54 protein-coding genes (1 of these 54 running past the window's edge) are annotated in these 56,717 nt (G+C 60.2%); 29 read left to right on the forward strand and 25 right to left on the reverse strand.

Annotated elements, in window-relative coordinates; all coding sequences use genetic code 11:
• The first annotated feature begins 83 nt into the window (after positions 1-83).
• Both quiC and FQ192_RS25210 read left to right on the forward strand, forming a co-directional pair.
• Entirely contained in the window at positions 84-1,976 is a 1,893-nt protein-coding gene (gene quiC / locus FQ192_RS25205; RefSeq protein ID WP_149660978.1) for a 3-dehydroshikimate dehydratase QuiC, read from the forward strand.
• A 102-nt stretch (positions 1,977-2,078) separates the two neighbouring features.
• On the forward strand, positions 2,079-2,756 hold the full coding sequence (locus tag FQ192_RS25210) for a TetR family transcriptional regulator (protein WP_149660979.1): 678 nt from the start codon (positions 2,079-2,081) through the stop codon (positions 2,754-2,756).
• Positions 2,757-2,812: 56 nt separating this feature from the next.
• Here the strand turns inward: FQ192_RS25210 and FQ192_RS25215 are convergent, their stop codons facing one another.
• From FQ192_RS25215 to FQ192_RS25225, 3 genes are all read right to left on the reverse strand, one after another.
• Complete coding sequence (locus FQ192_RS25215) at positions 2,813-3,667, reverse strand: shikimate dehydrogenase (RefSeq protein ID WP_149660980.1); 855 nt, start codon at positions 3,665-3,667, stop codon at positions 2,813-2,815.
• Positions 3,668-3,672: 5 nt separating this feature from the next.
• On the reverse strand, positions 3,673-4,113 hold the full coding sequence (gene aroQ / locus FQ192_RS25220) for a type II 3-dehydroquinate dehydratase (RefSeq protein WP_149660981.1): 441 nt from the start codon (positions 4,111-4,113) through the stop codon (positions 3,673-3,675).
• A 138-nt stretch (positions 4,114-4,251) separates the two neighbouring features.
• Positions 4,252-5,163, reverse strand: a complete 912-nt coding sequence (locus FQ192_RS25225) for a LysR family transcriptional regulator (protein WP_149660982.1) — start codon at positions 5,161-5,163, stop codon at positions 4,252-4,254.
• Positions 5,164-5,404: 241 nt separating this feature from the next.
• On the opposite strand from FQ192_RS25225, the gene FQ192_RS25230 reads away from it, so the two are divergent.
• Entirely contained in the window at positions 5,405-5,833 is a 429-nt protein-coding gene (locus tag FQ192_RS25230) for a DUF4160 domain-containing protein (RefSeq protein ID WP_149660983.1), read from the forward strand.
• Complete coding sequence (locus FQ192_RS25235; protein ID WP_149660984.1) at positions 5,830-6,276, forward strand: DUF2442 domain-containing protein; 447 nt, start codon at positions 5,830-5,832, stop codon at positions 6,274-6,276. The genes FQ192_RS25230 and FQ192_RS25235 overlap by 4 nt, the downstream gene beginning before the upstream one ends.
• Before the next feature lie 57 nt (positions 6,277-6,333).
• Here the strand turns inward: FQ192_RS25235 and trmA are convergent, their stop codons facing one another.
• Positions 6,334-7,413 carry a tRNA (uridine(54)-C5)-methyltransferase TrmA gene (gene trmA, locus FQ192_RS25240; protein WP_149660985.1) on the reverse strand — a complete coding sequence of 360 codons (1,080 nt, stop codon included), beginning with the start codon at positions 7,411-7,413 and terminating at the stop codon, positions 6,334-6,336.
• Positions 7,410-8,705, reverse strand: a complete 1,296-nt coding sequence (locus tag FQ192_RS25245) for an NCS2 family permease (protein WP_149660986.1) — start codon at positions 8,703-8,705, stop codon at positions 7,410-7,412. The genes trmA and FQ192_RS25245 overlap by 4 nt, the downstream gene beginning before the upstream one ends.
• A 260-nt stretch (positions 8,706-8,965) precedes the next feature.
• Between FQ192_RS25245 and FQ192_RS25250 the strand changes: the two genes are divergently transcribed.
• Positions 8,966-9,370: a DUF4879 domain-containing protein gene (locus FQ192_RS25250; RefSeq protein ID WP_256672374.1), complete on the forward strand. Its 405-nt coding sequence runs from the start codon at positions 8,966-8,968 to the stop codon at positions 9,368-9,370.
• 66 nt (positions 9,371-9,436) lie between these two features.
• Positions 9,437-9,988: a DJ-1 family glyoxalase III gene (locus FQ192_RS25255; RefSeq protein ID WP_149660988.1), complete on the forward strand. Its 552-nt coding sequence runs from the start codon at positions 9,437-9,439 to the stop codon at positions 9,986-9,988.
• 6 nt (positions 9,989-9,994) lie between these two features.
• Here FQ192_RS25255 and FQ192_RS25260 read toward each other — a convergent pair whose 3' ends face one another.
• The gene (locus tag FQ192_RS25260; protein ID WP_149660989.1) at positions 9,995-10,282 is read right to left on the reverse strand and encodes a HigA family addiction module antitoxin; all 288 of its coding nucleotides are present in this window, start codon (positions 10,280-10,282) and stop codon (positions 9,995-9,997) included.
• Between the two features lie 14 nt (positions 10,283-10,296).
• Positions 10,297-10,584: a type II toxin-antitoxin system RelE/ParE family toxin gene (locus FQ192_RS25265; RefSeq protein ID WP_149660990.1), complete on the reverse strand. Its 288-nt coding sequence runs from the start codon at positions 10,582-10,584 to the stop codon at positions 10,297-10,299.
• Positions 10,585-10,778: 194 nt separating this feature from the next.
• Between FQ192_RS25265 and FQ192_RS25270 the strand changes: the two genes are divergently transcribed.
• Genes FQ192_RS25270 through FQ192_RS25280 form a run of 3 tightly spaced genes read left to right on the forward strand, consistent with a single transcriptional unit; the run spans position 10,779 to position 14,484 of the window.
• Positions 10,779-11,300, forward strand: a complete 522-nt coding sequence (locus tag FQ192_RS25270; RefSeq protein WP_149660991.1) for a (2Fe-2S)-binding protein — start codon at positions 10,779-10,781, stop codon at positions 11,298-11,300.
• On the forward strand, positions 11,297-12,283 hold the full coding sequence (locus tag FQ192_RS25275; RefSeq protein ID WP_149660992.1) for a xanthine dehydrogenase family protein subunit M: 987 nt from the start codon (positions 11,297-11,299) through the stop codon (positions 12,281-12,283). Before FQ192_RS25270 ends, FQ192_RS25275 begins: the two co-directional genes overlap by 4 nt.
• Positions 12,283-14,484, forward strand: a complete 2,202-nt coding sequence (locus FQ192_RS25280; RefSeq protein ID WP_149660993.1) for a xanthine dehydrogenase family protein molybdopterin-binding subunit — start codon at positions 12,283-12,285, stop codon at positions 14,482-14,484. Before FQ192_RS25275 ends, FQ192_RS25280 begins: the two co-directional genes overlap by 1 nt.
• On the opposite strand, the gene FQ192_RS25285 is transcribed toward FQ192_RS25280, so the two are convergent.
• Positions 14,481-15,719, reverse strand: a complete 1,239-nt coding sequence (locus FQ192_RS25285; protein ID WP_149660994.1) for an MFS transporter — start codon at positions 15,717-15,719, stop codon at positions 14,481-14,483. The two genes, FQ192_RS25280 and FQ192_RS25285, sit on opposite strands and share 4 nt — an antisense overlap.
• Positions 15,720-16,289: 570 nt before the next feature.
• Here FQ192_RS25285 and FQ192_RS25290 point away from each other — a divergent pair.
• From FQ192_RS25290 to FQ192_RS25300, 3 genes are all read left to right on the forward strand, one after another.
• Positions 16,290-17,726 (forward strand): cytochrome ubiquinol oxidase subunit I, encoded by a 1,437-nt coding sequence (locus FQ192_RS25290; RefSeq protein ID WP_149660995.1) that lies wholly within the window; start codon positions 16,290-16,292, stop codon positions 17,724-17,726.
• A 3-nt stretch (positions 17,727-17,729) separates the two neighbouring features.
• The gene (gene cydB, locus FQ192_RS25295) at positions 17,730-18,737 is read left to right on the forward strand and encodes a cytochrome d ubiquinol oxidase subunit II (RefSeq protein WP_149660996.1); all 1,008 of its coding nucleotides are present in this window, start codon (positions 17,730-17,732) and stop codon (positions 18,735-18,737) included.
• A 132-nt stretch (positions 18,738-18,869) separates the two neighbouring features.
• On the forward strand, positions 18,870-19,037 hold the full coding sequence (locus FQ192_RS25300; RefSeq protein WP_149660997.1) for a DUF2474 domain-containing protein: 168 nt from the start codon (positions 18,870-18,872) through the stop codon (positions 19,035-19,037).
• Positions 19,038-19,107: 70 nt separating this feature from the next.
• Here the strand turns inward: FQ192_RS25300 and FQ192_RS25305 are convergent, their stop codons facing one another.
• Positions 19,108-20,232, reverse strand: coding sequence for a class I SAM-dependent methyltransferase (locus FQ192_RS25305; protein ID WP_149660998.1), 1,125 nt, complete (start codon positions 20,230-20,232; stop codon positions 19,108-19,110).
• A gap of 176 nt (positions 20,233-20,408) precedes the next feature.
• Positions 20,409-21,122 carry an autoinducer binding domain-containing protein gene (locus FQ192_RS25310; RefSeq protein WP_149660999.1) on the reverse strand — a complete coding sequence of 238 codons (714 nt, stop codon included), beginning with the start codon at positions 21,120-21,122 and terminating at the stop codon, positions 20,409-20,411.
• A 348-nt stretch (positions 21,123-21,470) separates the two neighbouring features.
• On the opposite strand from FQ192_RS25310, the gene FQ192_RS25315 reads away from it, so the two are divergent.
• The gene (locus FQ192_RS25315; protein WP_149661000.1) at positions 21,471-22,247 is read left to right on the forward strand and encodes a ferredoxin--NADP reductase; all 777 of its coding nucleotides are present in this window, start codon (positions 21,471-21,473) and stop codon (positions 22,245-22,247) included.
• Positions 22,248-22,291: 44 nt separating this feature from the next.
• Here FQ192_RS25315 and mscL read toward each other — a convergent pair whose 3' ends face one another.
• Entirely contained in the window at positions 22,292-22,705 is a 414-nt protein-coding gene (gene mscL, locus FQ192_RS25320) for a large-conductance mechanosensitive channel protein MscL (protein WP_149661001.1), read from the reverse strand.
• A gap of 286 nt (positions 22,706-22,991) precedes the next feature.
• Here mscL and FQ192_RS25325 point away from each other — a divergent pair, with 286 nt between their 5' ends.
• From FQ192_RS25325 to radA, 3 genes are read left to right on the forward strand one after another with little or no spacing between them, the layout of a single operon-like run.
• The gene (locus tag FQ192_RS25325; protein WP_149661002.1) at positions 22,992-24,533 is read left to right on the forward strand and encodes a catalase; all 1,542 of its coding nucleotides are present in this window, start codon (positions 22,992-22,994) and stop codon (positions 24,531-24,533) included.
• Between the two features lie 60 nt (positions 24,534-24,593).
• A complete protein-coding gene (locus tag FQ192_RS25330) occupies positions 24,594-25,148 on the forward strand; it encodes an ankyrin repeat domain-containing protein (RefSeq protein ID WP_149661003.1) in 555 nt (184 codons plus the stop codon).
• A 45-nt stretch (positions 25,149-25,193) separates the two neighbouring features.
• Positions 25,194-26,561, forward strand: a complete 1,368-nt coding sequence (gene radA, locus FQ192_RS25335; RefSeq protein WP_123404825.1) for a DNA repair protein RadA — start codon at positions 25,194-25,196, stop codon at positions 26,559-26,561.
• Positions 26,562-26,707: 146 nt separating this feature from the next.
• On the opposite strand, the gene FQ192_RS25340 is transcribed toward radA, so the two are convergent.
• Positions 26,708-27,076, reverse strand: a complete 369-nt coding sequence (locus tag FQ192_RS25340) for a PilZ domain-containing protein (protein ID WP_149661004.1) — start codon at positions 27,074-27,076, stop codon at positions 26,708-26,710.
• A gap of 160 nt (positions 27,077-27,236) precedes the next feature.
• On the opposite strand from FQ192_RS25340, the gene FQ192_RS25345 reads away from it, so the two are divergent.
• From FQ192_RS25345 to yjiA, 3 genes are all read left to right on the forward strand, one after another.
• Positions 27,237-29,303 (forward strand): carbon starvation CstA family protein, encoded by a 2,067-nt coding sequence (locus FQ192_RS25345; RefSeq protein WP_149661005.1) that lies wholly within the window; start codon positions 27,237-27,239, stop codon positions 29,301-29,303.
• Between the two features lie 15 nt (positions 29,304-29,318).
• Positions 29,319-29,516, forward strand: coding sequence for a YbdD/YjiX family protein (locus FQ192_RS25350; protein WP_008154232.1), 198 nt, complete (start codon positions 29,319-29,321; stop codon positions 29,514-29,516).
• A gap of 121 nt (positions 29,517-29,637) precedes the next feature.
• Positions 29,638-30,609, forward strand: a complete 972-nt coding sequence (gene yjiA, locus FQ192_RS25355) for a GTPase (RefSeq protein WP_149661006.1) — start codon at positions 29,638-29,640, stop codon at positions 30,607-30,609.
• Positions 30,610-30,708: 99 nt separating this feature from the next.
• On the opposite strand, the gene FQ192_RS25360 is transcribed toward yjiA, so the two are convergent.
• The 5 genes from FQ192_RS25360 to FQ192_RS25385 form a co-directional block, all read right to left on the reverse strand.
• Positions 30,709-31,398 carry a GntR family transcriptional regulator gene (locus tag FQ192_RS25360; protein ID WP_149661007.1) on the reverse strand — a complete coding sequence of 230 codons (690 nt, stop codon included), beginning with the start codon at positions 31,396-31,398 and terminating at the stop codon, positions 30,709-30,711.
• A 24-nt stretch (positions 31,399-31,422) separates the two neighbouring features.
• On the reverse strand, positions 31,423-32,127 hold the full coding sequence (locus tag FQ192_RS25365; protein ID WP_149661008.1) for a FadR/GntR family transcriptional regulator: 705 nt from the start codon (positions 32,125-32,127) through the stop codon (positions 31,423-31,425).
• A gap of 54 nt (positions 32,128-32,181) precedes the next feature.
• Positions 32,182-33,495 (reverse strand): C4-dicarboxylate transporter DctA, encoded by a 1,314-nt coding sequence (locus tag FQ192_RS25370; protein WP_149661009.1) that lies wholly within the window; start codon positions 33,493-33,495, stop codon positions 32,182-32,184.
• A 287-nt stretch (positions 33,496-33,782) separates the two neighbouring features.
• Entirely contained in the window at positions 33,783-35,036 is a 1,254-nt protein-coding gene (gene glyA, locus FQ192_RS25380) for a serine hydroxymethyltransferase (protein WP_123404839.1), read from the reverse strand.
• 210 nt (positions 35,037-35,246) lie between these two features.
• The gene (locus FQ192_RS25385) at positions 35,247-39,095 is read right to left on the reverse strand and encodes a bifunctional diguanylate cyclase/phosphodiesterase (RefSeq protein ID WP_149661010.1); all 3,849 of its coding nucleotides are present in this window, start codon (positions 39,093-39,095) and stop codon (positions 35,247-35,249) included.
• Between the two features lie 277 nt (positions 39,096-39,372).
• Here FQ192_RS25385 and ettA point away from each other — a divergent pair, with 277 nt between their 5' ends.
• Entirely contained in the window at positions 39,373-41,037 is a 1,665-nt protein-coding gene (gene ettA / locus FQ192_RS25390) for an energy-dependent translational throttle protein EttA (RefSeq protein ID WP_149661011.1), read from the forward strand.
• A 268-nt stretch (positions 41,038-41,305) separates the two neighbouring features.
• Here ettA and FQ192_RS25395 read toward each other — a convergent pair whose 3' ends face one another.
• The 4 genes from FQ192_RS25395 to FQ192_RS25410 form a co-directional block, all read right to left on the reverse strand.
• Positions 41,306-41,800 (reverse strand): GreA/GreB family elongation factor, encoded by a 495-nt coding sequence (locus tag FQ192_RS25395; protein WP_149661012.1) that lies wholly within the window; start codon positions 41,798-41,800, stop codon positions 41,306-41,308.
• A 70-nt stretch (positions 41,801-41,870) separates the two neighbouring features.
• Entirely contained in the window at positions 41,871-42,227 is a 357-nt protein-coding gene (locus FQ192_RS25400) for a hypothetical protein (RefSeq protein ID WP_149661013.1), read from the reverse strand.
• 190 nt (positions 42,228-42,417) lie between these two features.
• Positions 42,418-44,271, reverse strand: coding sequence for a DUF4105 domain-containing protein (locus FQ192_RS25405; protein ID WP_149661014.1), 1,854 nt, complete (start codon positions 44,269-44,271; stop codon positions 42,418-42,420).
• Between the two features lie 93 nt (positions 44,272-44,364).
• Positions 44,365-44,853 (reverse strand): DUF3015 domain-containing protein, encoded by a 489-nt coding sequence (locus FQ192_RS25410; RefSeq protein WP_054051400.1) that lies wholly within the window; start codon positions 44,851-44,853, stop codon positions 44,365-44,367.
• A gap of 278 nt (positions 44,854-45,131) precedes the next feature.
• On the opposite strand from FQ192_RS25410, the gene FQ192_RS25415 reads away from it, so the two are divergent.
• Positions 45,132-47,570 (forward strand): Lon protease family protein, encoded by a 2,439-nt coding sequence (locus FQ192_RS25415; RefSeq protein WP_149661015.1) that lies wholly within the window; start codon positions 45,132-45,134, stop codon positions 47,568-47,570.
• Between the two features lie 448 nt (positions 47,571-48,018).
• The gene (locus FQ192_RS25425) at positions 48,019-48,360 is read left to right on the forward strand and encodes a hypothetical protein (RefSeq protein ID WP_133837671.1); all 342 of its coding nucleotides are present in this window, start codon (positions 48,019-48,021) and stop codon (positions 48,358-48,360) included.
• Here the strand turns inward: FQ192_RS25425 and FQ192_RS25430 are convergent.
• Positions 48,354-50,183: a hypothetical protein gene (locus FQ192_RS25430; protein ID WP_149661017.1), complete on the reverse strand. Its 1,830-nt coding sequence runs from the start codon at positions 50,181-50,183 to the stop codon at positions 48,354-48,356. The two genes, FQ192_RS25425 and FQ192_RS25430, sit on opposite strands and share 7 nt — an antisense overlap.
• Before the next feature lie 160 nt (positions 50,184-50,343).
• On the opposite strand from FQ192_RS25430, the gene FQ192_RS25435 reads away from it, so the two are divergent.
• The 3 genes from FQ192_RS25435 to FQ192_RS25445 all read left to right on the forward strand — a co-directional run bounded on the left by FQ192_RS25435 (position 50,344) and on the right by FQ192_RS25445 (position 52,095).
• Positions 50,344-50,832: a TIGR00645 family protein gene (locus FQ192_RS25435; RefSeq protein WP_133837673.1), complete on the forward strand. Its 489-nt coding sequence runs from the start codon at positions 50,344-50,346 to the stop codon at positions 50,830-50,832.
• Positions 50,833-51,045: 213 nt separating this feature from the next.
• Entirely contained in the window at positions 51,046-51,357 is a 312-nt protein-coding gene (locus FQ192_RS25440; RefSeq protein ID WP_149661018.1) for a DUF6482 family protein, read from the forward strand.
• Positions 51,358-51,477: 120 nt separating this feature from the next.
• Positions 51,478-52,095: an FKBP-type peptidyl-prolyl cis-trans isomerase gene (locus FQ192_RS25445; protein ID WP_149661019.1), complete on the forward strand. Its 618-nt coding sequence runs from the start codon at positions 51,478-51,480 to the stop codon at positions 52,093-52,095.
• A gap of 153 nt (positions 52,096-52,248) precedes the next feature.
• Here FQ192_RS25445 and FQ192_RS25450 read toward each other — a convergent pair whose 3' ends face one another.
• From FQ192_RS25450 to FQ192_RS25460, 3 genes are all read right to left on the reverse strand, one after another.
• A complete protein-coding gene (locus tag FQ192_RS25450; RefSeq protein ID WP_149661020.1) occupies positions 52,249-52,506 on the reverse strand; it encodes a hypothetical protein in 258 nt (85 codons plus the stop codon).
• A gap of 206 nt (positions 52,507-52,712) precedes the next feature.
• Positions 52,713-53,054: a zinc ribbon domain-containing protein YjdM gene (locus FQ192_RS25455; protein ID WP_010467527.1), complete on the reverse strand. Its 342-nt coding sequence runs from the start codon at positions 53,052-53,054 to the stop codon at positions 52,713-52,715.
• A 181-nt stretch (positions 53,055-53,235) separates the two neighbouring features.
• A complete protein-coding gene (locus tag FQ192_RS25460) occupies positions 53,236-54,204 on the reverse strand; it encodes a polyprenyl synthetase family protein (protein ID WP_133837677.1) in 969 nt (322 codons plus the stop codon).
• A 240-nt stretch (positions 54,205-54,444) separates the two neighbouring features.
• Between FQ192_RS25460 and rplU the strand changes: the two genes are divergently transcribed.
• From rplU to proB, 4 genes are all read left to right on the forward strand, one after another.
• A complete protein-coding gene (gene rplU / locus FQ192_RS25465) occupies positions 54,445-54,759 on the forward strand; it encodes a 50S ribosomal protein L21 (protein WP_003176051.1) in 315 nt (104 codons plus the stop codon).
• A 34-nt stretch (positions 54,760-54,793) separates the two neighbouring features.
• Complete coding sequence (gene rpmA, locus FQ192_RS25470) at positions 54,794-55,069, forward strand: 50S ribosomal protein L27 (protein ID WP_007901871.1); 276 nt, start codon at positions 54,794-54,796, stop codon at positions 55,067-55,069.
• 194 nt (positions 55,070-55,263) lie between these two features.
• Positions 55,264-56,487 (forward strand): Obg family GTPase CgtA, encoded by a 1,224-nt coding sequence (cgtA, locus tag FQ192_RS25475; RefSeq protein WP_123514524.1) that lies wholly within the window; start codon positions 55,264-55,266, stop codon positions 56,485-56,487.
• 137 nt (positions 56,488-56,624) lie between these two features.
• On the forward strand, positions 56,625-56,717 hold the 5' portion of the coding sequence (gene proB, locus FQ192_RS25480; RefSeq protein WP_149661021.1) for a glutamate 5-kinase. The gene runs 1,026 nt beyond the window's last position; 93 of the gene's 1,119 nt are visible here — the first part of the coding sequence; it begins with the start codon at positions 56,625-56,627; its stop codon lies beyond the right edge, outside the window.

A 56,717-nucleotide genomic window follows, 5' to 3' on the forward strand; every position in this document is an offset into this window, starting at 1 on the left:
CCCGCGATGGCGTCCCCAAGATCGCCATCGCGGGCAAGCCTTGCTCCTACAGGGATCGCGTGCAAACCACCGGGAGTCGAAATATGCAGCGTTCCATTGCCACCGTTTCCTTGAGCGGCACCCTGCCGGAAAAACTCGAAGCCATCGCCGCCGCCGGGTTTGACGGGGTGGAGATTTTCGAAAATGACCTGCTTTATTACGACGGCAGTCCCCGTGAAATCAGACAGATGTGCGTCGATCTCGGCATCGCTATCACCCTGTTTCAACCCTTCCGTGATTTCGAAGGTTGCCGTCGCGATCGCCTGCCGCGCAATCTGGAGCGGGCTGAGCGCAAGTTCGACCTGATGCAGGAACTCGGCACCGACTTGGTGCTGGTGTGCAGCAACGCGGCGGCTGACTCGATCGGTGATGAACAGATCCTGATCGATGATTTGCGCCTGCTCGCCGAGCGGGCCGGTGCCCGTGGCTTGCGCATCGGCTATGAAGCACTGGCCTGGGGCCGGCATGTGAACACTTATCAACAGGTGTGGAACATCGTGCGCCAGGCCGATCATCCGAGTCTTGGCGTCTTGCTCGACAGCTTCCACACGCTGTCGCTCAAAGGCGATCCAAGCGCCATCGCCGAGATTCCCGGCGACAAGATCTTCTTCGTGCAAATGGCCGACGCGCCGATCCTGGCCATGGATGTGCTGGAGTGGAGCCGGCATTTCCGCTGTTTTCCGGGCCAGGGCGAATTCGACCTGGCGGGGTTCCTCGCGCCGATCATCCAGAGTGGCTACACCGGGCCGCTGTCGCTGGAGATTTTCAACGACGGCTTCCGCGCCGCGCCACCCCGGGCCAACGCCGCCGACGGTTTGCGCTCGTTGCTGTACCTGGAAGAGAAGACCCGCCAGCGTCTGGAGCCGCAAAACCAACCTGTCGATATCCTGTTCGAAACCCCGAAGGCCAGCGAATACAACGGCATCGAGTTTCTCGAATTCGCCGTGGATGAAAGTCTCGGCGCCAAGCTCTCGCATTGGCTGGAACGCCTGGGTTTCGTCAAGGCCGGGCAGCATCGTTCCAAGAGCGTCAGCCTGCTGCGTCAGGGCGATATCAATTTGATCCTCAACTCCGAACCGTACTCGTTCGCCCACAGCTTTTTCGAGGCCCACGGCCCATCGTTGTGCGCCACGGCGGTGCGGGTCAACGATAGCGCCAGTGCCCTGGCCCGCGCCGTCGCCTACAAGGGCCAGCCCTATCGCGGACTGGTCGGCCCCAATGAACTGGAACTCGCCGCCGTGCGCGCACCGGACGGCAGCCTGATTTATCTGGTGGATCAGGACGCCGATGTCTACGGCACCGACTTCAATCTGCAACCGACCGCTACGGCCAGCGGCGGCCTCAAACGCATCGACCACATGGCCATGGCGCTGCCGGCGGACAGCCTCGACAGTTGGGTACTGTTCTATAAAAGCCTGCTGGATTTCGAGGCCGACGACGAAGTGGTGCTGCCCGACCCCTACGGTCTGGTGAAGAGCCGGGCGCTGCGTAGCCGGGACAGTTCGATCCGCTTGCCGCTGAACATTTCCGAAAACCGCAACACCGCGATCTCACACGCGCTGTCGAGTTATCGCGGCTCCGGGGTGCATCACATCGCCTTCGACTGCGACGACATCTTCGCCGAAGTCAGCCGGGCGAAAGAGGCGGGCGTGCCGCTGCTGGATATCCCGCTCAACTACTACGATGACCTCGCTGCGCGTTTCGATTTCGATGACGAATTCCTCAGCGAACTGGCCTACTTCAACGTGCTGTACGACCGCGATGCCCAGGGCGGCGAGCTGTTTCATGTGTACACCGAGCCGTTCGAAGGGCGGTTCTTCTTCGAGATCATCCAGCGCAAGAACGGCTACGCCGGTTATGGCGCGGCCAACGTGGCGGTGCGGCTGGCGGCCATGGCCAAATCCCGAAGTGGTGCCGTACGTCAGGCAAAGTTGTAGGAAAATCGTAAACACGGGGTTAAACGGCGGCCGCGCAGCTTCCTTCACTGTGCGGCGCGGCCCATAATCGCCAGCCTGTGCAGTGATGGCCGTGAGCCCGCAATGACAATAACTTCAGAACGCTCCATCGCCCCCGGCGAACCGCTTGTCGAGCCTCGCAAGAGTCGCAAGAACAACCCGGAAAAGACCCGCGAGAACATCCTGCAAGAGGCGATCGTCGAGTTCGTCCAGCAAGGGCTTTCCGGCGCGCGCGTCGATGCGATCGCCGAGCGCATCCACACCTCCAAACGCATGATCTATTACTACTTCGGCAGTAAGGAGCAGCTGTATGTCGAGGTGCTGGAGAAACTCTACGGCGATATCCGCAGCACCGAAAACCGTCTGCACCTGGCCGAGCTGGCGCCAGTGGAAGCGATTCGGCGCCTGGTGGAGTTCACCTTCGATCACCACGACCGCAACGTCGATTTCGTGCGCATCGTCAGCATCGAGAACATTCACAACGCCGAGTACGTGAAGCGCTCCGATGCGATCAAGGCGATGAACAACACCATCCTCGATTCACTGAACGAGATCCTGCGTCGCGGGGCTGAAGAGGGTGTGTTCCGGTCGGGCCTGGAGCCGCTGGATGTGCATTTGCTGATCAGCTCGTTCTGCTTCTATCGCGTGTCGAACCGCCATACGCTGGGTGAGATTTTTCAGGTCGACCTGCCGGATGAAGGCATCAAGCAGCGTCATCGGGCGATGATCTGCGAGTCGGTTTTGCGCTATCTGCAGGCCTGACCTGTGGCGAGGGGGCTTGCCCCCGTTGGGCTGCGAAGCAGCCCCCCCCCGGTCTATCACCCATTCAAACTCTGAAAATGCGCCAGCATCCGCGCCGCATCCGGCACCACCCCACTAAACAATTCAAACGCCTTCACCGCCTGAAACACCGCCATGGTCCCACCATCCAGCGTCCGGCAACCCAGCGCGCGAGCGTTGCGCAGCAGTTCGGTTTCCAGCGGAAAGTACACAATCTCCGCCACCCACAAATCAGCCCTCAGTAACGCCACCGGCACCGGCGTGCCCGGCAGTTTCTGCATGCCCATCGGCGTGGTGTTCACCAGACCATCGGCCACCGCCAGCGTGCTCGCCAGATCATGCCCAGCCACCGCCCGACCCGCACCAAAATGCTGATTGAGATTGTTCGCCAGCGCCTGCGCCCGACTGTGATCCACATCGAAAATGCTCAGCTGCTGCACGCCCTCACTCAACAACGCGTGGGCCACTGCCGCACCCGCGCCCCCGGCGCCCATTTGCACCACGCGCTCACGGGCAACGTCCCGCAGGCCCCGGCGAAACCCTTCGGCAAACCCCAGGCAGTCGGTGTTGTGGCCGACGCGTTTGCCATCCTTGAGCACCACCGTGTTGACCGCACCAATCCCCCGGGCTTCTGGGGACAGTTCGTCGAGTAGCGGGATGATCGCCTGCTTGCACGGAAAGGTGATGTTCAGCCCGGTGAAGTTCATGCGTTCGGCGGCCATCAGCAGATCGGGCAGGGCATTGAGGTCGAGTTTCAACTGATCAAGGTCGATCAGGCGATACAGGTAACGCAGGCCCTGGGCATCGCCTTCATGCTCGTGCAGCGTCGGCGTGCGCGAGGCCTGGATGCCAGCGCCGATCAGTCCGGCCAGTACAACGTCGTTCTGAGACATGGCGTTCACCCCTGCAAACGATGGCTGAAATGCTCCAGCGCCAAACGATAGCCGTGGCTGCCGAAACCGGCCATTACCGCCGTGGCGATGGCCGAGACAAAGGAGTGGTGACGGAACGGTTCGCGGGCATGGACGTTGGACAGGTGAACTTCGATCACCGGCAGTTCACTGGCCACCAAGGCGTCGCGAATCGCCACCGACGTGTGGGTCCAGGCCGCCGGGTTGATGACGATCCCGGCGCAACGTCCGCGAGCGGCGTGAATCCAGTCGAGCAATTCGCCCTCGTGGTTGGTCTGGCGAAACTCCACGGCCAGGCCGAACTCTTCGCCAGAGCGCCCGCACAAGGCGGAAATGTCGGCCAGGGTTTCGTGGCCGTAGGTCGCCGGCTCACGGGTGCCGAGCAGGTTCAGGTTCGGGCCGTTGAGCACCAGAACGATAGGGGGCATCGGGGTCTCTCCACTTATTATTGTTGGCGTTGGCTGTAGGGTTCAGCCTGTGGAGATAAATTGTACTAGACGGTTACTTTGGTCAATTGAAGAGGTGGAGGGGCGGGTTTTTGTGTTCGGTGATCGGACGGTTGTTGCTTAGCGAGGCAAACGCTCAACCAGAAAATCGATAAACGCCCGTAACCGTAATGGCATATGCCGACTCTGCGGATAGAGCAGGGTGAACGGCCGCGAGCGCCCGCCATACGGCTTGAGCACCTCCACCAGCGAGCCATCGGCCAATTCGTTTTCGACAATGAAGCGATAGGTCTGAAACAACCCCGCACCGTGTTTCGCCAGGGTCACGCCACCCAGCACATCGTCGGAACAACTGAGATTTCCGTCGGCGAGAATCTCCAGCGGCACGCCACTGTCATTGAACAACCAGGCAATCCGCCGCCCGCTGCTAGGCAGTTCGTACTGGATGCATTCGTGCTGCTGCAGATCATCCAGGGATTGCGGCACCCCGGCGCGTTTCAGGTAATCGGGGCTGGCGATCATCACCAGCGCCGCGTCTTCCAGAGGCCGCGCAATCAAACCGGAATCGGGGATGGCCCGCACACGAATCGCCATGTCATAGCCTTCGCCGACAAAATCGATGTTGCGATTGCTGATGTGGGTTTCGACCTTCACCGCTGGAAACCGCGCCCGAAACTCCGGCAACAACGGCAGGATTCGATGGTGGGCGTAGGTCGTAGGAATACTGATGCGCAGGGTGCCGGACGGTTCCTGCTGCTGGCCCATGACCTCCCGCTGAGCTTCAACCAGCTGCGCCAGCGCCTGACGGCATTCCTCGTAATAACGTCGACCACTGTCAGTCAACTTGACGCTGCGGGTGGTGCGGGCAAACAACCGCACGCCCAGGCGTTCCTCCATGCGCGACACCGAACGGCTCACGGCGGCGGGCGTTACCCCGGCCACCAGCGCCGCGGCGGTAAAACTGCCGGCTTCGGCGGCGAGGCAAAACAGTTCGATGCTGCCGAGCTGAAGATCGTCGAAGTGTCGTTGCATGATTGGTTACGCCGGGGATCAGATGAAGGCTGGAGCTCTGTATTTATCAAATGCCTGCGCATTAATACAGCGTGTTACTGCGAAAGGTTTGTTAACTATTTTTTGGCGTCGTGGGCAGGGCACGCGTGGTCTCGAAAGCTAGGCTCAATTCAGGTGGCTGACTCGGAGAGTCAGTGCCAGTTATCGGAATTTCAAGGAATGTTGAGCCTTACGGCTTATTAAACCTAACGGATGGGTTAGCATGAGATTGTTCAGTTACAAAGGGTTTTCGATGTTGATCAACTTGCGTGACGAACACTGCCCGCCGCACACCCATGTGGACGGCGGGACATGGAGCGCGCGTTTCAAGTTCAGCTTTTGGCACAACGGTGTCGAGCTTTGGGATGTTGTTCCGCATTCACGCCGGCCACCTGGCGCCGTGCTTGAGGGCTTGCGTTACGGACTCAGGCAACCTGTACACCTGCGCCGTGCGCGCAGTATTTGGTGGGACAAGTTGCAAACGGCATGCCTCGACAATCAGCTTTGGGATTCGCAGGACAACGAAGTCGTGGTGATGAAAAGGATCACAAGCACAACCTACGTGATTGGCTCAGCGTGTTACGAGCCCGATAAGAACAAGACCCTACTGGCCCTGATCGGCGCGCCGGAGGGTGTGGAGATCGAACTTTGAAAACGATTAAAGCGAAAATGCAGGTAGACCGGCCAGTCACTGAAGCAGTACTGGATGAGGCAATTGAGCGGGGGAAAATTCGCCATAAAAGCACCTTGCAGGCGACAGCGGTGACGTTTCAGGAGGAGTGCCTTACGGTCCGCTTCGAAGATGGCTCTGGCGTTTTACTGCCCGTGAAGCACTACCCGGAATTCGATGGTTTTGAAGCCGAGGATTATGCCGATCTGAAAGTAGGCCTCTGCGGCACTGCACTTTTTCATGAGGAAAAGGACCTGCACGTCTCCATCGCCGGGATGATTTCCGCCAGCAAGCCCCTGATGAATATGGCCGCTTCGGTTGTTTCCTCGCGCAATGGCCGGCAAAGCAGCGCCGCGAAGGCTGAAGCGGCCCGGGCTAATGGCAAAAAGGGCGGTCGCCCGCGCAAGGTCGAAGTCATCCCGTAAACACCACCCACAAAAAAGCCGTCATCAAGACGGCTGATTTGTATCGGGCACCTGCGATCACCGCCGAGTCAACAACACCCCGGATTCCATGTGATGGGTCCACGGGAACTGGTCGAACATCGCGCATTGGGTAATGCGGTGAGTGTCGTGCAGTTGGGCGATGTTGGCCGCCAGGGTTTCCGGGTTGCAGGAGATGTACAGGATGTTGTCGAAGCGGCGGGTCAGTTCGCAGGTGTCCGGGTCCATGCCGGCACGGGGCGGGTCGACGAAGACGCTGCCGAATTCGTAGCTCTTGAGGTCGATGCCGTGCAGGCGTCGGAACGGCCGCACTTCGTTCAAGGCTTCGGTCAGTTCTTCGGCGGACAAACGCACCAGGGTGACGTTATCCACCGCGTTTTCGCTGAGGTTGCTCAACGCCGCGTTGACCGAACTCTTGCTGATTTCAGTGGCCAGGGCTTTGCGCGCGCGGGTGGCGAGCGGCAGGGTGAAGTTGCCGTTGCCGCAATACAGCTCCAGCAAATCGTCCGTGCGATCGCCCATGGCGTCGTAGGCCCAGTTGAGCATCTTCTGGTTCACGGTGCCGTTGGGCTGGGTGAACGCGCCTTCCGGCTGGCGATAGCTGAAGGTGCGGCCGCCGACTTCGAATTGCTCGACCACGTAATCGTGGCCGATGACTTCGCGCTTGCCCTTGGAGCGACCGATGATGCTGACGTTCAGGTCCGCCGCCAGTTTCGACGCCGCAGTGTGCCAATGCTCGTCCAGCGGACGGTGGTAGCACAGGGTGATCATCGCGTCGCCGGCCAGGGTGGTCAGGAACTCCACCTGGAACAATTTGTGGCTCAGGGCCGCGCTCGCTTGCCATGCGGCCTTGAGCTTGGGCATCAGCTCATTGATGCGCAGGCTGGCGATCGGGAATTCTTCGATCAGGATCGGCGTGCGTTTGTCATCTTGGGCAAACATCGCGTAGTGACGGTCGCCGCCTTCGCGCCACAGGCGAAATTCCGCGCGCAGGCGAAAGTTTTGCAGCGGCGAGTCGAATACTTCAGGTTCTGGCGCACCGAACGGGGCCAGCAGGTCACGCAGGCGCGTGACCTTTTCTTCGAGCTGTACGGCGTAGGCCTGGGAATCAAAAGTCATGCGCTGAACCAACCCAACTTGATCACAAACAGAATCGACAGAATCACCAGCGCCGGGTTCAGCTCACGGGCACGCCCGGACAGCAACTTGATCGCGGTCCAGGAAATGAAACCGAAGGCGATGCCGTTGGCGATGGAATAGGTGAACGGCATGGCCAGGGCAGTGACCACGACCGGTGCGGCCACGGTGATGTCGTCCCAGTCTATTTCGGCCAGGCCGGAAGTCATCAGCACGGCGACGAACAGCAGTGCCGGTGCGGTAGCAAAGGCTGGAACACTGGCGGCCAATGGCGAGAAGAACAGCGCCAGCAGGAACAGGATCGCCACCACGACAGCCGTTAAACCGGTACGACCACCGGCACTCACGCCAGCGGCGGATTCGATGTAGCTGGTGGTGGTCGAGGTGCCCAGCAGCGAACCGGCCATGGCCGCGGTGCTGTCGGCGATCAGCGCACGACCCATTTTCGGCATGTGGCCGTCCTTGCCCATCAGGCCGGCGCGCTTGGCGACGCCGATCAGGGTGCCGGAGTTGTCGAACAGGTCGACGAACAGGAAGGCGAAAATCACGCTGACCAGACCGATGTCCAGTGCACCTTTGATGTCCAGTTGCAGGAAGGTCGGGGCCAGCGACGGTGGCATCGACATCACGCCGCCGAACGGGGTGACATTCATCGCGATGGAGACGATCGTCACCGCCAGAATGCCGATCAGTACCGCGCCGCGAACCTTCAGGGCTTCGAGGGCGACGATCAGGGCAAAACCCAGGGTCGCGAGGATCGGAGCCGGTTTTTTCAAGTCACCGAGGCCGAGCATGGTCGCCTCGTTACTGACCACGATGCCGGCGTTGTGCAGGGCGATCAAGGCCAGGAACAGGCCGATACCGGCGGCAATCGCCGAACGCAGGGGCAGCGGGATGCTGTTGATGATCCATTCGCGGATGCGGAAGATCGACAGCAGGAAGAAGCACACGGCCGAAATGAACACCGCACCCAGCGCCACTTGCCAGGTATGGCCCATGTGCAGGACCACGGTATACGTGAAGAACGCGTTCAGGCCCATGCCCGGCGCGAGCGCGATCGGGTAGTTGGCGATCAGGCCCATCACCGTCGAGCCGAAGGCCGCGGCCAGGCAGGTCGCGACAAACACCGCGCCCTTGTCCATGCCGGTCTCGCCGAGAATGCTCGGGTTGACGAACAGAATGTAGGCCATGGCCAGGAAGGTCGTGACGCCCGCCAGAATCTCGGTGCGCACGTTGGTGTTATGTGCCTTGAGTTGAAACAGCCTTTCCAGCATGTCTGCTCCCCGTGGCGCGCAGGGCGCCGTGAATGTATCGACCTCAACAGCAAAGCACAGACCGCCCAAGGCGCCCGGGAATTTTCTGTGGGTCGGAAAAAGCCGCGCATCATACCAGCCGCGTGGGGTAATGGCTGCGATCGTCGGCGATGTTTTGCGGTTGGCTGAACTGCGCCATACTGCGCGCCTGTTTTGGGGGAGTGTTCATGGTGGGTGACAAGCGCAACATCGTTCGGTCGTTGGGGCTGTTTTTCGCGTGTATGGCGGGTGCGCCTGCCGTGATGGCAGCGTCGGCACCGCCGTTGACCAACGTTCAGGTGCTCAAGGTGCAGTCGGCGGCGTGCGGGATTGAAAACATTTCCGCCGGACAAGAGCGCACGACATGCGACCACGGCGGCGCAGACATCAAGGTGTATGTGCTGGAGGTGGGGTATGGCCGCAAGCCGACCGTCCAGCTCGACGGCTTCAACCTCGCCGGGGCGCAGCAAAAAGTCTGTGCCTATGGCAATGGCAACCCGACCGAATGCACCGCCACCGAGACAAGGGTCGTCGGCACGCTGTACGTCTTTGACTTGGGGGGCAGGCAGGAAGGGACGTTCAGCTTCAGTAACCGCTCGATCAACGCGCCGGGCAACGTCGTTTCGACGCAGCTTTACATCAAGTAACGGCAGACACGAACAAGGGACACTAAAGCTGACTACGCTTTAAGAATCATCCCGTGGACCGTGCCCATGACCTTTAGAGCCCTGATTACCCTCGCCGAGGGCATCGATGACCTGCAATGCGTGACCCTGATTGATGTGCTGCGCCGCGCTCAGATTGAAGTGGTGGTGGCCAGCATCGAGGGCCGACGCATGCTCACATGCGCTCGCGGCACTCGCCTGACCGCCGACGCCATGCTGGTAGACCTGCTGGCCCAACCGTTCGACCTGATTGCCCTGCCCGGCGGCGTCGTTGGCGCGCAACACCTGGCGGCACATCAACCCCTGGAACAACTGATCAAGGACCAGGCCGCCGCCGGGCGCCTGTTCGCCGGCATCGCCGAAGCCCCGGCGCTGGCGCTGCAAGCCTTCGGGGTTCTGCGTCAACGCCGCATGACCTGCCTGCCCTCCGCCAGCCATCAATTGTCAGGCTGCACCTTCGTCGATCAACCGGTGGTGGTCGACGGCAACTGCATCACCGCCCAAGGCTCGGGCGCAGCGTTGCCGTTTGCGCTGGCGCTGGTGGAACAACTCTGTGGTAAAGCCATTCGAGCGGCAGTGGCGGGGGAGTTGCTGGTTTAGAAACGATCAGACGTGGGCGGCAATGGGCTCGATAGCCGGCTGCTCACGATGTTCCGCCTGCCAGAGGTCGTAGTCGGTTTGAACCCCGAGCCACATTCTGGCTTTACCGATGCCTGCCCGTTCCAGACGTACCGCCAGGTCTGGGCTGATCGGCGCGTGGCCGTGCAACACCCTGGAAAGGTGTGGCCGGGCAAAACCGAGATGGCGGGCCAATTCAGTGACGCTGATGCCAAGCTCGGGTAAGACGTCCTGCAACAATGTTTCGCCAGGGTGCGGCGGGTTGTGCATGGGCATGGTCCTGCCTCCTGTCAGTGATAGTCCAGATAGTCCAGATAGTCGACCAGTTCGATATCCGAGCCAATAAAACGAAAAATAACCCGCCAGTTCCCCGATACGCTGAGCGACCAATATTCGGTCAGATCTCCTTTGAACGGGTGTAACCGCCATCCTGGAAGATCAAGATCGCCAGGCACCACTGCGCGGTCCATGAACTGCAGCATTCGGGACAGCCGTTTCGCAGGGTCTGCACGAATCCCACGAGTCGAACCGGTTTCATAGAAGCCACGAAGGCCTTTGTGCTGAAAGGATTTGATCATGGGGGAAGTGTAAGGCGATACATTACACTCGATGCGGTATCTATGTATCGCACTTGGTCGGCACTTTTGTGCTTCGAGTGGTATTGCGCCACAGATCAATTCCTTTGAACGCCCATCCCACCCCCGAAGTCGTACCCCTTAATGACGGCGGTTTGCCAAAACGCCGCGAAGGTACGATCAACCGTGAGGTGTTTATGAGCGCGATCACTCCCGACGCAGCGCCGTCGGTGTTCACCCGTCATCCGCTGCGCCTGCGGCTCAACGGCCAGGTCCGTGAGCTTGATGTGCTGCCGTGGACCACATTGCTGGACCTGTTGCGCGAGCAACTGGATCTGGTTGGCACCAAGAAAGGCTGCGACCACGGCCAGTGCGGGGCCTGCACGGTATTGCTCAACGGCAAGCGGGTGAATGCCTGCCTGACCCTGGCGGTGATGTGCGACGGCGCCGAGTTGACCACCATCGAAGGCCTGGCCGATGGCGAGGCGCTGCACCCGATGCAGCAAGCCTTCATCAAGCACGACGCCTTTCAGTGTGGTTATTGCACGCCGGGGCAGATCTGTTCGGCGGTGGGGCTGGCCAATGAAGGCCGGGCGCAGACCACGCAGCAGATCAAGGAATTGATGAGCGGCAACCTCTGCCGCTGCGGCGCCTACAGCAATATTTGCGATGCCATTGAAGAAGCCTTGCCCGCCTGCCAGCAAGGAGGCGACCAATGACGCCCTTCCACTACAGCAAACCCAATTCAGTAGAGCACGCTGTGCACCTTGCCGGTCCCGCATCTCGATTCATCGCCGGCGGTACGAATCTTCTGGATTTGATGAAGGAAAATCTCACCCGCCCTGAACATCTGATCGACATCACCGGACTGCCGTTGCGTGAGGTCACGCAAACGCAAAACGGTGGGCTAATGATCGGTGCATTGGTCAGCAACGCCGACCTGGCCTGGCACCCGTTGATCGAACAGCGTTACCCGCTCCTGTCCCAAGCCATTCTGGCCGGCGCCTCGCCGCAATTGCGCAACATGGCCAGCACCGGCGGCAACCTGCTGCAACGCACCCGCTGCTACTACTTCTACGACGCCAATGTGCCGTGCAACAAACGCGAACCCGGCAGTGGCTGCCCGGCGCGGGACGGATTGAACCGGATTCATGCGATTTTCGGCGCCAGCGTGCAATGCGTGGCCACCCATCCTTCCGATATGTGCGTGGCACTGGCGGCTTTGGAGGCGGTGGTCCATGTGCACGGGCGCAATGGCGCAAGAACCATCGAGTTTGCCGACTTTCATCGCCTGCCCGGTGACCACCCCGAGCGCGACAACCAATTGGCCGACGATGAGCTGATCACCGCCATTGAACTGCCCGCCGCCGGTTTCGCCGAGCACTGCCATTACCTGAAGATTCGCGACCGTGCGTCCTACGCGTTCGCGCTGGTGTCGGTGGCCGCGGCGCTGGAAATGAACGGGCCGGTGATTCGCGAGGCACGTCTTGTCCTCGGCGGGGTCGCCCACAAACCGTGGCGTGACGAAGCGGTCGAGCAATGGTTGGTGGGCAAACCGGCCAGCCGCGAAACCTTCACGGCTGCTGCCGACGCGTTACTGCAAAACGCGCAGCCCCTCGAACACAACGGGTTCAAAGTCAAACTGGCAAGCCGGGCCATCATCCGCGCCTTGAGCGATGCCGCGCCGGGAGTGCAAGCCTGATGTCTACCTTCACCAAGCCCATGGGCCAGCCGCTGGATCGCGTCGACGGTCATCTCAAAGTCACCGGCCAGGCGCGTTATGCCGGGGAGTTTCCCGAGGACGGCCTGCTGCACGGCAGTGTAGTGTCCAGCCGCATTGCCCGCGGTCGGGTCACCCGCATCGACGCGTCCAAAGCCCTCGCGCTGCCCGGCGTGGTCGCGGTGATCGATCACGGCAACCGCCCGAAGATCGCCAGTTACGACAAAGACTACGAAGACGCCGACTCGGCCGAGGGCTCGCCGTTTCGTCCGTTGTACAACGATCGGGTGCTGTACAGCGGCCAGCCGCTGGTGCTGGTGGTGGCGGATAACCTTGAGCTGGCGCGTTACGCCGGGTCATTGATCGACATCGAGTACGAGGCCGAGCCGCATCAGACCGATCTGCTGAGCCTGCAAGACGAAGCCCATCCGGCACCCGCCGAACTCCCGAAACCCCGTGGGAATTTTCAGGCCGAGTTTACCGGCGCGGCCATGGGCCTGGACCTGAGCTACAGCACCCCCATCGAACACCATAATCCGATGGAACCCCACGCCAGTACGGTGTTGTTCCAGGCCGATGGCAGCTTGCACATCCATGACAAGACCCAAGGCCCGCAGAACTGTCAGTCCTACGTGCAAAAGGTCTTCGGATTACAAAAAGAGCAGGTCAGGATTTTCGCCGCCTATGTCGGCGGCGCTTTCGGTTCCGGGCTGCGCCCGCAATATCAGCTGCCGCTGGCGGTGATGGCGGCGTTGCACCTCAAACGTTCGGTGCGAGTGACGTTGACGCGCCAGCAGATGTTCACCTTCGGCTATCGCCCCCGCACCTTGCAGCGTCTGCAACTGGGCGCGGCGGCCAACGGACGCTTGCTCGCGGTGGCCCACACCGCTATCGGCCAGACTTCGCGTTTCGAGGACTTCACCGAACATGTGGTGGAGTGGAGCGGCATGCTCTATCACTGCGACAACGTGCAACTGACTTACAAACTGGTGCCGCTGGACGTATTCACGCCGCTGGACATGCGGGCCCCCGGCGCGGCGCTGGGGCTGATTGGGCTGGAATGCGCGATGGATGAACTGGCCTGTGCCCTGGCCATCGATCCGGTGCAACTGCGCCTGATCAACTATTCAGAGCGCAATCAGAACGAAGACAAACCCTATTCCAGCAAAGAACTGCGCGAATGCTATGCCCAAGGTGCGAAGCGTTTCGGCTGGGAAGCGCGTGATCCGGAGCCGCGCAGCATGCGCCAAGGCCGACAACTGGTGGGCTGGGGCATGGCCGGCGGGGTCTGGGAAGCGATGCAACAGAAAGCCAGCGCGAAGGCATCGCTTGATCACAATGGCAAACTCACCGTCAGCAGCGCGACCACGGACATCGGCACCGGCACCTACACGGTGATGACGCAAATCGCCGCCCAGGCGTCGGGCGTTTCGCACAAGGACGTCACTTTTATCCTCGGCGACTCTTCATTGCCCACCGCGCCGTTGCAGGGTGGGTCGTTCACCGTGTCGTCGGTCGGAACAGCGGTGCAGCAGGCGTGTGAAGCACTCAAGGAAAAACTGTTGGCGGTGGCACGCCAGACCTGTCCGGCCTTCGGCGGAGTCACGCTGGAACAGGCGACGTTCGAGGAGGGGCAGTTGTCCTTCGGTGACGCGCGGGTTTCGCTGGCGGAACTCGCCAGAGACAGCGGTGAAGAAACCCTGGAGGTCCAGGTTGACGCCCAACCCGACCAGAAACGCGAAGCCTACGCCACGGCCACCCACTCGGCGGTTTTCGTCGAGGTGTTGGTGGATGAGGATTTAGGCACGGTGAAGGTCAACCGAGTGGTCAGCGCCATCGCCGCCGGCCGGGTGGTCAACCCGAAAATGGCCCGCAGCCAGATTCTCGGCGGCGTGGTCTGGGGTATCGGCATGGCGTTGCATGAAGAGACGCAAACCGACCACGCCCTGGGCCGGCACATGAACCACAGCCTGGCCGAGTACCACATCCCGGTTAACGCCGATATCGGCGACATTGAGGTGCTGTTCGTCGAAGAAAACGACGAGATCGTCAACGCCCTCGGGTCCAAGGGCGTCGGCGAGATCGGCATCGTCGGCGTGGCGGCGGCGGTGGCCAATGCGATCTATCACGCCACCGGCAAACGGGTGCGGGACTTCCCCATCACCCTCGATAAGTTGCTCTAGACCTTGGCTTCTTCCTTGGCCACATGCATGCGGTCGCGGTTGGCCAGGGTCGGGAACAGTTTGATCCAGGTGCCAGTTACCAACAGCGTGCCGATGCCGCCCATGACCACGGCCGGCACGGTGCCGAACCAATGGGCGGTGAGGCCGGATTCGAACTCGCCCAACTGGTTCGAAGCGCCGATGAACAGGCCGTTCACGGCGCTTACCCGGCCGCGCATTTCATCCGGGGTTTCCAGTTGCACGAAGGAGGCGCGGATCACCATGCTGATCATGTCCGCCGCGCCCAGCACCACCAGCACCGCCAGCGAGAACCAGAACGAGGTGGACAGGCCGAAGGCGATGGTCGCGACGCCGAAGATGCCGACGGCGGTGAACATCACCCGCCCGACTTTACGTTCCACGGCAAATCGAGCCAGGAACAACGACATCAATAGCGCGCCCACCGCGGGTGCCGAACGCAGCAGGCCCAGGCCCCAAGGGCCGGTCAGCAGAATGTCCTTGGCGAATACCGGCAGCAACGCCGTCGCGCCGCCCAACAGCACGGCGAACAGATCCAGGGAAATCGCCCCGAGAATGTCCGGACGGCTGCGGATGAAACGAATCCCGGCCAATAGCGAATCCATCGTTGCCTTGCCCTTGTTCAGTGGCGTTTGCCGGGCCGGCAGGTTGAGCATCAAGCAGCAGGCGATGATGTACAGAATGACCGTCGGGCCGTAGACCCAGACGCTGCCGAACGCGTAGAGCAAACCGCCAAGTGCCGGAGCGACGATGGTGGCCGATTGCTGTGCCGATTGGGCGGCGGCCACGGCGCGGGGGAACAGGGCGCTGGGCACGATGCTCGGCAGCAGGGCCTGGGTGGTCGGCATCTCGAACGAGCGCGCGGCACCGAGCAGGAACGCGAGGATGAAGATCATTTCCCGGGTGACGTGATCGGTGGCGCTGCCGATGGCCAAGGACAGGGCGATCAAGGCTTGCAGGGACTGGCAGATCGCCGCGACCTTGCGTCGGTCGTAACGGTCGGCGACATGCCCGGTGTGCAACATGAACAGCACCCGCGGGGCGAACTCGACCAAACCCACCAGGCCCAGGTCCAGCACGTTGCCGGTCAATTGGTACAGGTTCCAGCCGATGGCCACGGTGAGCATCTGGAAACCGCTGGCGGTAAACACCCGAGCCAGCCAGAACGCAATGAAAGGACGGTGATGACGTAACAGCAGGGGCGCTTGGCTGGGCATCTGACGGCAGGTCTTGAGCGAGGGGAGGGGTGAGACTATCACCAAGCTGTAACAAGAAGTTGCGCTGACAAAAATTTTAGGTAGCTAGACATCGATCTCAAAAATACTGTGCCGATCTCCTGTGGCGAGGGGGCTTGCCCCCGCTGGGCTGCGTAGCAGCCCCCAATGGTTGCGGCTTCATTCAGGCAGAAATAGCGCATTCACCTTTTTACGACTGCTTCGCAGTCGAACGGGGGCAAGCCCCCTCGCCACAGCAAGCCTCCTTGCCACAAATATTCACTCACCACAGTGAATGTGTTTCAGCACGTAAGCAGAGCAATGAGGCAACCTGTCACGCGTCAAAAGACCACACCGTCCATCGCCAAAAATGGGACTACTCTTTCTACGTTGCTTGATCCAGATCAAGACCCCGCAAGGAATTGATCCGGCGGCCTGATGGCCAGACTCCCTACGTTGTGATGTTTCTAAAAAAAGAACGAATTGGAATTCGCCACACTCCATATCCGTGGGGGCAGAGTGGGTGCAGGGTCATAAGCCCTACAGCCGGTATTACCTGACAGAGGAAGACTTATGTTCGGTTTGGAGGCACTTGATCTCGCCCGGATGCAGTTCGCGTTCACCATCTCGTTCCACATCCTGTTCCCGGCCATCACCATTGGCCTGGCGAGTTACCTGGCGGTACTCGAAGGGCTGTGGCTGAAAACCAACAACGACACCTACCGCGATCTGTACCACTTCTGGTCGAAGATCTTTGCCGTGAACTTCGGCATGGGCGTGGTCTCCGGCCTCGTCATGGCCTATCAGTTCGGCACCAACTGGAGCCGTTTCTCGGACTTCGCCGGCGCCGTCACCGGGCCGTTGCTGACCTATGAAGTGCTCACCGCGTTCTTCCTCGAAGCCGGTTTCCTCGGCGTGATGTTGTTCGGCTGGAACAAGGTCGGACGCAATCTGCACTTTTTCTCCACCGTCATGGTGGCCGTCGGCACGCTGATCTCGACGTTCTGGATTCTCGCGTCCAACAGCTGGATGCAGACGCCACAAGGCTTTGAAATCATCGACGGCCGAGTGATTCCGGTCGACTGGCTGGCAGTGATCTTCAACCCGTCGTTTCCCTATCGCCTGATGCACATGGCGACGGCGGCGTTCGTGGCGACTGCATTCTTCGTCGGCTCCTCGGCAGCCTGGCACTTGCTGCGCGGCAAAGACAACCCGGCGATCCGCACCATGCTCTCGATGGCCATGTGGATGGCCTTGATCGTGGCACCGATCCAGGCCGTGATCGGCGACTTCCACGGCCTCAATACACTCAAGCATCAACCGGCGAAAATCGCCGCGATCGAAGGGCACTGGGAAAACGTTGGCGATGAACCGACCCCGCTGATCCTGTTCGGCTGGCCGGACATGAAAGCCGAGAAGACCAAATACGCGGTCGAGATTCCTTACCTGGGCAGCCTGATCCTGACCCACTCCCTGGACAAACAGGTGCCGGCACTCAAGGACTTCCCACCCGAAGACCGGCCGAATTCGACCATCGTGTTCTGGTCGTTCCGGATCATGGTCGGCCTCGGTTTCCTGATGATCTTCACCGGTTTGTGGAGCCTGTGGCTGCGCAAACGCGACAAGTTGTACACCTCACGGCCGTTCCTGTACCTGGCGTTGTGGATGGGCCCGTCCGGCCTGATCGCGATCCTCGCCGGTTGGTTCACCACGGAAATCGGGCGGCAGCCGTGGGTGGTCTACGGGTTGATGCGCACGGCGGATGCGTCCTCCAATCACAGCTTCGCGCAGATGAGCATTACGCTGGTGCTGTTTGTGGTGGTGTATTTCGCGCTGTTCGGCGCCGGTCTTGGCTACATGATGCGCCTGGTGCGCAAAGGGCCGAAGATCGACGAAGGCAAGGAAACCAACGAGGGGGGGCCTGGCCAGAAACGCACGCCGGCCCGTCCGTTGTCCGCGGCTGACGACGATCACGCCGATGCTGATCACACCGCGACCAAGGAGATTTGAATCATGGGTATTGATCTTCCGCTGATCTGGGCCGTGATCATCATCTTCGGCATCATGATGTACGTGGTCATGGACGGTTTCGACCTGGGCATCGGGATTCTCTTCCCGTTCATCCCTGGCAAGACCGACCGTGACGTGATGATGAACACCGTCGCACCGGTCTGGGACGGCAACGAAACCTGGCTGGTACTGGGCGGCGCGGCGTTGTTCGGCGCCTTCCCGCTGGCCTATTCGGTGGTGCTCTCGGCGTTGTACCTGCCGCTGATCTTCATGCTGATCGGGCTGATTTTCCGCGGCGTGGCGTTCGAGTTTCGCTTCAAGGCCAAGGACGACAAGCGTCACCTGTGGGACAAGGCCTTTATCGGTGGCTCGGTGGCTGCAACCTTCTTCCAGGGCGTGGCGCTGGGGGCGTTCATTGATGGGCTGCCGGTGGTCAATCGCCAGTTTGCCGGTGGTTCACTGGACTGGCTGACGCCATTCACGATGTTCTGCGGCTTGGCGCTGGTGATTGCCTACGCGTTGCTCGGTTGCACCTGGCTGATCATGAAGACCGAAGGCAAGTTGCAGGAACAGATGCACAACCTGGCGCGGCCCTTGGCGTTCGTGGTGTTGGCGGTGATTGGCATCGTCAGCATCTGGACCCCGCTGGCCCACGCCGAGATTGCGGCGCGCTGGTTCACCCTGCCGAACCTGTTCTGGTTCCTGCCGGTGCCGATCCTGGTGCTGGTGACCATGTACGGCCTGATCCGCGCGGTGGCCCGCAATGCCCACTACACGCCATTTCTGCTGACCCTGGTGCTGATCTTCCTCGGCTACAGCGGCTTGGGCATCAGCCTGTGGCCGAACATCGTGCCGCCGTCGATCTCGATCTGGGACGCCGCCGCACCGCCGCAAAGCCAGGGCTTCATGCTGGTGGGCACGCTGTTCATCATCCCGTTCATCCTGGGCTACACCTTCTGGAGCTACTACGTGTTCCGCGGCAAGGTCACCCACGAAGACGGTTACCACTAGGAACCCCTGTAGGAGCAAAGCTTGCTCGCGATGGCGCCAGCCCAGGCGCCACACCAGGAACCCCTGTAGGAGCACAGCTTGCTTGCGAAGGCGTCCTCACAGACGCCATCACTTCAAGAGAGGATCGACAGCATGTCCACCAAACCCACCCTGCACGACATTCAACAGGCCGAAAAAAAGCCGCTGTGGCAGCGGCTCGGATGGTTGGCGATGATCTGGACCGGCAGCGTCGTGGCGCTGTTCATCGTGGCCAGCCTGATGCGCATGTTCATGAATGCCGCAGGTCTGACTACCCACTGAATTCCCATCCCGTTGCCTCGCGGCACGGTTGTGTGGCCCTCCTGACGGAGGGCTTTTTTTTGGTGCGCGATTATTTGCGGGCCTTGAGAATGACGAATTTCGGCGTCGCCGCCACTTGTTCGACGCCGCGAAACAACCGCGCCAGCTTACTGTGATAACCCAGGTGGCGATTGCCGACGATGTACAACGCGCCACCGACCACCAGCGCCTCCCGGGCTTGCTGGAACATGCGCCAGGCCAGGAAATCGCCGACCACTTGTTGTTGGTGAAACGGCGGGTTGCACAGCACCACGTCCAGCGACTGCGGTTCCTGCCCGGCCAGGCCATCGCCGGCGCGCACAATCACCTCGCGTTCACCCAGCGCCGCGTGCCAGTTTTCGCGGGCCGATTGCACCGCCATGAACGACTCGTCCACCAGCGTGTAATGGCCTTCAGGGTTTTGCAGGGCGCTGGCGATGGCCAACACGCCGTTGCCGCAACCCAGATCCGCCACCCGCGCCGCGCCGAGGTTCTTCGGCAAGTGCGGGAGAAAGGCGCGGGTGCCGATGTCCAGTCCTTCGCGGCAGAACACGTTGGCGTGGTTGAGCAGTTCAATCGCCGGATCATCGAGCAAGTAGCGCGAAGGGTAGGGCGAGACGGCCGGTGTTTTGGCTTCGGGCGTGGCGATCAGCAACCGCGCCTTCTTCACCGCCAACGAGGCTTGGACCGGGCCGATGTAGCGCTCCAGCAAATCCCCGGCGGCGCGGGGCAGGTGCTTGACCATCGCCGCCGCAATCACCTGGGCGCCCGGGGCCAGTTGGCCTTGCAGACGAATCAGTTGTTCTTCGAGCAAGGCGAGGGTTTTTGGCACCCGGATCAACACCCGGTCAAATGGTCCGACGAAGGCTTCATTGGCTGGCACGCTCGGTACGGCGTCGAAAGCCAGGCCGTTGCGGATCAGGTTCTTTTCCAGTCCCTGGAACGCCAGGAACGAGTCGCCGCTGCTGGTGACCCGAACCTTGCCCGCCAGGCTGGCAGCCAGCGCGCCAAAGCTGTCGTTGAGCACCAGTACCCGCGCATCGGCTGTTGGTTGCTGTTCGGCCAGATGATTGAGCAGGTATTCGTCAGCCGCATCGAAGGCTTGCAGCGGTTCGTTCTGCTGTTCGGGTTGGCGGATGAGGTCGAGTTGGGCGAAGGGTGTTTCGAGCAAGGGCATGGGGCGGGGGCTCTGGAAAATCAACGGGTATCCCGCGGCCCTGGGGCGATGTAGCGGGCGGAACCGACCGAGTGGACTGCGGCGTGAAGTTTCACACGTCAACACTCAGGAAGGATCGCAAATGGTACGTTTTTTTCCAGTGGATTACCCGCAGGTTTTCCCGGGATCAAGCGGTTTCAGATGGCGCCGGCCCTTGTCGCTGCGCACACCGCAGCAATCTTGTTGCAGACCCCCAGTTTCTCGATGGCACGGTGCACGTGGAAATTCACCGTACGCTCGCTCAGGTTAAGGATTCTGGAGATTTCGTATGCGGTCTTGCCGTCGGCGGACAGTCGCAACACCTCGACTTCACGGACCGACAACGGCGGCGTACTCGGTCTCGGTATTTTTTTCGGCAGGCCCTTGGCTGCCAGAGTGTGCAAATGACGACCAATGAACACCGTGAAGCCGAGGTTTTCATACAGCTCATACGCGGTAATCGGGCAGTGGCTTCTCGCCAGGCTCAGCATGCTGCACAGACCGCTTTCCTCGTCATGGAAGGATTGCGACCAGCCGTGTTGCAGGCCTTGTTGTTGCAAGGCTTGCCACAGCCACGGCGTCCGGGAGAAAACGTCTTCAGTCCATAAAATCGGCAGCATGGATTGATTGCAATGGGCTACTACTGGGTCAATGGCGCGAAATTGGTTTTGTTCATATTCGGTGTTCCAGGCTTGGGGGAAATTGTTCCGGTTCTGGGTGGTGTCATGAGTACCTGGCGTATTTGAAGTTATTGAAAAAGCACAGAATTTGAAGCCGAGATTTTTTGCGAAGTTAAGTGAGATCTGGTAGGCGGTATCCATTTCCTTGGCATAAGACAGTTGCGTTAGCTGAGACTCCTTCCATATTTCCATTGCCGTTCTCCACATGCGTGTTCCTCTGGGGTGCCCATTGGATCCAAGATCCGGCACGTCACGAGTGTAGGACGAATCCTACGCAGGTGCTCCGATTTTTTTGCTCTTTATAACTGTTGGAAGTGCGAGGTCGGTTTATAAGGAGTGTCACTGTTGAGTAACACGCTCATGGATAATTAACTGACAATTTTTTCACAAATGCTTAATGGCTAATTAATGTCACCGACCGCCGATATTAAATAAGAACAACTAATGAACAGTAACCGTCGCTAAAGCCACTACAAACCACCGGTGTTTAAGTCGCCTGCTTTGCGGGACACTGGGCTCACCTGTCCGATGGAGTGCCCCATGACCGCCAGTGCGGAAAAATTCACCCGCCAGACCCTGCTCGACGTCCAGCCACTGACCCCGAGCCTGTTTACCCTGCGCACTACCCGGGATTCGGGCTTCCGTTTTCGTGCGGGGCAATTTGCTCGGCTGGGGGTGACCAAGCCCGATGGCAGCACGGTGTGGCGCGCCTACTCCATGGTCTCTTCGCCGTATGACGAGTTTCTCGAGTTCTTCTCCATAGTCGTGCCGGGTGGCGAGTTCACCAGTGAGTTGAGCCGCCTGGAGGTGGGGGATACGTTGCTGATCGAGCGGCAGGCCAAGGGCTACCTGACTCTGGACCGTTTCGTCGATGGCCGCGATCTGTGGTTGTTATCCACCGGTACCGGGGTGGCACCGTTCCTGTCGATCCTGCAGGATTTCGAGGTGTGGGAAAAATTCGAACGGATCATCCTGGTCTACAGCGCCCGCGAAGGTCGGGAGCTGGCCTATCAGGACTTGATTGCGGGGCTGGCGCAGCGTGATTACCTGGCGCAGTACGCCCACAAGCTGCAGTTCATCCCCACGGTCACGCGCGAGCAGGTGCCCGGCGTCCTGAAGGGACGGATCACCGATCTGATTGAAAATGGCGAGCTGGAGCGCGCGGCCGGGCTGGCGCTGACGCCCGAGCATTCGCGGGTGATGATCTGCGGCAACCCGCAGATGATCGATGACACGCGCCAGTTGCTCAAGCAACGGGACATGAACCTGAGCCTCAGCCGCCGGCCCGGGCAAGTGGCGGTGGAAAACTACTGGTAAAAAAACGGCGCCCCGAAGGCGCCGTTTTCATTGCAATACAGCCCTTAAGGCCGGTCGTTCTGGGCCTTGAGCAGATCACGGATCTCGCTCAGCAACTCTTCTTCCTTGGTTGGAACCGGTGGAAGGGGCGGTGCCACGGCTTCTTCGCGCTTCAGGCGGTTGATGGCCTTGACGCCCATGAAGATCGCAAACGCGACGATGATGAAGTCGATCATGCTCTGGATGAACTTGCCATACGCCAGCACCACCGCCGGGATGTTGCCATTCGCGGCTTTTAGCGTAATGGCCAGGTCGCTGAAATCCACCCCACCGATCAGCAGGCCAATCGGCGGCATGACCACATCGCCGACAAACGACGAGACGATCTTGCCGAACGCGGCGCCGATGATGATACCGACGGCCATATCGACCACATTGCCTTTGACCGCGAAGGCCTTGAACTCGTTAAGCACGCCCATAGGTTATTTCCTTGTTACAGATGAGGTTGGTGAAGGCAGTGTAAATCAGCAAAACGCATCTCGCTCGACACAACTGCTTACATCGCTTGCCTGCTATCGACCGGCCCGGCGCCGGAAAGTTTACAAAAGGCCAGCATTCGCGCGCGGTTACCCCCTCTAGACCGGCCCTTCCAGCATCTTTTGCCTATCGGCCCGGTGTGGCATTTCTATTTAGGTTTTGCGCTGTCGGTCACTAGCCTCTGCTGAGCGCACCTGGATGCGCTTTATAAAATCAGAGGAAACTCCTATGACTACTTCCCTTGGCCTCGGGGCTTTTCCCCATCGCCGCGCCCTGGGCGTCTTGAGCGCCGGCCTGCTGTCCTTTTCCGTGAATGCAGCCACCCTGACCCGCGATAACGGTGCCGCCGTCGGCGATAACCAGAACTCGCAAACCGCCGGCGCCACGGGCCCGGTGTTGTTGCAAGACGTGCAACTGATCCAGAAACTCCAGCGTTTCGACCGCGAACGCATTCCTGAACGGGTGGTGCATGCCCGTGGTACCGGGGCCCATGGCACTTTCACGGTGACCGACGACCTCAGCGACCTGACCAAGGCCAAGGTGTTCGCCGGCGGCCAGAGCACGCCGGTGTTTGTGCGCTTCTCAGCGGTGGTGCATGGCAACCACTCCCCGGAAACCCTGCGTGACCCCCGCGGCTTCGCCACCAAGTTCTACACCGCGGACGGCAACTGGGACCTGGTCGGCAACAATTTCCCGACCTTCTTCATCCGCGACGCCATCAAGTTCCCGGACATGGTCCACGCCTTCAAGCCTGACCCGCGCACCAACCTCGACGACGATTCCCGTCGCTTCGATTTCTTCTCCCACGTACCGGAAGCCACCCGCACCCTGACCGAGTTGTATTCCAACTCCGGGACCCCGGCCAGTTATCGGGAGATGGATGGTAATGGCGTGCATGCCTATAAGTTGGTGAATGCCAAAGGCGAAGTGCACTACGTGAAGTTTCATTGGAAAAGTTTGCAGGGGATTAACAATCTCGATCCAAAGGCTGTCGTCAAAGTTCAAGGTCAGGACTACAGTCATATGACCAACGATTTGGTGGCTCATATAAACAAAGGCGACTTCCCGAAGTGGGACTTGTACGTGCAAGTTGTAAATCCTCAAGACTTGTACAAGTTTGATTTCGATCCTTTGGATGCCACCAAGATTTGGCCAGGTATACCTGAACGCAAAGTTGGACAAATGGTGTTGAACCGTAATCCGGCGAATGTATTCCAGGAAACCGAACAAGTCGCCATGGCGCCGGCCAATCTGGTTCCCGGAATCGAGCCTTCGGAAGATCGCCTGTTACAAGGTCGAGTGTTCTCTTATGCCGATACTCAAATGTATCGCCTGGGTGCCAATGCCCTGCAACTGCCGATCAACGCGCCCAAGGTGGCGGTGAATAACGGTAACCAGGATGGCGCCATGAACAGCGGCGCCAGCAGCACTGGCGTGAATTACCAGCCAAGCCGTTTGCTGGCGCGTGAGGAGCCGCAAACCGCACGCTACAGCCAGTCGGCGCTGTCGGGCAGCACCCAGCAGGCGAAGATCCAGCGTGAGCAGAACTTCAAGCAGGCGGGCGACCTGTATCGCTCGTTCAGCCCGAAGGAACGCCAGGACCTGATCGACAACTTCGGCGGCTCCCTGGCCGACACCGACGACGAGAGCAAGCACATCATGCTGTCGTTCCTTTATAAGGCCGACCCGGAATACGGCTCCGGCGTGACCAAGGTCGCCAAAGGTGACCTGGCGCGGGTCAAGGCACTGGCGGCCAAACTGGTCGACTGATCCCGTTTGCCTGAAACGCGGGGCCCCGCACGGGGTCCCGTCTGACCAAGGAACCCTCCCATGCGTTTCTATTTCTTCCTGTTGCTGGCGGCACTGTCGTCCAGTGCGTTTGCTGAACCTGCGGCACACGTCGCGCAAGACCCCGCCGCGCTCAAAGCGCAATTGCAGGATTACTACTTCGATGCCGCCCGCCGTGGCGATGTGCCGATGCTCGAGACTTTCATCGAGGCCGGTTACGCCCTCGATACCCGCGACAGCAAGGGTTACACCGCGCTGATTCTGGCGGCGTATCACGGCCAAAGCGCTGCTGTGGACCGTCTGCTCGCCGCTGGCGCCGATGCCTGCGCCCAGGATCAGCGGGGCAACACAGCTTTGATGGGCGCGATTTTCAAAGGCGAAGTGCAGATCGCCCGAACCCTGCTGGCCGCCAATTGCAGCCCCGACCAGCGTAACGGGGCCGGGCAGACGGCAGCGATGTACGCCGGATTGTTTCATCGCGTGGAATTGCTGGACGCGCTCAAGGCCAAGGGCGCCGACCTGAATGCCGAGGATCCGCTGGGCAACAGCGCCGCGCGTCTGGCCAGTGGCGAAATCCGTAACGCCACGCCGCGCTGATCCGGTCCGGCTGCGCTATCATCGCGGTTTTTGCCGGGAGTTCAGATGGCCAAGGCCAAGCGCATGTACGGCTGCACCGAGTGCGGCTCCACCTTCCCCAAGTGGGCCGGCCAGTGCGGCGAGTGCGGGGCCTGGAACACGCTGACCGAAACCATGGTCGAGAGCGGCGGGGCGGCGGCGCCCAGCGGTCGCACCGGCTGGACCGGCCAGCAGGCCCAGATCAGGACCCTGGCCGAAGTCAGTGTCGAAGAGATTCCACGGTTCTCCACGGCCTCCAGTGAACTCGATCGCGTGCTGGGTGGCGGCCTGGTGGACGGCTCGGTGGTGTTGATCGGCGGTGATCCCGGCATCGGCAAGTCGACCATTTTGTTGCAAACCTTGTGCAACCTCGCCAAGAGCATGCCGGCGCTGTACGTCACCGGCGAAGAATCCCAGCAACAAGTGGCCATGCGCGCCCGTCGTCTCGGTTTGCCCCAGGACAAGCTGCGGGTGATGACCGAAACCTGCATCGAAACCATCATCGCCACGGCCCGGCAGGAAAAGCCCAAGGTCATGGTGATCGACTCGATCCAGACGATTTTCACCGAACAACTGCAATCGGCGCCGGGCGGCGTGTCCCAGGTGCGCGAAAGTGCGGCGTTGCTGGTGCGTTATGCCAAGCAGAGCGGCACGGCGATTTTCCTGGTCGGCCACGTGACCAAGGAAGGCGCGTTGGCCGGCCCGCGTGTTCTGGAGCACATGGTCGACACCGTGCTGTATTTCGAAGGCGAATCCGATGGGCGTTTGCGGCTGTTGCGGGCGGTGAAAAACCGCTTCGGCGCGGTGAATGAGCTGGGCGTGTTCGGCATGACCGACAAGGGCCTGAAAGAAGTATCCAACCCTTCGGCGATTTTTCTCACGCGTGCTCAGGAAGAAGTCCCGGGCAGTGTGGTCATGGCGACGTGGGAAGGCACGCGACCGATGTTGGTCGAAGTGCAGGCGCTGGTGGATGACAGTCACCTGGCCAACCCGCGCCGGGTGACGCTGGGGCTGGATCAGAATCGGCTGGCCATGTTGCTGGCGGTGTTGCACCGCCACGGTGGCATTCCGACCCACGATCAGGACGTGTTCCTCAACGTGGTCGGCGGGGTCAAGGTACTGGAAACAGCGTCGGACCTGGCGCTGATGGCGGCCGTGATGTCGAGCTTGCGCAACAAACCGCTGCCCCATGATCTGCTGGTGTTTGGCGAAGTCGGGTTGTCCGGTGAAGTGCGCCCGGTGCCGAGTGGTCAGGAGCGCCTGAAGGAAGCGGCCAAGCACGGCTTCAAGCGCGCCATCGTGCCCAAGGGCAACGCGCCGAAAGAAGCACCGCCGGGGTTGCAGATCATTGCGGTCACCCGGCTGGAACAGGCCCTCGATGCCTTATTCGAATAAACCACAATTCCCCTGTGGGAGCGGGCTTGTTGTGGCGAGGGAGCTTGCTCCCGCTTGAGCGCGAAGCGCTCACAAGATTTTGGGCCTGCTTCGCAGCCCAGCGGGAGCAAGCTCCCTCGCCACACAAGCTCGTTTGCGCAAGTACTTTAGACCTCGATCAAGGCACCCAGCTCGCGTTCCAGTTCCTCGGGATCCCCCAGGTTGAACTCAATCAACCGCCGCAAGCGCTCGATGGATTCCAGGCTGATGTGTTTGCAGACGAAGCCGAGCTGGCCATGATCGTCGTGGGTCAGCAGCACATCCATCTTGATCTCGACGTCTGTATTGAGATGAATATCGAGCAGGAAATGCCAATCCGGATTGCCCAGCCACGGCTCGGGTTTTTCGATCAGCGCCCCCTTGAGCGAGAGGTCGATCAGCTTCACCGGCCAGGTGAGTCCGTCCTGGCTCAGCTCGGTTCGGGCGTCGAACGCAAAACGTTTGAAGCGGCGGCGATCTGCAGGTTGGTCGCTCATGGCGCAATCCTCGTGAAGGTTGGCTGACTATAGACCCGCATTGATAAAGGCTGCCAGCACAGTGATGGCGCTCGACCAATGTCGGACTATGGTCTTTGTCGCCAGTAGAGCTAAACTCGGGGTGGCTGTCTTTCTTGTCCACTCTGGCTGGATTAAAAAAATGAAAAATAATAATAGCCTGCTACGCCATCTACCCTGGCTGCTGCTGGCAATCGTAGGAGCGTGCGCCCTTGGCGTAGTGGCATTGCGTCGAGGCGAGGCGATCAACGCCTTGTGGATTGTGGTCGCGGCCGTGGCCATTTATCTGGTTGCCTATCGTTACTACAGTCTGTTTATCGCCAACAATGTGATGCAGCTCGACCCGCGCCGGGCCACCCCCGCCGTGCTCAACAATGATGGCCTGGACTACGTCCCGACCAACAAACACATCCTCTTCGGTCACCACTTCGCGGCCATCGCTGGCGCGGGGCCTCTGGTCGGTCCGGTATTGGCGGCGCAGATGGGTTATCTGCCCGGTACGCTGTGGCTGATCGCCGGCGTGGTGCTGGCCGGTGCGGTGCAGGACTTCATGGTCCTGTTCCTTTCCACCCGCCGTAATGGCCGCTCCCTGGGCGATATGGTCCGGGAAGAAATGGGCCGCGTTCCCGGTACCATCGCGCTGTTCGGTTGCTTCCTGATCATGATCATCATCCTCGCGGTGCTGGCGCTGATCGTGGTCAAAGCCCTGGCCGAAAGTCCGTGGGGTATCTTCACGGTGATGGCGACCATCCCGATCGCGATGTTCATGGGCATCTACATGCGCTACATCCGCCCGGGTCGCATTGGTGAAATCTCGGTGGTCGGCGTGTTGCTGCTGCTGGGTTCGATCTGGCTGGGCGGGCAGATTGCCGCCGACCCGTACTGGGCCAAGGCGTTCAGTTTCACGGGCGTGCAGATTACCTGGATGCTGGTCGGTTACGGTTTCGTCGCCGCCTCGTTACCGGTGTGGCTGATCCTGGCGCCCCGTGACTATCTCTCCACGTTCTTGAAAATCGGCACCATCATCGCCCTGGCGATCGGCATTCTGGTCACCATGCCCGAGCTGAAAATGCCGGCGCTGACCCAGTTCATCGACGGCACCGGTCCGGTGTGGAAGGGCGGTCTGTTCCCGTTCCTGTTCATTACCATCGCTTGTGGCGCGGTTTCGGGTTTCCACGCGCTGATCTCTTCCGGCACCACGCCGAAGCTGCTGGATAACGAAGTCAATGCCCGCTACATCGGCTACGGCGCGATGTTGATGGAATCCTTCGTCGCCATCATGGCCATGGTTGCCGCTTCGGTGATCGAGCCAGGCGTGTACTTCGCCATGAACAGCCCGGCGGCAGTCGTCGGCGGTGACGTGGTGGCCGTGGCGCAAACCGTCAGCAGCTGGGGTTTTGCAATTACCCCGGAAGCCCTGCAGGCGGTGGCTCATGACATTGGTGAAACCACCATCCTCGCCCGCGCTGGCGGCGCCCCGACCCTGGCGGTCGGTATCGCGCAGATCCTGCACAGCGTGTTGCCAGGTGAAAACACCATGGCGTTCTGGTACCACTTCGCGATCCTGTTTGAAGCGCTGTTCATCCTGACCGCCGTCGATGCCGGTACCCGGGCCGGACGTTTCATGCTCCAGGACTTGCTCGGCTCCTTCGTGCCGTCGCTCAAACGCACGGAATCCTGGACCGCCAACTTGATCGCCACCGCCGGTTGTGTGGCGATGTGGGGCTGGTTGCTGTACCAGGGCGTGATCGACCCGTTGGGCGGGATCAACACCTTGTGGCCGCTGTTCGGCATCTCCAACCAGATGCTCGCCGGCATCGCGCTGATGCTTGCCACGGTGGTGCTGATCAAAATGAAACGCCAACGCTACATCTGGGTGACCTTGCTGCCCGCCGCGTGGTTGCTGATCTGCACCACCACTGCCGGTTTCATCAAGCTGTTCGACGCGAATCCTGCGATCGGCTTCCTGTCCCTGGCGAAAAAATACAGCGATGCCCTGGCCAACGGCCAGATCCTCGCCCCGGCCAAGGACATTACGCAGATGCAACACGTGATCTTCAACGCCTACACCAACGCAACGCTGACGGCGCTGTTCCTGTTCGTGGTGTTCAGCATCCTGTTCTATGCGCTCAAGGTCGGTATCTCGGCCTGGGGCAGCAAGGAACGTACGGATAAAGAAGCGCCATTCCAGGCTGTGCCGGACGCGTAACTGAGGATTGCAAAGATGTTCAATGACCTGAGTCGCCTCGGTAAATACCTCGGTCAGGCCGCGCGCCTGATGGTCGGCATGCCCGACTACGACAACTACGTCGAGCATATGCAAACCAAGCACCCGGACAAACCGGTGATGACCTACGAGATGTTCTTCCGGGAACGTCAGGAGGCGCGTTACGGTGGCAAGGGTGGGCCGAAGTGCTGTTGAGGCACGCGGTCTAGGCAACACCGCACTGTAGGAGCATGGCTTGGCCGCGATGGTGATCTTCGGACGCCATCGCGGGCAAGCCTTGCTCCTACGGTTTTTTTTGCGTCCGGGAGACCTTATTTTGTTAGCCCCTATCCCTGTCACCATCCTCAGCGGCTTCCTAGGCGCGGGTAAAACCACGCTGTTGCGCCACCTGCTCAAAGCCGAGCACGGCCTGAAAATCGCCGTGATCGAAAACGAATTCAGTGATGCCGGTATCGACACCCAACTGTTGGGCGACGAACCGGTGCAAGTGATGACGCTGTCCAACGGCTGCGTCTGCTGCACCATTCACACCGACCTGACCAAGGCCCTGTACCTGCTGCTCGAACGCCTGGACAGCGGTGTGATCGCCTTCGACCGTCTGGTGATCGAATGCACCGGCCTGGCCGACCCTGCCCCGGTGGCGCAAACCTTCTTCATCGATGAAGAACTGCGCGAGCGTTACATCCTCGACGGCATCATCACCCTGGTGGACGCGGCCCATGCCGAGACGCACCTGACCCAGACCATCGCCCAGGCGCAGATCGGTTTCGCCGACCGCTTGCTGGTGAGCAAGCGCGATCTGGTGGATGAGCCGACCTTCACCGCGTTGAGTGAACGCCTGACCCGCATCAACCGTCGCGCACCGATCCGCGTGGTCAAGCACGGCGAGATCGACCTGGCGGAATTGCTCGACGTACGCGGTTTCAACCTCAATGCCGACCTCGGCGGTGGCATGAGTTTGCGGCCGGTGAGCAAGGCGCCGTCCATCGACCGCATTTCCAGCCTGGTGCTGCGCACCGATAAGCCGCTGGATCTCGACAAGCTCAGCGAATTCATGAACGAACTGCTGGAAGACCACGGCAAGCAACTGTTGCGCTACAAGGGTGTGTTGAACATCGTGGGCGAGGCGCGACGCATGGTGTTTCAGGGCGTGTTGAAGTTGTACGGCTTCGATTGGGACACCGAATGGGCCGAGGGCGAGACGCGCGAAAGTGTGATGGTGTTTATTGCCGATGATTTGCCGGAAGAGAAGATTCGCGAGGGGTTTGCGCGGGTGGCGGCGGATTGAATTGTTGCGTTCGTCAGTGATGACGCCTTCGCGGGCAAGCCTCGCTCCTACAGGTATGGGGTTGCCGTTGTAGGAGCGAGGCTTGCCCGCGAAAGCGATCTAACCGGCAACACGATTCTCGCTGAATGTCGGTCCAGCATTGAGCAACGTCTCTTCCAAATAATCCAGATGCCGGCCCAGCAAGCGCTCAGCCATACCTGCATCCCGGCGTTCCACAGCCTCCAGAATCGCCTGATGCTTTTTCCAAACGCAATAGCCCTCTAATTCCACCTCAAACTGCGCAATCGCCAATGAGGTCAGCGGCACCAGACTGCCCAGAAAATGCGCCAACGGTGCATTCCCAGCGATTTCCGCCAGCCGCAAATGAAATTCCCACGATAACCGGATCGCCGGTCCACGGGCGGTGCATTGGCGCTCGCTGTCGATCAAGGCTTGCAGCGGCTGCAAGTCTTGCAGGCCAGATCGCTGACAGGCCAGGCGTACCAGGGTGATTTCCGTCAGCCGCCGTGCATGCAACATTTGCCGGGTCTGCTCGCTGTCGAGCGCGGCGACGCGGGGACGGTGGTTGGCCCGCAGGACGATGATCTGTTGATGGGACAATTGCGTCAGCACACCACGAATGTCACTGCGCCGGGCGCTGAACATCTGCGCCAGGCTTTCTTCGGTAAAACGACTGGCCGCATCGATGCGCTGTTCCAGAATTGCGTCGAAGACCCGCGAATAAAGGTCATCCGCCCGCTGAGGAAAGGGCAGGGCGCTGGGGGGTGGCGCTGGGGCGAAGCTGTTCATGGCCTGTCTCCAGTTCGAAGCAGTTCAACTGCCGAGGTGGTCGTCCGGAATATTCAGTTCGATGCCCATCCGTTGGCCTTCACGCAGGATGTGCCGACGCATCTCGGCGCTGGCCTGGGCGCTGTTCTTGCTGCGGATCGCCCGCACCACGGCTTCGTTTTCTTCCAGGCGTTCGGCCAAATGCTCCGGCGAATTGCGCAACACCTCGGCGCTTTGCTTGAGGGCGTTGCTGGTCTGCTGCACCACGCTCTGGAAAATCGGGTTTGAGGTCAGGGTGAACAGTTCTTCGTGGAACGCGATGTAGGCGTTGACCCCGGCTTCGGCGTCGTTGGCCTCCAGGGCTTCGCGCATGTCCATCAGGGTCAGGCGCAGTTGCCCGACTTCCTTGCTGCTGATCGATTGCGCCACCAGCCCGACGATGAACGGCTCGAGGGTGTAGCGCAGTTGCAGCACGTCTTCCAGGCTGGCGCCGGCCACTGCGCTGTCGTGATGTTGGCTGTCGCTGAGGTTGGCCTCCAGCACCACCACGCCCTTGCCCGGCATCGAGCGCACCAGCCCGAGGGTTTCGAGGACGATCACGGCTTCGCGCAGGCTCGGGCGGCTGATGCCCAGTTGTTCGGCCAGTTCGCGCTGGCCCGGTAGCATTTCGCCGGAGCGCCACTGGCCACGGGCCAGCGCGGCCCGGAGTTTTTCTACAACTGAGTTGACGACCGTTGAAGTGGTAATCACGGTTTGCTCCATGGATAAGGCCGGGAGCCTGCCCTATGGCAGGCTCCGCATGCTTCAAAATTCCTGTTGATGGGCCGGCGCCACCGGTTTTCTCGGCTGGAAGGTATACCCCACCTGGCCGGAAAGCACCTTGTTCGCCCGTTGGATATCGATGTCTTTTTCCCAGCGCGCAATGGCCACGGTGGCGACGCAGTTGCCGATCAGGTTGGTCAGCGCCCGGCCGATGCCCATGAACCAGTCCACCGCCAACACCAGCACCAGGCCGACCACCGGAATCGCCGGGATCGCGGTCAGGGTGGCCGCCAGAATCACCAGCGCCGAGCCGGGGATGCCGTGGGCACCTTTGGAGGTGATCAGCGACACCAGCAGAATCGTCAGCAAATCGGTCATGGCCAGCGGCGTGCCGGTGGCGTTGGCGATGAAGACGATGGCCAGGGTCAGGTAGATCGAGAAACCGTCGAGGTTGAAGGAATAACCGGTCGGAATCACCAGCCCGACCGTGGAACTGCCGATGCCCAGGTGTTCCAGCTTGCGCATGATCTGTGGCAGCACGGCGTCGGAAGAGGCGGTGCCCATCACGATCAGCAACTCTTCACGCAGGTACTTGAGCAATGGCCACATGCGCAGGCCGGACAGGCGCATCACCAGGCCGAGAATCAGCGACACAAACGCGGCGCAGGTCAGGTAGAACAGGCCCACCAGACTGCCCAGGTGTTGCAGGGAGTCCAGGCCATATTTGCTGGTGGTGAACGCGATGGCGCCGAACACGCCAATCGGCGCCAGGCGCACGATCATGCCCATGATGCGGAAGATCACATGGCTGAGTTCGTTGATCAGCCGCGAGATGCCCGAAGCCGCTTCGCCCACCAGGTTCAGCGCGCTGCCGAACAGCACCGAAAACAGCAGCACCTGCAGGATGTTGTTGTCGGCAAAGGCACCGATCACCGAGGTCGGGATCAGGTCCATCAGAAATTGCGTGGTGGTGTGCATCTGCTGGCCGCGCTGGGCCAGATCGCCCATGTCGGCTTTGGCCAGTTGGTCCAGATGAATATTCGCGCCGCTGCCAATCCCGGTGCTGAACGCGAACACCAGGCCGATCACCAGGGCGATGGTGGTCAACACTTCGAAGTAGATGACCGACTTGAGGCCGATGCGCCCGACCTTCTTCAGATCGCCGGCGCCGCTGATGCCGCTGACCACCACGCAGAACACGATGAGGCCGATGAGCATCTTGATCAGTTTGATAAAGCCATCGCCCAAGGGTTTGAGCTGTGCGGAGTATTCGGGAAGGGTCAGCCCACAGACGATGCCGAGCACCAGTCCGAGAACCACTTGAAGGAAGATTGAACGCGAGCACCATCTGAGCATGGGAGGAATCCTGGTCGGTGTCCTGGCTGCCGTGCGCTGAGCGCATCAGATTCAGGACTTAATTATTGTGGTCTTACCGGTATGTCCAGTGCAGGCGCAGTCTAGGCGCTGTTTTTCATTGATCGCAAGTGAAAATTCATCTATTGGCATGACCGGTCTTACCAGTTGGGCGCAATGCCCCGACCTTGAGCCTTTCCTGATTTGAAAAAATGCGATGAAAAAGTGCAGGCGAAAAAAAACCGGCCATCACTGACCGGTTTTTTTATCGCTGCGATTTAGCGGTGCAATTAAGCGCCGTACACCGGCAGCTTCTTGCAGATGGCCTTGACCTTCTCACGAACGGCGTCGATCACCGCTTCGTTGTTCAGGTCAGCCAGGATGTCGCAGATCCAGCCAGCCAGCTCTTTGCACTCGGCTTCTTTAAAGCCACGAGTGGTCACAGCCGGAGTGCCGAAGCGCAGGCCGGAGGTGACGAACGGGGAGCGTGGGTCGTTTGGCACGGAGTTCTTGTTCACGGTGATGAACGCTTTGCCCAGAGCGGCGTCGGCGTCTTTACCGGAGATGTCCTGCTTGATCAGCGACAGCAGGAACAGGTGGTTCTTGGTACCGCCGGACACCACGTCGAAGCCGCGCGCGATGAACACTTCGGCCATGGCCTGGGCGTTCTTCACCACTTGTTGCTGGTAAGTCTTGAACTCAGGCTGCAGCGCTTCCTTGAAGCAGATCGCTTTGGCGGCGATCACGTGCTCCAGCGGGCCACCCTGGGCGCCCGGGAAAACGGCGGAGTTCAGTTTCTTCTCGATGTCGGCGTTGGCGCGCGCCAGGATCAGACCGCCACGTGGACCGCGCAGGGTTTTGTGGGTGGTGGTGGTCACGACGTCAGCGAATGGAACCGGGTTCGGGTAGACGCCAGCGGCGACCAGACCGGCCACGTGGGCCATGTCGACGAACAGGTAGGCGCCAACCTTGTCGGCGATTTCGCGGAAGCGCGGGAAGTCCAGAATCTGCGAGTAGGCAGAGAAACCGGCCACGATCATTTTCGGCTTGTGCTCGACGGCCAGGCGCTCGACTTCGTCGTAGTCGATCAGGCCATTGGCATCGATACCGTACTGGACGGCGTTATACAGCTTGCCGGAGGACGAAACGCTGGCACCGTGGGTCAGGTGACCGCCGTGGGCCAGGCTCATGCCCAGGATGGTGTCACCGGCTTGCAGCAGGGCCAGGTAAACGGCGCTGTTGGCTTGGGAACCGGCGTGCGGCTGAACGTTGGCGTAATCGGCGCCGAACAGTTCTTTGGCTCGATCAATTGCAAGCTGCTCAACCACGTCGACGAACTCGCAACCACCGTAGTAGCGCTTGCCCGGGTAGCCTTCGGCGTACTTGTTGGTCAGTACCGAGCCTTGAGCTTCCATCACCGCAGGGCTGGTGTAGTTTTCCGAAGCGATCAGCTCAATGTGTTCTTCCTGGCGCTGAGCTTCTTGCTCCATGGCGGCAAAGAGATCGGCGTCGTACTTGGCAATAGTCAAATCACGGCTGAACATGGCGGTCCTCAAGGATCGGGGCAGAAAAGGGGGGCATTCTAACCCAACCGCTTTTAGAAGGGATATGAAACGCAGTCAGGTTGTGGATAAGCGGGCTTCAAGCAGCAAGCCCCAAGCGGCAAGCAAAAGCCGATTTGCTCTTACTTGTAGCTTGCCACTTGAAGCTTGCAGCTCTGTTCATGTTCGATTGATTGGAGCCAACAGCTCCGATCAATCGAACATGAACAGCGCATCATTGCTGAACTGCGCCTCAAACCGGCTCGCCGGCATCGGCCGCCCGAACAGATACCCCTGAACCTCATCACACCCATGCTCGCGCAGGAAGTCGAGTTGCTCGTGGGTTTCCACGCCTTCGGCGATCACCGCCAGATTGAGGCTGTGGGCCATGGCGATGATCGCCCGGGCAATCTGCGCATCCTGTTCGCCCGACGGCAGGCCGTCGACGAAGGTGCGGTCGATTTTCAGTACATCAATCGGGAATTGCTTGAGGTAGTTGAGCGATGAGTAACCGGTGCCGAAGTCGTCGACCGCGATGCTCAGGCCGAGGTTTTTCAACCCGGCGAGGATCTGCATCGCCTCGCTGACTTCGCGCATCAGGATACTTTCGGTCAGTTCCAGCTCCAGGCACGCCGGCGGCAGGCCGGTGTCCTTGAGGATGTTGGCGATGCGCGTGCCGAGCTGACCGTCGGAGAACTGCCGCGCCGAGATGTTCACCGACACCTTCGGCACCCGGACCTTGGCCTGGTGCCAGGTCTTGAGCTGCCGACAGGCCTCGCTGATCACCCAGTCGCCAACGTCCACCACCAGCCCGAGCTCTTCGAGCACTGGAATGAAATCCCCCGGCGGCACCAGCCCGCGACGGGGATGGCGCCAGCGCAGCAGGGCTTCGGCGCCGGTCAGGCGTTTGCCGTCGCCGCTGAACTGCGGCTGGTAATACAGCACGAATTCGTTCTGCTCCAGGGCATGGCGCAGGTCGCTTTCCAGCTCCAGACGCTCGAGGGCGCTGGCGTTCATGTCGGCCTGATAGAACTGGAAGTTGTTCTTGCCGCGCTCCTTGGCGTGGTACATCGCGGTGTCGGCGTTTTTCATCAACTGGCTGAGTTCGTTGCCGTCCTGGGGGCTCAGGGCGATGCCGATACTGGCCGTGACGAAGAACTCGCGGCCTTCCAGCACAAACGGCTTCACCAGGCTGGCGAGAATCTGTTCCGCCACGTGAATCGCCCGGTTCAGCGCCACTTCACGGTTGATGCGCGGTTGCAGGAGCAAGGTGAACTCATCGCCGCCCATGCGCGCCACGGTGTCGTCATCGTCGACGCAACCGAGCAGGCGCGTGGCCATTTCCTTGAGCATGCGGTCGCCGGCGGCGTGGCCCAGGGAGTCGTTGATCGGCTTGAAGCGGTCGAGGTCGAGGAACATCAGCACCACCCACGACTTCTGCCGTTCAGCCGATTGCAGCGCGGTGTGCAAGCGGTCCTGGAACAGCGTGCGGTTGGGCAGGTGAGTCAGGGCGTCGTAGTAGGCGAGGCGGTGAATCCGCTGCTCACTGGCCTTGCGCTCGCTGATGTCGCTGAAGAAACACACGTAACTGGCCAGGTCGCCTTCATCGTCGAGCACCGCGGTGATGCCGACCCACGCCGGGTAATGCTCGCCATTGCGGCGCTTGAGCCAGACTTCGCCTTCCCAGGTGCTGTGCTGGTGCAATTGCTTGAGCACATAACGCAGATGCGCTTCCTGCTGCTCATCGACGGTGAGCATGTTCGGCAACTGGTCGAGAACCTGCGACACCGCATAACCGCTGACGCGACTGAACGCTTCGTTGGCCTGGACGATGTAGCCAGCCGGGTCGGTGATCAGGATCGCCGACGTCGAATGCTCGAATACTGTGGCCGCCATGCGCAGGTCTTTCTCGGCGCGGCGTTGCTGGCTGATGTCGCGACCGACCCCGAGCACGCCTTCGAAGGCGCCGTGTTCGTCCCACACCAGCACCAGACGCAGCTCGATCGGGATCTTGCGCCCGTCGGCCCGCAGGCAGTCGAACAGGAACAACTGGGTCTGCACCTGGCTGCGCAACAACGCCAGTTGATCGGGTTTATCCAGGGCTTTGCTGACCCGGTCCATCAAACCGTAGATGCCGCTCAGTTGCTGCGGGTTGGCGATGGTCGATTGCCAGCCGTTCTGGAAAATCCAGTCAACGTCATAACCCAGCACGGCTTGCACCGAGGGGCTGACGTAGTTGAGCGAGAGCTTGTTGTCGGTGGAGAAAATCACGTCGCTGATGCTTTCGGCGAGCATGCGGTAGCGCTGCTCGCTGTCGCGCAGGGATTCGCTGGCCTCGATCTGTTCGGTGATGTCTTTGGCTACGCCGATGATCCGCGTGACCTGATCATTCCTGTCCCGGGCCAGGGCCTGTTCACGAATTTCGAAGCGCCGCCAGTTGCCATCGCGATGACGGAACCGCAGTTGGCATTGCAGCAATTGCGAGTAGCCGGCCTGGCGCTGGGTCTGGCGCGAGCGGTGGTAATAGTCGGCGTCTTCGGGGTGCAGCAGGATTTCCCAGAAGTACTCGCCCATCTGGTGCAGTTCGGAGCGGTTGTAGCCCAGCGTCTGCCCCAGGTGATGGTTGCTGAAAATCATGCGCTGGCTGATCACGTCCTGCACGTACAGGTGATCCGGTACGGTGCGCACCACATCAGACCAGAAGCCTTCGCGCTCCAGCAGCGACAGTTCGATCAGCTTGCGGCTGGTGATGTCGTTGATGCTCAGGATCACCGCTTTGTAGTCGTGCTGCTCTTGCGGCAGGCGCAGCACCAGCCACAGGTGTTGGTCGCGACCGTTGGTGTCCTGGAGCTTGATTTCCAGTTCGAGTTGTTTCTGCTGGTTGAGCACGGCCTCCAGTATCTGGTTGCCGATGGCGGTGCATTCCAGGGGACAACCCTCGATCAGCAACTTCCAGGCCTGCTCGCATGAATTGACGTTGAGCAGTTGCAGGGCGACCTGATTGACCTCGGTGATGCGCAATTCTTGCAGCAGTTGCTGGCGTTGCTCAGGCACTTCAAGCCAGGTTTTCAGTTGTTCGCTGCTGTGGAGCTGAGCCTTGTCGAAGACGCCTTTCAGCCCGGACAGGTCGAGCACGCACAGCGCGACGCCGGTGCCTTCGAAAATGTCCTGATAGCGCCGACGCCCCTCATGCAGCTGGCGCTGACGGCGGCGCATGCTCAGCAGCGCAATAAACGGCAGCAGGGAGAAGGCCAGGCCCAGCAGGCATTTGCCGATGAACGCCGGCAGCAGTTGTTCGAGCACTTGTTGGCGGTCGAACAGCCCGCGCAGTTGCCAGTCGCTGCTGCTCAGGGGCACGGTCAGCACGCTGTTGGCCAGGTCATCCTCGCTCAGCGTGCCCGGCTTGACGGCGGGCAGGGCTTCATCGCGGCTGACGATTTGATGATTGACGCGGTTTTCCACCAGCCACAGCGGGCGGATGCCGGCTTCGCTCTGTTTGGTCAGAGAGGAGAAAAACGTCGGGGTCAGGCGCAACGCCCAATAGCCACGCGTGCTGCCGCTGGCCTGATGCAGCAGCAAGTGCACCACCGAGCCATCGTCGGCGTTGCTGAAATAGTGGGCTTGCGAACGGCTGCGGCGCACCAGATCGACCAGGTAGTCGGCGTCCTGGCTGTCGGCGGCGCTGTCACTGAGGATTTTGCCGGATGGGCTGAGTAACGCCAGGCTGCGCAGGTCGGGCAGCGATTGCTGCAACTTGCGCAACAGCACCTGCTGTTCGTCGGCGGATTGCGGTTGCTCGACGATCGGTAGCAGGTTCAGGGCGATCTGCGCGTTGAGCGCCATGTTCAGGCTGACTTGGGAGGCCAGGTCGGCGGTGTAGTCGATGGTGTACTGGCGCTGGTTTTTCTGGGTTTCGCTCAGTTGATCCAGCAGTTGCCAAAACAGCAGCGCGAGCAGCAACAGCACGAGTGTCGCCAGTGCGCCCTTCAGGGTTCCGCGCAGGGGGGAGCCGAGCGCGGCAGCCGGTGCACGGGTAGAAAGAGGCGGCGTGACATTAGACAAACTGAAATCCTGCGGTTTGGCTGGACTGGCGCGACGTGCACTATAAGCCGGACGCCCGGAGGGCGGCTAGCATGCCTTGAGTTGTGGCGAAGTGCCAGCCCCTGACGGCTGGACTGCCATCGGTCATTCAGGTAGCTTTGCCGGTTACGTGGGAGCGTTCCAGCTCCTAGGCTTTTTTAGCGTGCACGCCTGATACGTCCGGCGGACGACGCGCACAGCCTGGCCCGGGCATCGCCTGCGCTCCAATCATTCATCTGTCACTGACCCAAGGTTCTCCATGGCTCAATACGTCTTCACCATGCATCGGCTGGGCAAAGTTGTTCCGCCGAAGCGGGAAATCCTGAAAAACATTTCGCTGTCGTTCTTCCCCGGCGCCAAGATCGGCGTACTCGGCCTCAACGGTTCGGGTAAGTCCACGCTGTTGAAAATCATGGCCGGCGTCGACACCGAGTTCGAGGGCGAAGCCCGACCGATGCCGGAGCTGAACATCGGCTACCTGCCGCAGGAACCGATCCTGGACCCGACCAAGACCGTGCGTGAAGTGGTCGAGGAAGCGGTCAGCGTGATCAAGAACGCCCAGGCGCGCCTGGACGAGGTCTACGCGGCCTACGCCGATGAAGACGCCGACTTCGACAAACTGGCTGCTGAACAGGCCAAGCTCGAAGCTATCCTGCAAGCCAGCGACGGTCACAACCTGGATCGCCAACTGGAAGTCGCCGCCGATGCGCTGCGTCTGCCGGCGTGGGATGCCAAGGTCGAATTCCTGTCCGGTGGTGAAAAGCGTCGCGTGGCCCTGTGCCGCCTGCTGCTGTCCGCCCCCGACATGCTGCTGCTCGACGAACCGACCAACCACCTGGACGCCGATTCCGTCGCCTGGCTGGAGCACTTCCTGCACGATTTCCCGGGCACCGTGGTTGCGATCACGCACGACCGTTACTTCCTGGACAACGTCGCCGGCTGGATCCTCGAGCTCGACCGCGGCGCCGGTATCCCGTACGAGGGCAACTACTCGGGTTGGCTCGAAGCCAAGTCCGATCGTCTGGCTGCCGAATCCAAGCAGCAGTCGGCCCATGAAAAAGCCATGAAGGAAGAACTGGAGTGGGTGCGCAAAGGCGCCAAGGCCCGCCAGTCCAAATCCAAGGCTCGTCTGCAACGCTTCGAAGAAATGCAATCGCAGGAATTCCAGAAGCGCAGCGAAACCAACGAGATCTACATCCCGGCCGGTCCGCGCCTGGGTGACAAGGTCATCGAGTTCAAGAACGTTTCCAAGGGCTACGGCGATCGCGTGCTGATCGACAACCTGTCGTTCTCCATGCCCAAGGGCGCCATTGTTGGCGTGATCGGCGGTAACGGTGCCGGTAAATCGACCCTGTTCCGCATGCTGATGGGCAAGGAACAGCCGGATTCGGGCAGCATCGAAGTCGGCGAAACCGTGCAACTGGCTTGTGTGGACCAGAGCCGCGAAGACCTGGACGGCAGCAAGACGGTGTTCCAGCAAATCTCCGACGGTTCCGATCAGATTCGCATCGGTAACTACGAGATCCCGTCGCGGACCTACGTCGGTCGCTTCAACTTCAAGGGCGGCGATCAGCAGAAGTTCGTCAAGGACCTGTCCGGTGGTGAGCGCGGTCGCTTGCACCTGGCGCTGACCCTGAAAGAGGGCGGCAACGTCCTGCTGCTCGACGAACCGTCCAACGACCTCGACGTTGAAACCCTGCGTTCCCTGGAAGAAGCCCTGCTGGACTTCCCGGGCGCCGCCATTGTGATCTCTCACGATCGGTGGTTCCTTGACCGCGTGGCGACCCACATCCTGGCGTACGAAGACGACTCGCAAGCGATCTTCTTTGAAGGCAACTACACCGAGTACGAAGCTGATCGTAAAAAGCGTCTCGGCGAAGCGGCTTCCCAGCCGCACCGTGTACGGCACAAGAAACTGGCCTGATATCGGGTTGGTTGCATGAAAAAACGGAGCCTTTCGGGGCTCCGTTTTTTTTATGGGTGGTATTCAGGTAGACCGCGGTGTGGCCTTCGCGGGCAAGCCTCGCTCCTACAGTATTGTGGTGTTCCGAAATATTGCGCCCGCCCCCGCCCCGTAGGAGCAAGGCATGCCCGCGATGGCGATGGCGATGGCGATGTTGTGGTGTGCCGAAATATTGCGCCCGACCCTGCCCCCGTAGGAGCAAGGCTTGCCCGCGAAAGCGTCCGTATGGTCACTGAATATCGATGCTCAGCACCTCAATCACCCAATCCCCCGCCGGCCGCTTCCACAACACCTCGTCCCCAACCTGCGCGCCCAACAATGCCCGACCCAGCGGTGAAGCCCAATTGATCAACCCACTGGCAGCCTCCGCCTGATCCTCGCCGACCAACTGCACCCGCTGCTCATTGCCCTGTTCATCGGCAAACGTCACCCAGGCGCCAATCTGCACCTTGTCGGTCGAGGAGGCGGGAGTGACGACCTGGGCGCTTTGCAATCGCTGATTGAAATACCGCCAGTCACGCTCCAGGTCAGCCTGGCGTTGTTTGTCCGCCAGTTCACCGTTGGCGCTCTGTTCATTGAGCAGGTTTTGCACCTCGGCCAGTTTCGCCTGCAACTGGGCAAGACCGGCCGGGGTGACGTAGTTGGGCTGCGCGCTGACCTGCCGTTCGACGGGCTGGTCGGCTTGCGCGGCGGCGTTATCTTCATTGACGAAGGCACGGCTCATGGTTTTCTCCCGTTATAGGGTTTGGGCCATGGTCGCAGGGGATTAGTTTCGATGGATGTCTGGCAGCGACCTATGGCGAGCGAAACGCCCGGGCAGCGTCCTGGTCTTTCTGCTGTTGCCAGGCTCTGTCGCGATCATCCCAATGGTGGCTGCGATAGTCCTCGCGGTCGCGGTTTTCCAGCATTGCCTGGCACTGGCGGAAGCCATCGCCCCAGCCCTCGGCGTATTGCTTGTCCTTGAGGTAGCGCGGCACGTTCTTGCGGAATTCACCGGTCATTGCCCCGGCGGCTTGACGACCACTGACGCAACCGTCGTCGAAACCGTCGGCGAACGCCGGTGGGTAACCCTTGGCGATCAGATCTTCGTGGGTCGACTGGCAACCCGCGCACAACAGCAGCAACCCCAACACACCCACGTAACGCCACATCTCAGACTCCCGGCCGGTTGACGGCCTATGTAGCAAGTCTAGAAGTCGATTCGTTGTCGGGATGTGAAAGAAAGATCAAAAGATCCGTAGGAGCAAAGCTTGCTCGCGAAGGCATCACCGCGGTTATTCAGGAAGACCGAGGTTATGCCTTCGCGAGCAAGCTTTGCTCCTACGGGGGGGCGTGTGTTGGTCAGTAGTGATACCACTTCACCTCAAGCATCACTTCATTCTCGGGGGAGGCGAGGTGGCTGAATTCGCGCTGGGCGCTCAAGCGCAGGCCGAGGTTGCGCGACAACTCCCACTGCTGGTTCAGGCTCACGCTGCGGCGTACTTCGCCGTTGGTGAAGAAGTCGCCCTTGGTTTCCAGGCTGAAATTGCCCAGCGGGTTTTTCCACAACACGCCGCTGTTGAACCCGGCTGCCGGGGCGACGAACCCGGCGAAGTCGTTGTTGTGTTCGATGCGCACGGTGCCCAGAGCAAAACCGAGCACATCCTCGCCCAACGCCCAGGTCCCGCCGGCACCGCCGTTGACATGGCTGACCAGGGTTTCATCGTCATGCTTGCCCGGCACCCGCTCCAGGCCGCCGGTGACTTGCCACGACAGCGGCTGCAACAGCTCATTGCGCGGGGTCAGGGAGCGAATAGTCGCCAGATCCAATTGCTGCAATTGCCAGTGATTGCCTTCGTATTGGCGCAGTTTCATTTGCAGGATTTCGATCTGCGCACCCAGCGGGAAGCTCTCGGCGTTGTCGTTGAGGTCGTGATAGGCCATGCGCAAGCCGTACTCGCCGAACGCCTTATCGCCCCGGGTGCCGAGGCCGGCCTGCCAGGTGCGGGATTCGTGACCGTCCTCGGGCAAGCCCGGACGCGGGATATCCAGCTCCGGCGGCGGGTTCTGATTGATCGCCCGCAACAGTTCGAAACTGCGCTGGGCTCGGGCCGGATCGCGCTCCTGGCCGTTGGCGCGGTAGCGTTCCAGGCGGTAAGCAGCGTCGACGATCAGTGCTTGCCGGTCGCGTGGCTGGGCTTTGAATTCAGGTGCCTGCAATTGCTTCTGATCGGCGCTGACTTTCAGCACCCATTGCTGCTCTTCAGGATTCAACGGCTCGGCGCGGCTCAGCAGTTCACGCTCGCGGGACGGGCGATACTGGATCGATTCCACCAGCCCGGCTTCTTTCACCGCTTTGACCGTGTCGGTGGGGATCGCTGTCAGCGGGAATTGCTCGGTCAGCCGCAGACTCGGCCGCGCCACTTGCAGCAGTTCCAGCAGGCGATAGGAGCAGTTTTCGTCGAAGAAGAAATAGTCGAACTGAATCTGCTTGAGCTCCCAGACGTGCTCGACCATGCGTTCGGTTTCTTGCTGGGTCAGGTTCAATCGATATTCCCACAGGTCACGGTTTTCCAGGCTGCGGTATTCCGAGAGTTTTTCCTGATAGGGCACGAGGGCGAACAGGCCCGGATAACCGCCCATCAAGCCTTTCCAGGCGTAGAGGATGCTGTTGTCCGAACCTTCGATGTAGGCGCCGAAGTTGATCGCGTAGCTGAGCAGTGCGGTCTGGTCGCTTTGCACATTGGCCTGATCGATGCGCAGCAGCGTGTGGCCGAACATCGATGACGGGCTGTTCAAGTAGGCCGCCGGGAAAATCATCACCGCGCTGTGGGGGGCGACATCCTTGAACCACTGGGTGAACTCGGCGCAATCCAGCTTCGGCAAGTCGGTGAGGTTCAGTTGTGCCTTGAGCCAGCGAGTGCGCGCCGGATAGACGCATTGCGCATGCTTTTCGCCAGCGCTGGCCGGGGCATACAGCGCCTGCACGGTTGCCGCCAGTTCACGGTCCGGGTGTTCATTGCCATCGGGGGCGAGGAAGAATTTCTTGTCGCTGACATAGCTGCGCCAGCCGCCGAGCTTGGCGGTTTCGTAGTGACCCAGGGAAATCCAGAAGGGGTCGTTGGCCAGTTGCTGCAAACGTTGATCGTCGATGTGTGGCGCGGCGGACAGCGGGGCGCAGACACAGAGCGCCAGCCAGGCAAGGCGTTTGAGCATAGTGGGCAACTTAAGTCGGAATAAACAAAGACCCAAAGAGGGTTAGGTCCAAAAAACAAAAGCCGCTCCCCGAAAGGAGCGGTTGGGTCGAGCTTAAGCTTGAGTGGCGTACTTGGCCAGACGAGGATCGCTCTTCAGGACGGCCAGGGTGTTGGTATGCACGTCGTCAGCGGTCACGTCAGCCTTGCTGAAGATCTGCTGGAAGTGCTCGTGAGTCACGGCGGCGAAGTGCGCACGGTCTTCCGGCGCCACGCCCAGTACCACGGCATAGGTAGTCAGCGCTTCGCCATTACCTTTGGCCATGTCTTCGGACAGCTCGTTCATCATGCCATTCATGGCAATCCAGGATTTACCGCCATAGGTCAGCGCTGCATTGGTCGAGCAACCGTTGGTGCCGGAAGTCATACCGAATGTGGCGTTGCCGGAGGTGCCGTTAGTGGTGGATGCCAGGAAGTGAGCCGGGGTGCCGCGCTGTCCTTCGAACAGCATGTTGCCCCAACCACAATCCGGGCCGCCTGGCGCCTGAGCCATGGCATTGAGGGATACAACGGTGAAGAGAGTACCGAGAAGAATCCGTTTCATAGCTTTGTTCTCTTTGTGTGCATACCAATGGACAAGGGGTTTAGCGTCGTCTCGACGCCATCGGGCCGGTTATTAGTTCCAGCCGCGCAGTTTGGAGTTTAGGCACGTTCCAAGGGTTCCGTGATTTTTTGCAAAACATTCGCGCAAAACATTGATTTGGCCCCGCCCCGCGTGGAGATAGCGGTTTGTCTATGCTTTGGCTTGAGGCGCGCCTTGCCAGTCGGGTATGGGCAGCGCCAGAATGCCGCTATCTGCCCCGCCTGATGTAAGGAAGCCCGATGCCTGATCCTGTTGCTGCCAGCTTGCGTCTAGCGCCCGACGCGCTGACCCGTCCGTTTTCCGCTGAACAGTTCAGCTTCTCTACCACCAATGATCTGGAGCCTTTTCGCGGTGTGCTTGGCCAGGAACGTGCTGTTGAAGCCCTGCAATTCGGTGTGGCGATGCCACGTCCCGGTTACAACGTCTTTGTCATGGGCGAGCCGGGCACTGGCCGCTTCTCGTTCGTCAAACGCTACCTGAAGGCCGAAGGCAAACGCCTGCAGACCCCGGCGGACTGGGTCTACGTCAATAATTTCGATGAGCCCCGCGAACCGCGCGCCCTGGAATTGCCATCGGGCACCGCCGGGGCGTTCATCGGCGATATCAACGGTTTGATCGACAATCTGCTGGCGACGTTTCCGGCAGTGTTCGAACACCCGTCCTACCAGCAGAAGAAAAGCGCGATCGACCGCGCCTTCAACCAGCGCTATGACAAGGCGCTGGACATCATCGAGCGCCTGGCGCTGGAGAAAGAAGTCGCGCTGTACCGCGACGCCAGCAACATCGCCTTCACCCCGATGGCTGATGGCAAGGCGCTGGACGAGGCCGAGTTCGCACAATTGCCGGAAGCCGATCGCGAGCGTTTTCACGAAGACATCTCTGGCCTCGAAGAGCGCCTGAACGAAGAACTTGCCAGCCTGCCGCAGTGGAAGCGCGAGTCGAGCAATCAACTGCGCCAGCTCAACGAAGAAACCATCACCCTGGCCTTGCAGCCGTTGCTGTCGCCGTTGTCGGAGAAATACGCCGAGAACGCCGCCGTGTGCGGTTACCTGCAAGCGATGCAGGTGTACTTGCTGAAAACCGTGGTCGAGCAACTGGTCGACGACAGCAAGGTCGACGCCGTTGCGCGCAAGATGCTCGAAGAGCAATACGCGCCAAGCCTGGTGGTCGGTCATTCGGCCAGCGGCGGTGCGCCGGTGGTGTTTGAACCGCACCCGACTTACGAAAACCTGTTTGGCCGTATCGAATACAGCACCGATCAGGGCGCGCTCTACACCACTTACCGGCAGCTGCGTCCGGGTGCGTTGCATCGGGCCAACGGCGGCTTCCTGATCCTTGAAGCGGAAAAAATGCTCAGCGAGCCGTTCGTGTGGGATGCGCTCAAACGCGCCCTGCAATCGCGCAAACTGAAAATGGAATCGCCGCTGGGTGAACTGGGCCGTCTGGCCACCGTGACCCTGACCCCGCAACACATTCCGTTGCAGGTCAAAGTCATCATCATCGGCGCCCGGCAGCTCTACTACACGCTGCAAGACCTCGATCCGGACTTCCAGGAGATGTTCCGCGTTCTGGTGGACTTCGACGAAGACATCCCGATGGTCGAGGAGAGCCTGGAGCAGTTCGCCCAGTTGCTCAAAACCCGCACCTCGGAAGAAGGCATGGCGCCACTGACTGCCGATGCGGTAGCGCGTCTGGCGACCTACAGCGCTCGCCTGGCGGAACACCAGGGGCGTTTGTCGGCGCGGATCGGTGATCTGTTCCAACTGGTGAGCGAGGCGGATTTCATTCGTCACCTGGCGGGTGACGAGATGACCGACGCCGGCCACATCGAACGTGCGCTCAAGGCCAAGGCCACCCGCACCGGACGCGTATCGGCGCGGATTCTCGACGACATGCTGGCGGGGATCATCCTGATCGACACCGATGGCGCGGCGGTCGGCAAGTGCAACGGGCTGACGGTGCTGGAAGTCGGTGACTCGGCATTCGGTGTGCCGGCGCGGATTTCCGCCACGGTGTATCCGGGCGGCAGCGGTATCGTCGACATTGAACGTGAGGTTAACCTCGGCCAGCCGATTCACTCCAAGGGTGTGATGATTCTCACCGGGTATCTGGGCAGCCGTTACGCCCAGGAATTCCCGCTGGCGATTTCTGCGAGCATCGCGCTGGAGCAATCCTACGGTTACGTTGATGGCGACAGTGCGTCGCTGGGCGAGGCGTGCACGCTGATCTCGGCGTTGTCGAAGACGCCGCTCAAGCAGTGCTTTGCGATCACCGGCTCGATCAACCAGTTCGGCGAAGTGCAGGCGGTGGGCGGGGTCAACGAGAAGATCGAAGGCTTCTTCCGTCTCTGTGAAGCCCGTGGGTTGACCGGCGAGCAGGGGGCGATCATTCCCCAGGCCAACGTTGCGACGCTGATGCTCGACGAGAAAGTGCTGTCGGCGGTGCGGGCGGGGCAGTTCCATGTCTACGCCGTGCGCCAGGCTGACGAGGCCCTGAGCCTGCTGGTGGGCGAGCCCGCCGGTTCGCCGGATGCCGATGGCCAGTTCCCGGAAGGCAGCGTCAATGCGCGGGTGGTGGAGCGCTTGCGGGTGATCGCGGAAATGATCAGCGAAGAAGATCTCAAGGAAGCCGAGAAGGAGATGGCGCTGGAAGCGTTGGTCGAGGCCAAACCGGCCTGACCTGAGGTGATGATCGTTCCCACGCTACTGCGTGGGAATGCCTCCTGTGACGCTCCGCGTCACGTCGTTATGGGACGCGGAGCGTCCCGGGCTGCATTCCCACGCAGAGCGTGGGAACGATCTATCAACATAGATCCCTTGTAGGAGCGAGGCTTGCCCGCGAATGCAATCTGTCAGCCGGCATTGATGTTGGCTGATACACCGCTTTCGCGGGCAAGCCTCGCTCCTACACGGGTTTTGGGTATTGGCGAAATCGACATTTGCGGGAAAAAGTGCCATCAGTCTGACGTCAATATTCACACAATGACCGCTCGGCGCCTTCTGGTCTCGCATTGCTTGCGAGGCGAACTTTTCTTCTATTCTCAGCTCAAGGATAGGGACAGCAATCACTGGATCGAAACAGCCTTCCCAGGAGGGCTGAATACCGGATCTACCGAGGGTCGCCGCCATGTCGCGCAACCTCTGCCTCACCCGTCAATGCCTGGGTCTTGTGACCCGTATCGAGTGCGCCATCCGCCCATTGGCGGGAGATACGGGCATGTGGACCTTACTCTTCGCCGCCGGAATGGCCGGCGAGCAACCTTCGGCCATCAAGGCCCAAGGCCCGTTCCATGGCCCCTTCGTGGCTGAGTCGATCCTCGACACCATTGTTGAAAGCCTGACCTTGCACGGTTACGAGCTGGCCGATGACCCGCAAATCTGGAGCCTGCACCTGCAAGCCCAGCTGCGGGAAATCAACGGTGGCCGTGTTCGAAGCCTGGGTGGCTTCGAGTTTCGCCCCGATCACTGAGTCGGGTCGGGCACATCGGCTTTGTCGAGTTTGACCTCGAAGCCATATTGCACGGTGACGAGGTCGGTTCGTTGGTAGGTTTCCAGCCGGGTCGGCTGGCCATAGAAGTAATGCACGCCAAATAGCGCAGGACCTTCTGCGCTCGCGTCATGACTGACCGAAAGGATCTCCTTCAGATAGTTACCGCTGTCGTCCTTGGCGAAAAAACGCCAGTCCTGGGCGGGAAACAGCTTCAGATCGACCACCAGCGCGTTGCCTTTGAGTTCCAGGCCCTTGGGCAGTTGGTGCGCGTCGAGGGTTTTGTGTTCGACCGTGGCCAGGAACAACGGCATCGAGCCCACCGCGAAGGCCGGTGTTTCCGGAAACAGGTTCAAATCGTAAGTGATGACGCCGCGCAACGGGTCGACCTGATAAGCCTCGGGCGGTAGTTCGATCGGCTCATCGCGCTTGCCGTTATCGCCTGCGGTAAAGAACGTTACCGGGCTGTCGCCAGGGCTGAAGGAGGAGCCGAGCAGTTCGTCGTTGAAGCCGCGCGGATGATCGAACTCGATGCGCGCCGCACTGGGGTCATCCACCGATTGCGTGATGTTGACGCTCTTTTTCAGTTGTTCTTCACCGAGCGTCGCGCCTTTGAGCCAGATCGGTGCCTGGTCGTCGTACACCACCACCGGCAAGCTCAGTGGCTGGATGGCCTTCTCGGTGGTGTTGTGATCAAAGCGGCGGACCGGCAGGTCCAGATCCTTGCGGGTCACGGTGGCGGAAGAAAAGTCCAGCACGCTGACTTCGAGTGTCTCGATCGGGCCGTTGAAATACACCTTGGTGTAATGCCGGGTCTGCTGTTTCTCGAACGCTCGCTGGTCTTCATCCAGCTGCTTTTCGAACGCCTCGCTCCAGACTTTCTGCTGTTGCATCTGCGCCAGTTGTTTTTGATAGAAGGCGATTTGCGCTGCGGTTTCGTTGATCGAGCCCGAGCGCGAGAGGAATTGTCCGGTGTTGTCTTTGGCCTGCACGATCAGCGGGTTGAGCGGCGTCTCGCTGACTTCGGCGGCCATGGGCAGGCTGTTGGTGAACTCGACCTCGGCGTGGTTGTTCGTCAGGCTCAAGAGGGTGACGCTGAGGTTGTCGTTGGTGCGCGTCTGGCCGACGTCCTTTTTGGTCAGGTCAAAGCTGTACAGCCGCCGCGGCGCGATGACCTCGACCTTGCCTTGCAGGCTTACCGGTTGCGGCTGGTTTTTGTTTTCAACGTCAAGGCCATCGATGAACGGGTAGGTCACCGTCAGGTCATCGGGGTTGGTCAGGTTCGAGCTGGAAGGGCTGAGTTGAATGCCCGGATCGGTTTCCGACCATTCCGGCTGGAACGGGATGACGCGCTTGTTGCTCAGGGTCACCGATTGCCATTCCAGGCCGTGGGGAAAGAGGAAGGCGGCGGGAATGCTGAAGTTGAAGGGGAACACCGGCTGCAGGTCGGTCAGGTAGTCGGAGCTGGAATCCTTGTGCAGCACAAACAGACCGTTGATGTAGGTATCCACCAGCGCCTGGGGCGTGGGGTAGTGCTTGAGCACCGCCAGGGCGTCTTCGCTGTATTCGGTTTGCAGCGGCTTGCTGTCGAGCTTGAGCTGCGCCCGTTCGAGCAACAGCAGCGAGCCGCCCAGTTCGGCGACGGCGTCCTTGAGTTTCGGGTCCGCAATGGCATCGAGGGACTTTTCAAACTGCGCGGTTTTTTCTTCGAGGCTGACCTGGCGCTTCTCATCGCTGGGTGAACAACCGCCGAGCAGCAACGCGAGGCAAAGTCCGGCACTCGTTAAAGGCAATCGCACATCCATTTCCTGTCTTCCTGTCCGGTGTCGCTAACCTGTCAATGGTTTGGACACTAGCAGAAAAACTTTGTCACACACACGCAGGTTGCGGATTTGCGGGCGGTTTCTGGGTGTTACAAGCGGCTGATATACTCGCCGCCATTTACCAGCCCTTGTGTGAGATTCAATGGAACGCTTTATCGAAAATGCAATGTACGCCTCCCGCTGGCTGCTGGCGCCGATCTACTTCGGTCTGTCCCTGGGCCTGCTGGCGCTGGCGTTGAAGTTTTTCCAGGAAGTCTTTCATGTCATTCCCAACGTCTTCTCGATGGCGGAATCGGACCTGATTCTGGTGCTGCTGTCGCTGATCGACATGGCGCTGGTGGGCGGCCTGTTGGTGATGGTGATGATCTCCGGCTACGAGAACTTCGTCTCGCAACTGGACATCGACGAGGACAAAGAGAAGCTGCATTGGCTGGGGACCATGGATTCGTCTTCGTTGAAGATGAAAGTCGCGGCCTCGATCGTGGCGATTTCGTCGATCCACCTGTTGCGGATTTTCATGGACGCCAAGAACGTCGATCCCGAGCATTTGAAGTGGTACGTGATCATCCACATGACCTTCGTGATCTCGGCGTTTGCGATGGGCTATCTGGATAAGCTCACTAAGCACTAAAGCAGAAACTTGTAGGAGCAAGGCTTGCCCGCGATTGCAGCGATTCGGTATCCCGGGTGTTTATAAGTCCGCTATCGCGAGCAAGCTTTGCTCCTACAGGTTGTGTTGGGATTGATGTGAAACAGACGGGCGGTTGGGTTTGTGGGTTGTGCTTTGCAGCGTCGAGGCATATGCCTGTAAGGGTCTTGGTCCGCCACTGTCTGAGGTGCGCTGATGAACCTGCAAGAGCTCAATGCCTACGCCATCGCCGGGAAGATCGATGAACTGAACCTGATTTCGCTGGAAGGCGGGATCTATCTGCTGGAAGCGCGGATGCATGGGGCGGCTTATCCACTGAACGATACCCATGGCCAGTCGTTTCATCTGCGCTCGGTCGAGCATGCCCGTGAAGTCCTGCACGCTTTCCCCAAGCTGCAATTCAATCTGGTGCATACCTCGGTGCATGACGAGATGTGCGGGCTCGGCGCCATTGAGGAAGAAACCCTGAAGGTGCCGATCGCGTTCCGCTCAACCTGGCAGCGCTGAGCCCCTGATCAACACCATGGCTTCTGTGCTAGTCTGCTCGCCCTTTTGATTCCGGGCGCTCCGAGATGCGCTGTGTCCGCACGGCAAGTTCCAGGGCCGTCCGCACAGCGGAGCAGTGTCATGTCCGAAGTAAATCTGTCCACCGACGAAACCCGCGTCAGCTACGGTATCGGCCGTCAGTTGGGCGACCAACTGCGCGACAACCCGCCACCGGGCGTTAACCTGGATGCGATCCTGGCTGGCCTGACTGACGCATTTGCCGGCAAGCCGAGCCGTGTGGGTCAGGAAGAAATGTCCGCCAGCTTCAAGGTGATCCGCGAGATCATGCAAGCCGAAGCGGCTGCCAAAGCTGAAGCCGCTGCTGGCGAAGGCCTGGCCTTCCTGGCTGAAAACGCCAAGCGTGATGGCATCACTACCCTGGCGTCCGGCCTGCAATTCGAAGTACTGACTCAAGGTGAAGGCGCCAAGCCGACCCGTGAAGATCAAGTGCGCACTCACTACCACGGCACCCTGATCGACGGCACTGTGTTCGACAGCTCCTACGAGCGCGGCGAGCCTGCAGAATTCCCGGTTGGCGGCGTGATCGCTGGCTGGACCGAAGCCCTGCAACTGATGAATGCCGGCAGCAAATGGCGCCTGTACGTGCCGAGCGAACTGGCTTACGGCGCTCAAGGCGTTGGCAGCATTCCGCCACACAGCGTACTGGTGTTCGACGTTGAGCTGCTTGACGTTCTGTAAGACCGTGATCGCGTGATCCTGCGGTCGCGTGATTAACGTGATCCTGTAGGAGCGAAGCTTGCTCGCGAAGGCGGTGCGTCAGTCAACAATGATGTTGAATGTGATGGCCTCTTCGCGGGCAAGCCTCGCTCCTACAGGGTTTTGCGGCGTATTTCATAATTCGATCTTATGGTTCAGATCGCTGGTCGGGCGCAACGCCCGGGCATAGCAGAACAGAAACAGATTGCGCACCAGTTCCTTGAGCACCACCGGCTCGCTGGAACTCAAGCCGCTGACGTCCAGGTCGCCCTGATCCTGCAGCTCGTTCAAGGCATCTTCTTCAAGCACCGCACAGACTTCCCCGGTTTCCCGATGCAGGATCCTGAGGTAAGGGTGTGGGCGGTCCAGCCAGGCATCGATCAAATAAGTCATGGGTCTCATCTCCATTGATGGGTTTCAATGAGAATAATTCTTATTCATCAAATAGCAAGGACCTATTGGCTGTTTGTGTTTTTTTCAGGGTAAAGGTTGCGTAAGGTCAAAACGGCTGGCGTTTGGCTACTGCGCGGGATTGCGGGGGGAGGCGGGGGAGGGCGAAGCACCATCCCACGCCGGGCGCAGGATGGAGGACAGCAGGTTCAGACTTTTCTGACGAACTCGGATTTGAGCTTCATAGGGCCGATACCGTCGATCTTGCAGTCGATGTCGTGATCGCCATCGCACAGGCGGATGTTCTTGACCTTGGTGCCGACCTTGACCACCAGGGACGTGCCCTTGACCTTGAGGTCCTTGATCACGGTGATGGTATCGCCGTCTTGCAGGACGTTGCCCACCGAATCCTTCTTCACGGTGTCATCGGACGCCGCTTCAGCTTCGCCGCTGGCGGACCACTCATGGGCGCACTCAGGGCAGATCAGCTGTGCGCCGTCTTCGTAGGTGTATTCGGAATTGCATTTCGGGCAGGGTGGCAACGTGCTCACTAAAGCTCCTTGGATTGAGGATCACTAAAAGTCGCACATTATATAGGGTTTATTCGGGAGAGGGGCGACACGTGACTTTGTAGGAGCGAGGCTTGCCCGCGAAGGCGTCGTGTCAGTCGAGACAAATGTCGGCTGATAGATCGCCTTCGCGGGCAAGCCACGCTCCTACACAGGTAGCGTTTTAGTGCGTGCGGGCTACCGCAAACTCACTCAACTCCACCAGCGCATCGCGATATTCGCTGGCTGGCAACGCGTCGAGGCACTTGATCGCGCGAGCCACGTAGTCACGGGCCAGTTGCGCGGTGTACTCCAGCGAACCGGACGCTTCAACGGCCTCGCGGATGCTTTCCAGGTCTTCGATGCCACCCTTCTGGATCGCCTGGCGTACCAATGCGGCCTGCTCAGGGGTGCCTTCGCGCATGGTGTAGATCAGCGGCAGGGTCGGCTTGCCTTCGGCCAGATCGTCACCGACGTTCTTGCCCAGGGTTTCCGCGTCGCCTTTGTAATCCAGCAGGTCGTCGACCAGTTGGAAGGCCACGCCCAGGTGGTCGCCGAACGTACGCAGCGCTTCACTCTGTTCCGGCGAGGCTTCGCACAGGGCCGCGGCGCTGTGGGTCGAGGCTTCGAAGAGCATCGCGGTCTTGCCGCGGATGACTTCCATGTAGGTTTCTTCAGTGGTGCTGGCGTCACGAACCTTCGACAGTTGCAGCACTTCGCCTTCGGCAATGATGCGCGTGGCTTGCGAAAGGATCTTCATCACCGGCATGGAACCCAGTTCGACCATCATTTCGAAAGAACGCGAATACAGGAAGTCGCCGACCAGCACGCTTGGCGCGTTGCCCCACATCGCATTGGCCGTCGAGCGGCCACGGCGCATGCCGGACATGTCGACCACGTCGTCATGCAGCAGGGTGGCGGTGTGCAGGAACTCGATGGTGGCAGCCAGCAGGCGCAGGTCATCGCCTTCGCGCCCCAGGGCCTTGCCACACAGCAACACTAATAGAGGACGCAGGCGTTTACCGCCGGCCGAGGTAATGTAGTCGCCGATTTTCGATACCAGCGGCACTCGAGAAGTCAGCTGCTTCTTGATGATGCCGTCGACGGCACTAAAATCGTCCGCCACCGCGCGGTAGAAAGCTTGGGGTTGCATCAGCGACAGTTGCTCCAGAAGGGTTGCGCGGCATGCTAGGACCCACGTCCGGACCTGTCAAGGCGCGATGGACGGCCTCTTGCATCACTCCGGCAGCTTGCGTACAATCGCGCACCCTGAACTTCCTGGGCAGCACCTGCCTTACGCAATTGCAATCAGGCCTTCCAGCCTTATGCAGCCATGCCAGCCAATACCTCTTCTTATAAAGAGCTGGGTGAGCAGGATTATCGGAGAAATACCATGTCGTACGCAGTAATTGTTACTGGTGGCAAGCAATACAAGGTCGCCCCAGGTGAATACCTGAAGATCGAAAAACTGGAAATCGCTACCGGCGAATCCGTTACTTTTGATCGCGTTCTGTTGGTCGCCAATGGCGATGACGTGAACATCGGCGCTCCAGTTGTTGCTGGCGCTACCGTTGTGGCTGAAGTGATCTCCCAAGGTCGTCACGATAAAGTCCGCATCATCAAGTTCCGTCGTCGTAAGCACCACATGAAGCGTATGGGCCACCGCCAGTGGTACACCGAGATCAAAATCACAGGTATTCAGGCTTAATTTCAGCCTAATTCCTCACTAGGAGAATTGACTCATGGCACACAAAAAAGCTGGTGGTAGTACCCGTAACGGTCGCGACTCAGAAGCCAAACGCCTTGGCGTGAAGATGTATGGCGGCCAGGTTATCATTCCGGGCAACATCATCGTGCGTCAGCGCGGCACCCAATTCCACGCTGGCTACGGCGTTGGTATGGGCAAAGATCACACTCTGTTCGCTAAAATCGACGGCGTGATCAAGTTCGAAGTAAAAGGCGCCTTCGGTCGTCGTTACGTAAGCATTGTTCCGAAGACTGACGTCGTCGCGGCATAATTACGTAGTTGCTGGAAAAGCCCTGTCTCGCGACGGGGCTTTTTCGTTTGTGGGGTGAGTCTCTTGCAAAGCTGTTTGTGATGGGCGAAAGCAGCTGGGTTTGAGGTTGTTGCTTGAGGTCGCTGCGCTCATTTTTGCAAGAGTCTTATGTCTTGGTTTTTTCGGCTCGTCCGTATGGCGAGAGGCGTTTTGTTATGAAGTTTGTTGATGAAGTATCGATTCGAGTAAAGGCCGGCGACGGCGGCAACGGTTGCATGAGCTTCCGTCGCGAAAAGTTTATTGAAAACGGCGGCCCGAACGGCGGTGATGGCGGTGATGGCGGCTCGGTCTACATGGTTGCCGACGAAAACCTCAACACCCTGGTGGATTACCGTTACACCCGGCACTTCGATGCCGAGCGCGGTTCCAACGGCGGCAGCACCGACTGCACCGGCAAGAAAGGTGAAGAACTGGTGCTGCGCGTGCCGGTCGGCACCACGGTGATCGACTCCGCTACCCAGGAAATCATCGGCGACCTGACCAAGGCTGGTCAGCGTCTGCTGGTGGCCCATGGCGGCTGGCATGGTCTGGGCAACACCCGTTTCAAATCCAGTACCAACCGGGCTCCACGTCAGACCACTCCGGGCAAGCCGGGTGAGGCGCGTGATCTCAAGCTGGAAATGAAAGTATTGGCTGACGTCGGTCTGCTCGGCTTGCCGAACGCCGGTAAAAGCACGCTGATCCGCGCTGTTTCGGCCGCCAAGCCGAAAGTTGCCGACTACCCGTTCACTACCTTGGTGCCGAACCTGGGTGTGGTCAGTGTCGATCGCTGGAAAAGCTTCGTGGTCGCGGACATTCCGGGCCTGATCGAAGGCGCTTCCGACGGCGCCGGCCTGGGGATTCGCTTCCTCAAGCACTTGTCCCGTACCCGCCTGCTGCTTCATCTCGTGGATATGGCGCCACTGGATGACACCAGCGCCCCGGATGCGGCGGAAGTGATTGTCAGCGAGCTGACCAAGTTCAGTCCGTCCCTGGCCGAGCGCGATCGTTGGTTGGTACTGAACAAGTGCGACCAGATTCTTGAAGAAGAGCACGATGAGCGCGTCAAGGAAATCGTTGATCGCCTGGAATGGACCGGTCCGGTCTATGTGATCTCCGCGATCTCCAAGCTCGGCACCGAGCGTCTGTGCCACGACATCATGCGTTATCTGGAAGATCGTGCCGATCGCCTGGCAGCCGACCCGGCCTACAAGGAAGAGCTGGCCGAGCTCGATCAGCGCATCGAAGACGAAGCCCGTGCTCAGCTGCAGGCCCTGGATGACCAGCGTGCCCTGCGCCGTAGCGGCGTGAAGTCGGTCCATGACATCGGCGACGATGATTGGGATGAAGAAGATGTGGATGACGAAGACGGTCCGGAAATCATTTACGTGCGTGACTGATCCGTTGCGATAAACTTAAGCGCCGCTCAATCGAGCGGCGTTTTAGTATCTGGAAATCGATAGTTGGTCACGAATAACCACGAATAACGTTACGGGCAGTGCCAGGTCGCACTGCCCTCAAACTAAGGTTGAAGATGATGCGGAGCAAGGTGACAGGTGCGCAGCGTTGGGTCGTGAAGATCGGCAGCGCTTTGCTGACGGCGGACGGCAAGGGCCTGGATCGCGCGGCA

Source organism: Pseudomonas sp. ANT_J12, from assembly GCF_008370045.1.
Taxonomy (GTDB): domain Bacteria; phylum Pseudomonadota; class Gammaproteobacteria; order Pseudomonadales; family Pseudomonadaceae; genus Aquipseudomonas.

Coding starts and splice junctions, on each gene's coding strand:
- FQ192_RS25400 (WP_149661013.1), bottom strand. CDS start 42,227: ATGTGGCGTTACGTGGGTGTGTTGGGGTTGCTGCTGTTGTGCGCGGGT.
- FQ192_RS25405 (WP_149661014.1), bottom strand. CDS start 44,271: ATGCTCAAACGCCTTGCCTGGCTGGCGCTCTGTGTCTGCGCCCCGCTG.
- FQ192_RS25460 (WP_133837677.1), bottom strand. CDS start 54,204: ATGCAACCCCAAGCTTTCTACCGCGCGGTGGCGGACGATTTTAGTGCC.
- cgtA (WP_123514524.1), top strand. CDS start 55,264: ATGAAGTTTGTTGATGAAGTATCGATTCGAGTAAAGGCCGGCGACGGC.
- FQ192_RS25330 (WP_149661003.1), top strand. CDS start 24,594: ATGCGTTTCTATTTCTTCCTGTTGCTGGCGGCACTGTCGTCCAGTGCG.
- FQ192_RS25340 (WP_149661004.1), bottom strand. CDS start 27,076: ATGAGCGACCAACCTGCAGATCGCCGCCGCTTCAAACGTTTTGCGTTC.
- FQ192_RS25275 (WP_149660992.1), top strand. CDS start 11,297: ATGACGCCCTTCCACTACAGCAAACCCAATTCAGTAGAGCACGCTGTG.
- FQ192_RS25425 (WP_133837671.1), top strand. CDS start 48,019: ATGTCGCGCAACCTCTGCCTCACCCGTCAATGCCTGGGTCTTGTGACC.
- FQ192_RS25210 (WP_149660979.1), top strand. CDS start 2,079: ATGACAATAACTTCAGAACGCTCCATCGCCCCCGGCGAACCGCTTGTC.
- FQ192_RS25370 (WP_149661009.1), bottom strand. CDS start 33,495: ATGCTCAGATGGTGCTCGCGTTCAATCTTCCTTCAAGTGGTTCTCGGA.
- FQ192_RS25305 (WP_149660998.1), bottom strand. CDS start 20,232: ATGCCCTTGCTCGAAACACCCTTCGCCCAACTCGACCTCATCCGCCAA.
- FQ192_RS25450 (WP_149661020.1), bottom strand. CDS start 52,506: ATGACTTATTTGATCGATGCCTGGCTGGACCGCCCACACCCTTACCTC.
- FQ192_RS25270 (WP_149660991.1), top strand. CDS start 10,779: ATGAGCGCGATCACTCCCGACGCAGCGCCGTCGGTGTTCACCCGTCAT.
- FQ192_RS25360 (WP_149661007.1), bottom strand. CDS start 31,398: ATGAACAGCTTCGCCCCAGCGCCACCCCCCAGCGCCCTGCCCTTTCCT.
- FQ192_RS25280 (WP_149660993.1), top strand. CDS start 12,283: ATGTCTACCTTCACCAAGCCCATGGGCCAGCCGCTGGATCGCGTCGAC.
- FQ192_RS25250 (WP_256672374.1), top strand. CDS start 8,966: ATGGCGGGTGCGCCTGCCGTGATGGCAGCGTCGGCACCGCCGTTGACC.
- cydB (WP_149660996.1), top strand. CDS start 17,730: ATGGGTATTGATCTTCCGCTGATCTGGGCCGTGATCATCATCTTCGGC.
- radA (WP_123404825.1), top strand. CDS start 25,194: ATGGCCAAGGCCAAGCGCATGTACGGCTGCACCGAGTGCGGCTCCACC.
- aroQ (WP_149660981.1), bottom strand. CDS start 4,113: ATGCCCCCTATCGTTCTGGTGCTCAACGGCCCGAACCTGAACCTGCTC.
- FQ192_RS25290 (WP_149660995.1), top strand. CDS start 16,290: ATGTTCGGTTTGGAGGCACTTGATCTCGCCCGGATGCAGTTCGCGTTC.
- mscL (WP_149661001.1), bottom strand. CDS start 22,705: ATGGGCGTGCTTAACGAGTTCAAGGCCTTCGCGGTCAAAGGCAATGTG.
- glyA (WP_123404839.1), bottom strand. CDS start 35,036: ATGTTCAGCCGTGATTTGACTATTGCCAAGTACGACGCCGATCTCTTT.
- FQ192_RS25310 (WP_149660999.1), bottom strand. CDS start 21,122: ATGGAAATATGGAAGGAGTCTCAGCTAACGCAACTGTCTTATGCCAAG.
- rplU (WP_003176051.1), top strand. CDS start 54,445: ATGTCGTACGCAGTAATTGTTACTGGTGGCAAGCAATACAAGGTCGCC.
- FQ192_RS25445 (WP_149661019.1), top strand. CDS start 51,478: ATGTCCGAAGTAAATCTGTCCACCGACGAAACCCGCGTCAGCTACGGT.
- FQ192_RS25265 (WP_149660990.1), bottom strand. CDS start 10,584: ATGATCAAATCCTTTCAGCACAAAGGCCTTCGTGGCTTCTATGAAACC.
- FQ192_RS25300 (WP_149660997.1), top strand. CDS start 18,870: ATGTCCACCAAACCCACCCTGCACGACATTCAACAGGCCGAAAAAAAG.
- quiC (WP_149660978.1), top strand. CDS start 84: ATGCAGCGTTCCATTGCCACCGTTTCCTTGAGCGGCACCCTGCCGGAA.
- rpmA (WP_007901871.1), top strand. CDS start 54,794: ATGGCACACAAAAAAGCTGGTGGTAGTACCCGTAACGGTCGCGACTCA.
- FQ192_RS25415 (WP_149661015.1), top strand. CDS start 45,132: ATGCCTGATCCTGTTGCTGCCAGCTTGCGTCTAGCGCCCGACGCGCTG.
- trmA (WP_149660985.1), bottom strand. CDS start 7,413: ATGACTTTTGATTCCCAGGCCTACGCCGTACAGCTCGAAGAAAAGGTC.
- FQ192_RS25395 (WP_149661012.1), bottom strand. CDS start 41,800: ATGAGCCGTGCCTTCGTCAATGAAGATAACGCCGCCGCGCAAGCCGAC.
- FQ192_RS25350 (WP_008154232.1), top strand. CDS start 29,319: ATGTTCAATGACCTGAGTCGCCTCGGTAAATACCTCGGTCAGGCCGCG.
- FQ192_RS25430 (WP_149661017.1), bottom strand. CDS start 50,183: ATGGATGTGCGATTGCCTTTAACGAGTGCCGGACTTTGCCTCGCGTTG.
- FQ192_RS25260 (WP_149660989.1), bottom strand. CDS start 10,282: ATGCCCATGCACAACCCGCCGCACCCTGGCGAAACATTGTTGCAGGAC.
- FQ192_RS25225 (WP_149660982.1), bottom strand. CDS start 5,163: ATGCAACGACACTTCGACGATCTTCAGCTCGGCAGCATCGAACTGTTT.
- FQ192_RS25435 (WP_133837673.1), top strand. CDS start 50,344: ATGGAACGCTTTATCGAAAATGCAATGTACGCCTCCCGCTGGCTGCTG.
- FQ192_RS25230 (WP_149660983.1), top strand. CDS start 5,405: ATGAGATTGTTCAGTTACAAAGGGTTTTCGATGTTGATCAACTTGCGT.
- FQ192_RS25285 (WP_149660994.1), bottom strand. CDS start 15,719: ATGCCCAGCCAAGCGCCCCTGCTGTTACGTCATCACCGTCCTTTCATT.
- FQ192_RS25245 (WP_149660986.1), bottom strand. CDS start 8,705: ATGCTGGAAAGGCTGTTTCAACTCAAGGCACATAACACCAACGTGCGC.
- FQ192_RS25345 (WP_149661005.1), top strand. CDS start 27,237: ATGAAAAATAATAATAGCCTGCTACGCCATCTACCCTGGCTGCTGCTG.
- FQ192_RS25440 (WP_149661018.1), top strand. CDS start 51,046: ATGAACCTGCAAGAGCTCAATGCCTACGCCATCGCCGGGAAGATCGAT.
- FQ192_RS25255 (WP_149660988.1), top strand. CDS start 9,437: ATGACCTTTAGAGCCCTGATTACCCTCGCCGAGGGCATCGATGACCTG.
- ettA (WP_149661011.1), top strand. CDS start 39,373: ATGGCTCAATACGTCTTCACCATGCATCGGCTGGGCAAAGTTGTTCCG.
- FQ192_RS25410 (WP_054051400.1), bottom strand. CDS start 44,853: ATGAAACGGATTCTTCTCGGTACTCTCTTCACCGTTGTATCCCTCAAT.
- FQ192_RS25325 (WP_149661002.1), top strand. CDS start 22,992: ATGACTACTTCCCTTGGCCTCGGGGCTTTTCCCCATCGCCGCGCCCTG.
- FQ192_RS25315 (WP_149661000.1), top strand. CDS start 21,471: ATGACCGCCAGTGCGGAAAAATTCACCCGCCAGACCCTGCTCGACGTC.
- FQ192_RS25215 (WP_149660980.1), bottom strand. CDS start 3,667: ATGTCTCAGAACGACGTTGTACTGGCCGGACTGATCGGCGCTGGCATC.